This window comes from Streptomyces sp. NPDC050546, assembly GCF_044457425.1.
In the GTDB taxonomy this organism is placed as follows: domain Bacteria; phylum Actinomycetota; class Actinomycetes; order Streptomycetales; family Streptomycetaceae; genus Streptomyces.
Genome location: NZ_JBITGX010000028.1, coordinates 57,233 through 105,143, shown reverse-complemented (window position 1 = coordinate 105,143; position 47,911 = coordinate 57,233). Strand labels below are relative to the sequence as shown.

The 47,911-nt window shown below is 71.2% G+C and carries 41 protein-coding genes, 5 tRNA genes and 1 other RNA gene (1 of these 47 only partly in view); 29 read left to right on the top strand and 18 right to left on the bottom strand.

The window, feature by feature from the left end; genetic code table 11:
• Nucleotides 1-265: 265 nt before the first annotated feature.
• Complete coding sequence (locus ACIBK5_RS42015) at nucleotides 266-988, bottom strand: siderophore-interacting protein (protein ID WP_399028501.1); 723 nt, start codon at nucleotides 986-988, stop codon at nucleotides 266-268.
• Between the two features lie 81 nt (nucleotides 989-1,069).
• Here ACIBK5_RS42015 and ACIBK5_RS42010 point away from each other — a divergent pair, with 81 nt between their 5' ends.
• The 8 genes from ACIBK5_RS42010 to ACIBK5_RS41975 all read left to right on the top strand — a co-directional run bounded on the left by ACIBK5_RS42010 (nucleotide 1,070) and on the right by ACIBK5_RS41975 (nucleotide 13,935).
• Nucleotides 1,070-3,625, top strand: coding sequence for a penicillin acylase family protein (locus ACIBK5_RS42010; RefSeq protein WP_399028499.1), 2,556 nt, complete (start codon nucleotides 1,070-1,072; stop codon nucleotides 3,623-3,625).
• Nucleotides 3,618-4,226 carry a GNAT family N-acetyltransferase gene (locus ACIBK5_RS42005; protein ID WP_399028497.1) on the top strand — a complete coding sequence of 203 codons (609 nt, stop codon included), beginning with the start codon at nucleotides 3,618-3,620 and terminating at the stop codon, nucleotides 4,224-4,226. The genes ACIBK5_RS42010 and ACIBK5_RS42005 overlap by 8 nt, the downstream gene beginning before the upstream one ends.
• Nucleotides 4,223-4,690 carry a cupin domain-containing protein gene (locus ACIBK5_RS42000; RefSeq protein ID WP_399028495.1) on the top strand — a complete coding sequence of 156 codons (468 nt, stop codon included), beginning with the start codon at nucleotides 4,223-4,225 and terminating at the stop codon, nucleotides 4,688-4,690. Before ACIBK5_RS42005 ends, ACIBK5_RS42000 begins: the two co-directional genes overlap by 4 nt.
• A 221-nt stretch (nucleotides 4,691-4,911) precedes the next feature.
• A complete protein-coding gene (locus ACIBK5_RS41995; RefSeq protein ID WP_399028513.1) occupies nucleotides 4,912-6,756 on the top strand; it encodes a copper resistance protein CopC in 1,845 nt (614 codons plus the stop codon).
• Between the two features lie 163 nt (nucleotides 6,757-6,919).
• Nucleotides 6,920-9,391 (top strand): SpoIIE family protein phosphatase, encoded by a 2,472-nt coding sequence (locus ACIBK5_RS41990; protein WP_399028493.1) that lies wholly within the window; start codon nucleotides 6,920-6,922, stop codon nucleotides 9,389-9,391.
• 72 nt (nucleotides 9,392-9,463) lie between these two features.
• A complete protein-coding gene (locus ACIBK5_RS41985) occupies nucleotides 9,464-9,949 on the top strand; it encodes an MSMEG_6728 family protein (protein WP_399028491.1) in 486 nt (161 codons plus the stop codon).
• A 157-nt stretch (nucleotides 9,950-10,106) separates the two neighbouring features.
• The gene (locus tag ACIBK5_RS41980) at nucleotides 10,107-12,308 is read left to right on the top strand and encodes a hypothetical protein (RefSeq protein ID WP_399028489.1); all 2,202 of its coding nucleotides are present in this window, start codon (nucleotides 10,107-10,109) and stop codon (nucleotides 12,306-12,308) included.
• 4 nt (nucleotides 12,309-12,312) lie between these two features.
• Nucleotides 12,313-13,935, top strand: a complete 1,623-nt coding sequence (locus ACIBK5_RS41975; protein WP_399028487.1) for an amino acid ABC transporter substrate-binding protein — start codon at nucleotides 12,313-12,315, stop codon at nucleotides 13,933-13,935.
• A gap of 40 nt (nucleotides 13,936-13,975) precedes the next feature.
• On the opposite strand, the gene ACIBK5_RS41970 is transcribed toward ACIBK5_RS41975, so the two are convergent.
• Complete coding sequence (locus ACIBK5_RS41970) at nucleotides 13,976-14,401, bottom strand: PIN domain-containing protein (protein ID WP_399028484.1); 426 nt, start codon at nucleotides 14,399-14,401, stop codon at nucleotides 13,976-13,978.
• Nucleotides 14,398-14,676, bottom strand: a complete 279-nt coding sequence (locus tag ACIBK5_RS41965; RefSeq protein WP_399028482.1) for a CopG family transcriptional regulator — start codon at nucleotides 14,674-14,676, stop codon at nucleotides 14,398-14,400. The genes ACIBK5_RS41970 and ACIBK5_RS41965 overlap by 4 nt, the downstream gene beginning before the upstream one ends.
• A 235-nt stretch (nucleotides 14,677-14,911) precedes the next feature.
• On the opposite strand from ACIBK5_RS41965, the gene ACIBK5_RS41960 reads away from it, so the two are divergent.
• Nucleotides 14,912-15,631 carry a hypothetical protein gene (locus ACIBK5_RS41960; protein WP_399028480.1) on the top strand — a complete coding sequence of 240 codons (720 nt, stop codon included), beginning with the start codon at nucleotides 14,912-14,914 and terminating at the stop codon, nucleotides 15,629-15,631.
• A 400-nt stretch (nucleotides 15,632-16,031) separates the two neighbouring features.
• Here the strand turns inward: ACIBK5_RS41960 and ACIBK5_RS41955 are convergent.
• Nucleotides 16,032-16,119 (bottom strand) — tRNA-Ser (locus ACIBK5_RS41955).
• Nucleotides 16,120-16,191: 72 nt separating this feature from the next.
• On the opposite strand from ACIBK5_RS41955, the gene ffs reads away from it, so the two are divergent.
• The 6 genes from ffs (at nucleotide 16,192) to ACIBK5_RS41925 (ending at nucleotide 25,301) form a co-directional block, all read left to right on the top strand.
• Nucleotides 16,192-16,290: signal recognition particle sRNA small type (gene ffs / locus ACIBK5_RS41950), an RNA gene on the top strand.
• A 46-nt stretch (nucleotides 16,291-16,336) separates the two neighbouring features.
• Complete coding sequence (locus ACIBK5_RS41945) at nucleotides 16,337-18,790, top strand: DNA polymerase III subunit gamma and tau (RefSeq protein WP_399028478.1); 2,454 nt, start codon at nucleotides 16,337-16,339, stop codon at nucleotides 18,788-18,790.
• Between the two features lie 411 nt (nucleotides 18,791-19,201).
• Nucleotides 19,202-20,452 carry a phosphoribosylamine--glycine ligase gene (purD, locus tag ACIBK5_RS41940; RefSeq protein ID WP_399028476.1) on the top strand — a complete coding sequence of 417 codons (1,251 nt, stop codon included), beginning with the start codon at nucleotides 19,202-19,204 and terminating at the stop codon, nucleotides 20,450-20,452.
• Nucleotides 20,453-20,780: 328 nt separating this feature from the next.
• Nucleotides 20,781-22,625, top strand: a complete 1,845-nt coding sequence (locus ACIBK5_RS41935; RefSeq protein WP_399028511.1) for a hypothetical protein — start codon at nucleotides 20,781-20,783, stop codon at nucleotides 22,623-22,625.
• A gap of 232 nt (nucleotides 22,626-22,857) precedes the next feature.
• Nucleotides 22,858-24,333: a N,N-dimethylformamidase beta subunit family domain-containing protein gene (locus ACIBK5_RS41930; protein ID WP_399028474.1), complete on the top strand. Its 1,476-nt coding sequence runs from the start codon at nucleotides 22,858-22,860 to the stop codon at nucleotides 24,331-24,333.
• A 68-nt stretch (nucleotides 24,334-24,401) separates the two neighbouring features.
• Nucleotides 24,402-25,301 carry a phosphoribosylaminoimidazolesuccinocarboxamide synthase gene (locus tag ACIBK5_RS41925; protein WP_399028473.1) on the top strand — a complete coding sequence of 300 codons (900 nt, stop codon included), beginning with the start codon at nucleotides 24,402-24,404 and terminating at the stop codon, nucleotides 25,299-25,301.
• 58 nt (nucleotides 25,302-25,359) lie between these two features.
• Here ACIBK5_RS41925 and ACIBK5_RS41920 read toward each other — a convergent pair.
• From ACIBK5_RS41920 to ACIBK5_RS41885, 8 genes are all read right to left on the bottom strand, one after another.
• Nucleotides 25,360-25,435: transfer RNA gene (locus ACIBK5_RS41920), tRNA-Gly, on the bottom strand.
• 22 nt (nucleotides 25,436-25,457) lie between these two features.
• Complete coding sequence (locus ACIBK5_RS41915; RefSeq protein ID WP_399028471.1) at nucleotides 25,458-26,066, bottom strand: response regulator; 609 nt, start codon at nucleotides 26,064-26,066, stop codon at nucleotides 25,458-25,460.
• On the bottom strand, nucleotides 26,063-27,301 hold the full coding sequence (locus tag ACIBK5_RS41910) for a sensor histidine kinase (protein ID WP_399028508.1): 1,239 nt from the start codon (nucleotides 27,299-27,301) through the stop codon (nucleotides 26,063-26,065). Before ACIBK5_RS41910 ends, ACIBK5_RS41915 begins: the two co-directional genes overlap by 4 nt.
• 26 nt (nucleotides 27,302-27,327) lie before the next feature.
• Nucleotides 27,328-28,104, bottom strand: coding sequence for an ABC transporter permease (locus ACIBK5_RS41905; RefSeq protein ID WP_399028469.1), 777 nt, complete (start codon nucleotides 28,102-28,104; stop codon nucleotides 27,328-27,330).
• Complete coding sequence (locus ACIBK5_RS41900; protein ID WP_399028467.1) at nucleotides 28,101-29,063, bottom strand: ABC transporter ATP-binding protein; 963 nt, start codon at nucleotides 29,061-29,063, stop codon at nucleotides 28,101-28,103. The genes ACIBK5_RS41905 and ACIBK5_RS41900 overlap by 4 nt, the downstream gene beginning before the upstream one ends.
• 142 nt (nucleotides 29,064-29,205) lie before the next feature.
• A tRNA-Gly gene (locus tag ACIBK5_RS41895) sits at nucleotides 29,206-29,278 on the bottom strand.
• 96 nt (nucleotides 29,279-29,374) lie between these two features.
• Nucleotides 29,375-29,446: transfer RNA gene (locus tag ACIBK5_RS41890), tRNA-Gly, on the bottom strand.
• A 134-nt stretch (nucleotides 29,447-29,580) separates the two neighbouring features.
• Entirely contained in the window at nucleotides 29,581-29,898 is a 318-nt protein-coding gene (locus ACIBK5_RS41885) for an Lsr2 family protein (protein ID WP_193483505.1), read from the bottom strand.
• Between the two features lie 278 nt (nucleotides 29,899-30,176).
• On the opposite strand from ACIBK5_RS41885, the gene purS reads away from it, so the two are divergent.
• The 3 genes from purS to purL are packed head-to-tail and all read left to right on the top strand — an operon-like array spanning nucleotide 30,177 to nucleotide 33,372.
• Entirely contained in the window at nucleotides 30,177-30,440 is a 264-nt protein-coding gene (gene purS / locus ACIBK5_RS41880) for a phosphoribosylformylglycinamidine synthase subunit PurS (protein ID WP_010045045.1), read from the top strand.
• Entirely contained in the window at nucleotides 30,437-31,117 is a 681-nt protein-coding gene (gene purQ, locus ACIBK5_RS41875; protein WP_193483504.1) for a phosphoribosylformylglycinamidine synthase subunit PurQ, read from the top strand. The genes purS and purQ overlap by 4 nt, the downstream gene beginning before the upstream one ends.
• Nucleotides 31,114-33,372, top strand: a complete 2,259-nt coding sequence (gene purL, locus ACIBK5_RS41870; RefSeq protein WP_399028465.1) for a phosphoribosylformylglycinamidine synthase subunit PurL — start codon at nucleotides 31,114-31,116, stop codon at nucleotides 33,370-33,372. Before purQ ends, purL begins: the two co-directional genes overlap by 4 nt.
• Nucleotides 33,373-33,462: 90 nt before the next feature.
• On the opposite strand, the gene ACIBK5_RS41865 is transcribed toward purL, so the two are convergent.
• Nucleotides 33,463-34,059, bottom strand: coding sequence for a hypothetical protein (locus ACIBK5_RS41865; RefSeq protein ID WP_399028463.1), 597 nt, complete (start codon nucleotides 34,057-34,059; stop codon nucleotides 33,463-33,465).
• 257 nt (nucleotides 34,060-34,316) lie between these two features.
• On the opposite strand from ACIBK5_RS41865, the gene ACIBK5_RS41860 reads away from it, so the two are divergent.
• The 9 genes from ACIBK5_RS41860 (at nucleotide 34,317) to purM (ending at nucleotide 42,240) form a co-directional block, all read left to right on the top strand.
• Nucleotides 34,317-34,787: a helix-turn-helix domain-containing protein gene (locus tag ACIBK5_RS41860; protein ID WP_399028461.1), complete on the top strand. Its 471-nt coding sequence runs from the start codon at nucleotides 34,317-34,319 to the stop codon at nucleotides 34,785-34,787.
• Nucleotides 34,788-34,829: 42 nt separating this feature from the next.
• Nucleotides 34,830-35,351 carry a hypothetical protein gene (locus ACIBK5_RS41855; protein ID WP_399028459.1) on the top strand — a complete coding sequence of 174 codons (522 nt, stop codon included), beginning with the start codon at nucleotides 34,830-34,832 and terminating at the stop codon, nucleotides 35,349-35,351.
• 5 nt (nucleotides 35,352-35,356) lie between these two features.
• Entirely contained in the window at nucleotides 35,357-36,481 is a 1,125-nt protein-coding gene (locus tag ACIBK5_RS41850; RefSeq protein WP_399028457.1) for an MAB_1171c family putative transporter, read from the top strand.
• 59 nt (nucleotides 36,482-36,540) lie between these two features.
• Nucleotides 36,541-37,041, top strand: a complete 501-nt coding sequence (locus tag ACIBK5_RS41845) for an ArsR/SmtB family transcription factor (RefSeq protein ID WP_399028455.1) — start codon at nucleotides 36,541-36,543, stop codon at nucleotides 37,039-37,041.
• Between the two features lie 28 nt (nucleotides 37,042-37,069).
• Nucleotides 37,070-37,900, top strand: a complete 831-nt coding sequence (locus ACIBK5_RS41840; protein ID WP_399028453.1) for a M23 family metallopeptidase — start codon at nucleotides 37,070-37,072, stop codon at nucleotides 37,898-37,900.
• A gap of 10 nt (nucleotides 37,901-37,910) precedes the next feature.
• Complete coding sequence (locus ACIBK5_RS41835; RefSeq protein ID WP_399028451.1) at nucleotides 37,911-38,708, top strand: sterol carrier family protein; 798 nt, start codon at nucleotides 37,911-37,913, stop codon at nucleotides 38,706-38,708.
• A gap of 37 nt (nucleotides 38,709-38,745) precedes the next feature.
• Nucleotides 38,746-39,522, top strand: a complete 777-nt coding sequence (locus ACIBK5_RS41830; RefSeq protein ID WP_399028449.1) for an META domain-containing protein — start codon at nucleotides 38,746-38,748, stop codon at nucleotides 39,520-39,522.
• A gap of 63 nt (nucleotides 39,523-39,585) precedes the next feature.
• Nucleotides 39,586-41,115, top strand: a complete 1,530-nt coding sequence (gene purF, locus ACIBK5_RS41825; RefSeq protein ID WP_399028446.1) for an amidophosphoribosyltransferase — start codon at nucleotides 39,586-39,588, stop codon at nucleotides 41,113-41,115.
• Nucleotides 41,116-41,160: 45 nt separating this feature from the next.
• Nucleotides 41,161-42,240 carry a phosphoribosylformylglycinamidine cyclo-ligase gene (gene purM / locus ACIBK5_RS41820; protein ID WP_399028444.1) on the top strand — a complete coding sequence of 360 codons (1,080 nt, stop codon included), beginning with the start codon at nucleotides 41,161-41,163 and terminating at the stop codon, nucleotides 42,238-42,240.
• 80 nt (nucleotides 42,241-42,320) lie between these two features.
• Here the strand turns inward: purM and ACIBK5_RS41815 are convergent, their stop codons facing one another.
• Nucleotides 42,321-42,575: a DUF3073 domain-containing protein gene (locus tag ACIBK5_RS41815; protein WP_399028441.1), complete on the bottom strand. Its 255-nt coding sequence runs from the start codon at nucleotides 42,573-42,575 to the stop codon at nucleotides 42,321-42,323.
• A gap of 322 nt (nucleotides 42,576-42,897) precedes the next feature.
• A complete protein-coding gene (locus tag ACIBK5_RS41810) occupies nucleotides 42,898-44,001 on the bottom strand; it encodes a Leu/Phe/Val dehydrogenase (protein WP_399028439.1) in 1,104 nt (367 codons plus the stop codon).
• Nucleotides 44,002-44,224: 223 nt separating this feature from the next.
• Between ACIBK5_RS41810 and ACIBK5_RS41805 the strand changes: the two genes are divergently transcribed.
• On the top strand, nucleotides 44,225-45,070 hold the full coding sequence (locus tag ACIBK5_RS41805; RefSeq protein ID WP_399028436.1) for a hypothetical protein: 846 nt from the start codon (nucleotides 44,225-44,227) through the stop codon (nucleotides 45,068-45,070).
• A gap of 597 nt (nucleotides 45,071-45,667) precedes the next feature.
• A complete protein-coding gene (gene bldC / locus ACIBK5_RS41800; protein ID WP_003949541.1) occupies nucleotides 45,668-45,874 on the top strand; it encodes a developmental transcriptional regulator BldC in 207 nt (68 codons plus the stop codon).
• A 380-nt stretch (nucleotides 45,875-46,254) separates the two neighbouring features.
• On the opposite strand, the gene ACIBK5_RS41795 is transcribed toward bldC, so the two are convergent.
• The 3 genes from ACIBK5_RS41795 to hrpA all read right to left on the bottom strand — a co-directional run.
• Nucleotides 46,255-46,464: a DUF6274 family protein gene (locus ACIBK5_RS41795; RefSeq protein ID WP_399028434.1), complete on the bottom strand. Its 210-nt coding sequence runs from the start codon at nucleotides 46,462-46,464 to the stop codon at nucleotides 46,255-46,257.
• A 221-nt stretch (nucleotides 46,465-46,685) separates the two neighbouring features.
• Nucleotides 46,686-46,760 (bottom strand) — tRNA-Asp (locus ACIBK5_RS41790).
• A 94-nt stretch (nucleotides 46,761-46,854) separates the two neighbouring features.
• Nucleotides 46,855-47,911 carry the final stretch of an ATP-dependent RNA helicase HrpA gene (gene hrpA / locus ACIBK5_RS41785; protein WP_399028432.1) on the bottom strand. 2,912 nt of this gene lie beyond the right edge of the window, so only the last 1,057 of its 3,969 coding nucleotides appear in the window; its start codon lies off the right edge, out of view; it ends in the stop codon at nucleotides 46,855-46,857.

Below are 47,911 nucleotides of genomic sequence, written 5' to 3'. Positions count from 1 at the left end.
CCTCCACGCCTACAACCACCACCGCTGCCACACCGCACTCGCAGGTCAGCCACCCATCAGCCGTGTGAACAACCCCGCGGGTCAATACACCTAGGTCCTGTCTTCAAATCCCCCTCGTCGCCCGAAGGGCGGCCCCGCGGCGTCCGGTGTGTGCTCTCGGTGTGCCGGGCGCAAGTCCTCGTACTGGACGTACTTGGGCTTGTGTCCGGTGCAGCGAGAGTGCGTGCCGGGCGTCGTGGGGCAGAGGGGGATTTGAAGACAGGGCCTAGGAGGCCCGCCAGTACCCCAGCGCGTGCACCCGCTGCCTGGGCAGGCCCAGTTCCTTGCGTACGTACGCCGCCAGGGTCCGGGTCGTCGCCGTGTCGCAGGCGATCCAGACGTACGGGTCGGAGGCGCCCTGGAGCAGTCCGGGCAGGTCCGCCTTCACCCGGTCGACCAGCTGGGCGCCGGAGTCCTGGCGCGGCACCTTGCGCAGTTCGTGCCGGGCCGGGTCGGTGCGGAAGGGCAGGTCGTCGCCGCCGCCCTCGAACCAGACGGTGGCCGGGGCGGAACCCAGGGCGTCGAGGAGGGAGTTGATGGCGGGCAGCGAGGCGGGGTCGCCGACGGCGAAGACGTGCGAGGGCGCGGGGCTCGGGTGCTCGAAGCCGGTGCCCTGGACGGTCGCCTCGACGGTGTCGCCCGGCTCGGCCGTCCTGGCCCAGTCGCTGGCGCACCCCTCGTGCAGGGCGAACTCCAGGCTGAAGGTGCCGGCCTCAGGGTCCGGGTCGACCAGGGTGTAGGCCCGCTGGTGGGGCTTGCCCGCGTTGTCGAACCACAGCCGGACCCACATGGTCGGATGGACGCCGGTCGCCGCCAGCAGACCGCCGTCGGTGAAGGAGAGCCGCCGGTAGTCCGGGGTGATGTCCCGCGCGCCGGTCACGGTGAACACGAAATCCTTCGCGCGCAGCAGCTTGAGGACCGCGCCTTCCCAACCCCGCCCCTGCGCCATTGCTTTTCCGCCCCTTAGCGTACGATTCCGGCCACTGCTTTAACTTAGGCAAGCCTAACCTAAAGAATGAGAGGGCACAGCGTGGCCACCGAGATCTACCGCGATGCCTGGGGCATTCCGCATCTGCGCGCCGGCAGCGCGGCCGAACTCGCCCACGCGCAGGGCCGCGTCACCGCCCGCGACCGGGCCTGGCAGCTGGAGGTCGAGCGGCACCGGGCCCAGGGCACCTCGGCGTCCTTCCTCGGCGAGAGCGCCCTGGCCTGGGACCGGTTCGCCAGACGGGCCAGACTCGACGACACGGCCAGACGCTGTTTCGCGGAGCTGGAGAGACGGGACCCCGAGACGGCGGAGTGGGTCCGGGCGTATGTGGACGGGGTGAACGCGGGGCTGGCGGAGACCGGCCATGAAGCCCCCGAGTTCTCCCGCACCGGCCTGACCCCCGGAACCTGGCACCCCTGGACGCCCCTCGGCGTCTGGCTCGCCACCCACATCCTCTTCGCCGGGTTCCCGGCCAAGCTCTGGCGCGAGCAGGCCCTGAACCACCTGGACGCCGACGCCATCGGGCTGTTCGCCACCGACGGCCCCGGCACCTCCGGCTCCAACGGCTGGCTGGTGAGCGGGGAGCGGACCGTCACCGGGCAGGCGGTCATCGCCGGTGACCCCCACCGCTGGATCGAGGACCCGGGCGTCTACCAGCAGATCCACCTGTCCTGCCCGGAGTTCGACGTCGTGGGCCTGGCCGTCCCCGGGGTCCCCGGCATCGCCCACTTCGGGCACACCGGCTCCGTCGCCTGGGCGATCACCAACGCCATGTCCGACTACCAGGACCTCTACCGGGAGCGGCTGCGGCGCACCGGGGCCGGCGTGGAGGCCCTCGGCCCGGACGGGGCCTGGCACCGGGCGACCCGGCACACGGAGACCGTCGAGGTGGCGGGCGAGGAGCCGGTCGAGGTCGAGGTGATCGAGACAGCCCGGGGCCCGGTGATCATCGGGGGACCCGACGGGATCGACGGCGATCCCATGGACTCGGCGTACGAGGGCGGGCCGGCGGATCCGGCGGCATCGGGCGACCCGGCGGGTCCGCGGGGGCTGGACGGTGGGCCGGTGGGCTCGGTGGGGGCGGGTGCTCCGACGGACTCGTCGGGTGCGGGTGCTTCGGTGAACCCGGTGTATCCGGGCGGCCCCTCCGCTGCCGCCGATCCAGCCGGTTCTGCCGATCCAGCCGGTCCAGCCGACCCCTCCGCTCCCGCCGATCCGGTCGCTCCAGCCGGTCCAGCCGACCTCTCCGCTCCCGCCGATCCGGTCGCTCCAGCCGGTCCAGCCGACCTCTCCGCTCCCGCCGATCCGGTCGCTCCAGCCGTTCCAGCCGACCTCTCCGCTCCCGCCGATCCGGTCGCTCCCGCCGTTCCAGCCGACCTCTCCGCTCCCGCCGATCCGGTCGCTCCCGCCGTTCCAGCCGACCTCTCCGCTCCCTCCGATCCGGTCGACCCCGTCGGCCCGCCCGTGGCGATCAGCCTGCGGTACCCGCCCCGTGTCACCGGCGACCTCGGCTTCGGCGCCCTGCTGCCGCTGCTGCGGGCCCGCCGGGTCGCCGACGTGGACCGGGCCTTCGACCGGTGGGCCGAGCCGGTCAACGTCGTCCAGGCAGCCGACACCGAGGGCGGTGTGCTGCACCGCGTGGCCGGGTGGGTGCCGCTGCGCGCCGAGGCCAACCGCGTGCGCGTGGTGCCCGCCTGGGAGCCCGGCCATGAGTGGCGGGGACGGCACGAGACGCCCCGCGCCGGGCTCACCGACGGCGTCGCCGTCATGGCCAACCAGCGCGGCCCGGCCGAACCCCTCGGCGTCGAGTTCGCCCCGCCGCACCGCGCCGGCCGCATCGCCGAACTGCTCTCCCGCAAGCAGCGCTGGTCCGCCGCCGACATGCCGGCGATCCACACGGACACCCATCTCGCCTCGGTGGGCCCCCTCCTGGACCACCTCCGCGCCCTCGACGGTCTCACCCCCGAGGCCGCCGCCCTCAGGGACCGACTCCTCTCCTGGGACCGCCGTATGGACGCCGACAGCGCCGACGCGGCCCGCTACGCGGCGGTGCGCGGAGCGGTCGTACGACACCTGGCGGCGCACCCGGCCTTCGCCGCGCTCGCCGTACCACCGGCCTACCCGGAGGTGTTCCAGCCCTGGCTGGCCCTCCTCCCACGGGTCGGCTTCGCCCTCGAGCACCTGCTGCGGGCCGAGCACCTGTACGGAATCGACCGCCCGGCGGCCGTCCGCGCCGCGGTCGAGGAAGTGGCCGGGCGGCCCCCGGCCGGCGTCTGGGGCGACACCCACCGCCTCGCCCCCTGGCGGCCGCTGCACCCGGAGACGCCGTACGACGAACCGGCGCTGTCCGGAGACCACGACTGCGTGCTGTGCACCTCGGGCGTCCCCGGCCTCACCGACCGCGCCGCCCGCGGCCCGGCGGCCCGTTACGTCTGGGACCTGGCCCGGCGCGACGACAGCCGCTGGGTGGTCCCGCTCGGCGCCTCGGGCGTCCCCGGTTCGCCCCACCACCGCGACCAGCTCACCCGGTGGCTCGCCGGAGAGCTCGTCCCGGTCGTCACCGACTGGACCCTGCTGAAGAAGGAGACCGATGTCTGATCCGTACGCCTCCCGCACGGCCGTCCACGAGCAGGCGACCGACGGCTTCGGCGCCGTCCGCGTCCTGCCGCTGGACCCGGAGGCCGACGCCGCCGTGATCCACCGCTGGGTGAACGAGGACCGGGCCGCCTTCTGGGGCATGAACGACCTCACCGAACGGCAGGTGGCCGAGACCTACGCCCACCTGGACACCCTCGCCACCCACCACGCCTTCCTCGTCGTCAGGGACGGCGAGCCGGTCGCCCTCCTCCAGACCTATGAGCCCGGGGCCGACCGCGTCAGCGAGTGCTACGACGTCCGGCCCGGCGACATCGGCGTCCACCTGCTGCTCGCCCCCGCGGGCCCGGGCGGCGCGCGCTCCGGCTGGACGGCCCGGCTGGTGGCGTCCGTCGCCGGGTACGTCCTGCTGGGCCTGGACCGGCGGCGGGTCGTGGTCGACCCGGACGTCCGCAACGAGAAGGCGGTCACCCGTTTCCTCAAGCTGGGCTTCACGGCCGGGCCGGTGGTCGTCCTGCCGGAGATCGACCTCCCCGACGTGTACCTGCCGGAGAAGAAGGCACAGCTCGCCTTCCTCGACCGGGAACTACTCTTCCCCGGGTGACTCCCGACGAGCTCGTCGCCCACTACGGACTGGAGCCGATCCCGCGCGAGGGCGGCCTGTTCCGGCAGACCTGGGCCGGCCCCGAACGCCCCGACGGCAGACCCGAGGGCACGGCGATCGTGGCGCTCCTGACGACGGACGCCTTCTCCGCCCTCCACCGCCTCCCGACCGACGAGGTCTGGCACTTCTACCTCGGCGATCCCCTGGAGCTTCTCCTGCTCGCCCCCGACGGGAGCACGCGGACGGTGCTGCTGGGGCCGGACGTCCTGGGCGGCCAGTACGTCCAGTTCACCGTCCCGGCAGGTACGTGGATGGGCGGGAGCACTCGCGGAGAGTGGACCCTGTTCGGCTGCACGATGGCGCCCGGCTTCACGTTCGAGGGCTATGAGCACGGGGATGAGCGGGAGCTGACGGCGCGTTTCCCGACCGAGGCTGATCGGATCGCGGAACTGTCACGTACATAGGGGCGCGGGGCCGTGTCGATGTGCGGCTCCGCCGCGTGGGCGCGAACCAGCCCCACCCGCCCGCGGCCGCCTCACTGCACACGCCGACCACCCCGATGAGCGTTACACCCTTCTCATCCGTACGTATCCGGAAGCCGTACAGCCCGACCCCGGAGAACCACGTGGACCCACGGCGGAACGAGGAGCGCAATGTCGGACACCCCCGGCGAAGCCAAGCCCTGGTGCTGCTCGGCACCGTGCTGGTCCTGCTCTTCCTCAGCGGAGCCCCCGCCTCGGCCCACGCAGCCCTCAGCGGCACCGACCCTGACGACGGTTCCGTCGTCAAACAGGCCCCTCGCAGCGTCACCCTGACCTTCACCGAGTCCGTAGGCCTGCTCGACGACTCCTTCCGGGTCTTCGGCCCCGACCAGCGCCGCGTTCACACCGGCGAGGCCACGCACGCGGACGGCCGCTCCGGCACGGCCCGGGTCGGCCTGCCGAGGAAGCTCGCCCAGGGCACCTACACGGTGGCCTGGCGGGTGGTGTCCGCCGACAGCCACCCGGTCTCCGGCGCCTTCTCCTTCTCCGTCGGCAAACGGTCCGCCACGAGCACGCAGATCGACACCGGCCCGGACGAGGACCCGCTGACCGGTGGCCTCTACGACGCCGCCCGCTACCTCGCCTACCTCGCCGCCGCGCTGCTCGTCGGAGCGGCGGCCTTCGCGCTGCTGTGCCGTCCCGCGAAGAGGTCCCCGCTGCGCAGGCCGCTGGTGACGGCATGGTGGACGCTGCTGGGCTCGACGGTGGTCCTGCTCCTGCTGCGCGCCCCGTACGAGGCGGGCGCGGGCCCGGCGACGGCCTTCGACGCCTCCGCCCTCGGCCGCACCCTGACCAGTCGCCCTGGCCTGGCCCTGCTCGCCCGGCTGGCCGTTCTGCTGCTGACCGCCGTCTTCCTGGTGTGGCTGTCCAGGCGGCGTGACCACCGTGACCGCCGGGACCCCGTGGCGCTGGCCTCCGGCACGACGCTGGCCGCCGCACTGGCCCTGACCTGGGCGGTGGCCGAGCACGCCTCCGCCGGGATCCAGGTGCCGCTGGCGATGACGTCGTCCGTGCTGCACCTGCTGGCGACCGGGGTCTGGCTGGGCGGGCTCGTGGCACTGCTCCTGACCCTGCGCCGTTCGTCCGGCGAGGATCTGACGGAGGTCGTGCCCCGCTTCTCCCGTATCGCCTTCGCCTCGGTGACGGTCCTGGTCGTCACCGGCGTGTACCAGTCCTGGCGGGGCCTCGGCTCCGTCTCCGCGCTGTCCGGCACCTCGTACGGCCGGCTGCTGCTGGCGAAACTGGCCGCGGTGACCGTGCTGGTGCTGGCGGCCGGGTACTCGCGCCGCTGGACGGCCCGTCTCGCGGCCCCGGCGACCACCCGGACGGTGGCGGCCGTACGCGAACGGGTCGCGCAGCCGGTCGGCGCCCCGCTGGCGCCGGAAGCCGCCGGGGAGCCAGGGACGCCCGACGCCGGAGAGCCCGGGATGCCCGACGCCGGGGAGCCGGAGCGGCCGGAGGGGCAGGCCCTCGGGTCGGGGGACGGGGACGGAGAGGAACAGCGGCGCGGTCTGCGGCGCTCCGTCCTCATCGAGGTCGCCGTCGCCGCGGTGGTGCTGCTGATCACGACCCTGCTCACCACCACGCTGCCGGGCCGCGCGCAGGCCGAGGCCGCGCAGCAGGCCCCGGCGGGCGCGCTGCCGCCCACGACCCTGATCACGGTGCCCTACGACACGGGCGTGAAGTCCCTGACCGGTCGCGGCACTGTTCAGGTCACCCTGGACCCCGGGCGGGTCGGCGAGAACGGCGTCCAGGCCGTGGTCCACGGCTCCGACCAGGGCCCGATCACCGTCCCCGAGGTCCGCATCACCTTCACCCTGCCCTCCAAGAAGGTCGGCCCGATCGACGCCGGACTCACCGACATCGGCTACTGGAGCACCAACTCCGTCAACCTGCCCCTCCCCGGGACCTGGACGATGAAGACGACCGTGCGGGTGTCGGACGTCGACCAGGTGACGGTGTCGAAGCGGGTGCGGATCACGTCCTAGGCACCCGGGCCGCAGCGGTTGCTGAACAGGACGCGGACCTGCTCGCCCCGCTCCGCCGGCCGGTGGTGGCACGGTGAGACCGGCCGCAATCGGGGTAACCAGGTGATAGTTGCGCATATCCGGGGTTTACGGTTGATTCACCCCGAGAGTGAGATGACCGATCATGGAGCAGCCCGTCAGCGTCGGCCGGGCCGGCCGGTCGCTCGGAGAAGCACCCGGAGCCCTCGAAGCACTCGTCGGCGAAGCCCTCACCGCCCGCATCACCCTCGACGAACACGGCACGGTGACCGGCTGGAACGCGGGCGCCGAGCAACTCCTCGGGTACGTGTCCGGACAGATGACCGGCCGCCGCGCCGCGGATCTGCTGGCCGAGCCGATCCCCGTGCGGGGCGGCATGCCCGCCCTCGCCGGACTCCCCCGCTGGAGCGGCGACGTAGCGCTTCGGCACCGCGACGGCCGCAAGCTGACGGTCAGGATCCTCGCCCACCACAGGGAGCCCGGCACGGGCCCCCGCGCCTGGCTCATCGTCTCCGCCCTGACCGGCCCGCGGCCGCGGGCCGGCCTCGACGAATCCCTCGTGAGCTGGAGCTTCGCCCAGTCCCCGTGCTGCGCCCTGGCGATCTACGACACCCGGCTGAGGCTGCGGCGGGCCAACGCGGACATGGAACGCTCCACGGCGCTCACCGAGGAGGAGATGCTGGGACTGCGCGTGTCCGAGATCGTCGACGACGACGCCGGTGAGCGCGCGGAACGCGGCATGGCCCGGGTGCTGCGGACCGGTGAGCCGGAGTACCAGGAGAACTACCTGCGCGCCCCGGGGGAGGACCACGAGCACGCCTGGTCGGTCTTCCTGTCCGCGCTGCGGGACCACGACGGCACCGTCCAGGGCGTCTGCCTCTCCGCGCACGACATGACGGAGCAGTTCTGGGCCCGCAAGCGGCTCCAGCTGATCGCCGAGGCCGGCCGGCGTATCGGCAGCACGCTCGACGTGACACGCACGGCCCAGGAGCTGGCGGACGTGACCGTCCCCGCCCTGGCCGACTTCGTCGGTGTCGATCTGCTGGAGGCGCTGGACGACGTGGCCGAACCGCCCGCGCACGCCGTTCCGGCCAACGGGCCGCTGCGGCTGCGGCGGGCCGCGCTGCGGTCCGTGACCCCGGGGGCACCGGAGTCGGCGGTGGCGGCCGGCCAGGTGGATACCTACCCTCCGGGCTCGGCGCCCTTCGAGAGCCTGCGCACCGGACGGCCCGCCCTGCACGAGGTGTCCGACCCGGAGTTCGCCGGCTGGCTCGCACGCGACCCCGTCCGCGCCGCCCGGGTCCGGGCGTTCGGCATCCACTCGGTGATGACCGTGCCCCTGGCCGCACGTGGCGCCACCCTGGGCGTCGCCTTCTTCGTCCGCTACCGCAGCGCCGAGACCTTCCACCACGACGACCTGGTCCTGGCCGGGGAGCTGGCGGCCAGGGCGGCCGTGAGCATCGACAACGCCCGCCGCTACACCCGGGAGCGAGCCACCGCGGTCACCCTCCAGCGCAGTCTCCTGCCTCAGCGGCTGCCCCGGCAGGCGGCGGTCGAGGTCGCGTCCCGCTATCTCCCCGCGGGCGGGCGTGCCGGGGTCGGCGGGGACTGGTTCGACGTCATTCCGCTCTCCGGCGCGCGGGTGGCGCTGGTCGTCGGCGACGTCGTCGGCCACGGCCTGCACGCCTCGGCGACCATGGGGCGGCTGCGCACGGCCGTACGCACCCTCGCGGACATCGACCTGCCGTGCGACGAGCTCCTGACCCACCTCGACGACCTCGTCGCCCGGCTGAACAGGGAGGAGGAGGGAGAGCGGGGTGCGGCGGAACCCTCCGGGGCGGGCGATGTCGGCGCGACCTGCCTGTACGCCGTCTACGACCCCGTGTCGCGGAGCTGCTGCTTCGCCGGGGCCGGGCATCCCGTACCGGCCGTGGTGAGCCCCGACGGCGCCGTCGAGCTCGTCGGCCTCCCTGCCGCGCCCCCGCTCGGCGTGGGCGGCCTGCCCTACGAGGCCACCGAGATCGACATCCCCGAGGGCAGCCTGCTCGCCCTCTACACCAACGGCCTGATCGAGAACCGGGACCGCGACATCGACGCCGGGGTCCACCGGCTGCGGGAGGCCCTCGCCCGCCCGGCGACCTCGCTGGACGCCCTGTGCGACACGGTGCTGTCCGACCTGCTGACGCGGCGCCCGGCGGACGACGTGGCCCTGCTCATCGCCCGCACCCGCGCGCTCGACGCGGACCACGTCGCCACCTGGGCGGTGCCGGCCGACCCGTCCGCGGTCGCCCAGACCCGCAAGGACGTGGTGGCGCAGCTGGCGAGGTGGGGGCTGTCCGACGCCGTCTTCGTCACCGAGCTGGTCGTCAGCGAACTCGTCACCAACGCCATCCGCCACGCCGAGCCGCCGATCCAGCTCCGCCTGATCCATGACACGACCCTGATCTGCGAGGTCTCCGACGGCGGCAGCACCGCTCCCCATCTGCGACGTGCCCGCTCCTACGACGAGGGCGGCCGCGGCCTGCTCCTCGTCGCCCAGCTGACCGAGCGCTGGGGCACCCGCCAGAGCGCCACGGGCAAGACCATCTGGGCGGAACAGACACTGCCTCTCCTGTGAGGACGGAGCGTGAGGACCGAGCGTAAGGACCGAGTATGAGGACGGAGTGCGAGGACCGAGTGCGAGGACGGAGTGCAGACCTTCCTTCCCTACCCCGGCTTCCGGAAGTCGGCCCTGGTCCTGGACCGCCGCCGGCTCGGCAAACAGCGGGTCGAGGCGCTGCAGGTGCTGCGCGGCCTGGTCGTACCGGACTACGCGTGGCGCCGGCATCCGGCCGTGCGGATGTGGGCCGGCTACGAGGAGGCGCTGGTCCGCTACGGCCTGGAGATCTGCCGCGTCTGGCGTGAACAGGGCCATCAGGACAGCTGCGCGGCCACTCTGGTCGCCGACCTCGCGGCGACCCGCCCCCACGCACCGGTAAGGGACCAGCCCCTGCTGGCCGCCGAGGGCGAACTGCCGCCCTGGCTGGGTGACGACACCTTCCACCGCAGCCACCGCTCGGCCCTGGTCCGCAAGGACGCGACCACGTACGCGGAGCTGTTCCCCGGGGTCCCCGACGACCTGCCCTACGTCTGGCCCGCGTCGGACCGGACCGACGAGCGACCGCCGGCGGGGTGACCCTCGGCCCGGTCCGCTCGAGCACCGGTAAATCGGTAACTCCCTTCCGTGCGGCCCCCGTTGTCCGGTCAGAGGTTCCGTGTTCCACTGGATCGTTTCTGGCACATCGGTCACGGGTCACCCGCCCCCGGGCGGGCAGGCACTCCATGGGGGGTCCGTGTGTGAAGAACTGGGGTTGGAGAAACTCCTCGGCGAGGAGGGCTTCTTCGCGGGGCTGCTCGGGCGGACGCCGTCGGGGACCGGCCGGGACCTGCTGTACGGCCCCGACCTGCCCGTCGTCCTGCTCACCGGCGGACCGGGCATGGGCAAGGGCCGGCTGCTGCGCGCCGTACGGGACCGCTTCGCCGCCAAGGTGCCGGTGATCCACCTGGACTGCGCCTCACCGGTGTACGCGGACCGCGCGGACCCGGAGCCCGGCGCCCGCTCGGCCACGACCGAGGCCCTGGTCGAGGTGGCCCGCCGGCTGGGCAACTGGCAGGGCACGGGCGGCTCGTTCGCCTTCCCGCGGCTCTTCCCCGGCCTGGCCATGATCGCGACCGGCGTCACGGAGGGCACGCCCGAGGCGGTCGCGACGGAGGCCGAGCGCTACGAGGGCCTGGCCCAGAAGCAGCGCCTGCGCGGCCTGGTCACCGGCGACTTCTGGCGGGGTGTGCTGCGCGGCGCCATCCGGAACCTGCTGATGACCCTGTACGGGCAAGCACTCGACCCGTACTCGGCGGCCGTGAGCAACGCCCTGCTGGACGCCCTCTTCCAGCGACTGGCCCCCCGCGGCAGGGCCGAACTGGGGCGGCTCTACGGCTCCTACCCCGGCGCGGCAGGCCAGCCCAGGATCGGACTGCGCATTCTCGCCGCCGACTTCCGTGCCGGCGGCGAGTCACGGGACGTGGCGGAGAGCTTCCTGTTCCGGGCCCTGCGCGAGGACCTGGAGGCGGCGTACGCCTCGCCCTCCGGCTGGCTCCGCCGGGTCGGCCGCCCGGCGATGCTGCTGGACCACGCCGAGTCGCCCCTCGGCGAGCGGCTGCTGCGTGCCGTACTCACCGACCGCCGGGCCGGGCAGCGCGACCGCGTGGTGATCGTGGGCACGGCACGCCGTCCGGACGGCGGCGCCTTTCTGCACGGCGGCCTGCCGCCCGAGGAGGTGGCGCCCCCGGCGGAGTACCGTCCGGCCGACGGCGCCCCGCCCGCCTGGTCCCGCCGTACGGACGGGGCCGCGGACCGGGCACCCCTCGCCGACGGCGTGGTCCTGCTGCGGATGCCCCTGCTCACCGGCGACCAGCTCCGGCGCGAAACGGTACGAAGACAGCAGCGCGCCGAGCCAGAAGGCGGCACGAACCGCCGACGGATCGACGCGGCCGTGGCGCGGCTGAGCGGCGGCCGCCCGCACACGGTGATCCGCCTCTCCGCCGCAGCCGCGGCCTTCCGCATGCCGGCGGACGCCAACGACCGGGACATCCTGGACGCCCCGCTGCGCCTCCCCGGCGACGACACCCCCGAACGCCCCGTCGCGGACGTCCTGCTCCGGGAACTGATCCTGGACCAGTTACCCGTACGGCTCCCCACGGAGCACCGGTCCCAGTGGCTCGACCTCCTCTCCCACCTCTCGGTGGCCCACGACACGGAGTGCGCGGACGTCCTGCTCCGCCACCACCAGTCGGGCCACGTCCACCACCTGACCGCCCATCACGTGACCCAGCTCCTCACCGACACCGGATGGCCCGCCTGCGAACGCCACTTCATCGGCGACTTCGGCCTCCGCCAGCTGCTGGTGCACCGGCTCTACGGACTGCGCCCCGGCGGCGCCGCCTGGTACGCCGACCACCATCTGCTGCGCGACCACTACGCGGAACGCGCGGCGGGGGAGCCGGGGAACGCCCGGGGCGACGTGGGCGACGGGAGCGACAGGGGCGACGGAGCCTTCCGCTCGCTCACCGCCCACCGGATGAACCACCACCTGGTGTCCGGCGGCGCGGACGACGTCGTCAGCCACCTCGCCGCCACACTGCCCGGCCGCCCCGGCGCCTGGTGCGCGGACCTTCTGGAGATCGCCCAAGCGCCGTACCCGGGAGGGGCGGACGCCCGGCGGGAGCGCGCCCAGGGCCTGGTGGCGGCGGACGGCCCGCCGCTGCGCCGGACCGTCGACCAACTGCTGCACGCGGTGTGGCTGTGCGAGGAGCGGACCAGGCCGACCGGCAAGGAGACGGCCCGCACGCTGGCCAAGCTGCTGGACCTGCTCTCGATCATGGACTTCGAGGGCGCGGGCCGGCTCAGCAGGACGGCGACGGACTGGAGCGGCCTGGCGGAGAACGAGCAGCCCCTGCTGCGCTGCACCTGCACCGAACAGCTCCGGCGAAGGAGATGACGGCATGCCCAGATGGCGCAAGATCCTCTACGCGGTGCTCCTCGTAGGGGCGATCGTGGCAGGCGTGGCCCTCACCACCGCCCTCCTCGGCAGGCCGGACACCTGCGCCGACGGCGTCGAGCGGATCGAGGACGAGTGCGTCGGCGTCAACGGCGACGGCTACGACTTCGGCACCCCGGAGATCGCCGACGTGGCCCGGGCCATCGCACGCGAGAACCAGAGGATCGCGAACCAGCCGCATGTCACGGTGGCGATGATGCTGCCGCTCCAGTCGGACCGCGAGGCCCTGCGCCGGCAGATGCGCAGCGACCTCCAGGGCGCCTACCTGGGACAGCGGCAGGCCAACGAGGGCGAGGGCGAACCCCCCAGGATCCGCCTGGTCCTGGCCAACCCGGGCCGGGCCTACGGCCGTCAGGCGAAGGTCGTCGACGCCCTGCTCCGGATGGCCGCCTCCCCGGAGGACCGGCTGCGCGCGGTCACCGGCTTCAACCTGAGCCTCGCCGCCACGGAGGCGGCGGTGAAGCGCCTGACGGAGAACAGGATCCCGGTCCTGGCGGCCAGAATCAGCGGCGACAGAATCGCGAACGAGGACCAGGCCGACGGCATGGCCGAACTGCGCTTCCCCGGCCTGGCCCGCATCCTCCCCACCAACAACGACGCGGCCCAGGCCCTGGCCAACTTCAACGGCGAACGCGGCCGCCGGAACCTCAGAACGGTCCTGGTCTACGACAAACGCCCCGACGGCTACAACGAGTCGCTGGCCAGGGCGTTCAGCAGGATCAAGGAGAAGGGCCCGGCCGGCCCCGCCGCGATGTCCTTCGAGTCCCCGTCCATCGACGAGGCGGGCTCGACCGGCAACCAGTTCACCCAGACGGCCAACAACATCTGCGACTCCGAGGCCGACACGATCTACTTCGCGGGGCGCACGCTCCACCTGCGCATCTTCGCCCTCAAGCTCGCCCAGGTCGGCTGCGAGAACCGCCACTACACCATCGTCAGCGGCTCCGACGCGGCCTCACTGCGCCAGGCGATGACGGAGAAGGACTGGGCCCACCTCCGCGGCGACGACGGCAGGGCGAAGGTGACGGTGCAGTACGCGGCCCCCGCACACCCGGACGCCTGGACGACGGAACTGACGAAGTGGACGAAGACCCACACGGCGGCCCCCAGCAGGAAGCCGCGGACCCAGGACCTCCCCCAATACCTCACCGAACCGAAGGCGGCCCTGGACATCCTCAGGAACCAGATCACCGCCACCCGACGCGAGGGCATCACACTCGGCTCCACCCCGAACCTGGACGACTCCCGCACGATGCTCGTCTATGACGGCCTCATCACCATCGGCAAGGCCCTCCACCAGGCCCAGCGAGGCGCCCCCGAGACCACCGCCCCCACCCGCGAGGACGTGGGCCGCCAGTGGTCCCTCCTCCAGTCCCGCCACCGCGTCCAGGCCACCAGCGGCCTGATCTGCCTCACCACGGGCGGCAACGCCTACGACAAACCGGCCGCCATCGTCGAACTGGACCCGGGCCGAAAAGGCGAAGGCACCCTGAAATTCGTCGGCCTCGGCTGGCCCACAGGCAAACCCCAACCGAAGAACTGCGTCATCCCCAGCACGACACCTTGATCCGCCCCCGAGAGGATCCGACCGGGACCAGAACGCCGGGTCATACCTTCATGACGACGATGGAGTCCGGGAGGAGCTTCTCCAGGTCGTCCACGTCCGAGGTGAAGACGGTGACCTGCCCCTTCTGCCGGCGTGCGATGACGGCGAGCACGGCATCGATCGCGTACTTGTGACCGTGCAGCTCGGCGTCGGCCAGGAGGCGCCGGGCCTCGCGGGCCTCGTCCCTTCCGATGTCGGAGACCTTGAGCCGGGAGAGCACCCAGTCCCAGCGCTGCTCGGTGGTTCTGCCGTCGTACGCCTCGACCAGCGTCATGGGAGACGTCACCACCTCGGCCTCCCCCCTGGCCGCCAGGTCGAGCCAGGCGATCATCTTCCGGTCGCCACGCACGGCCAGGGACAAGGCCTCGCAGTCGAGTACGAAGACACGCAGTGGCCTGTGTCCGTGCTCACTGGCGCGCTTCTTCACGCGGCCTCTCCGGCGTTGGGTCCTCCGGTGGCGCGGCGGCGATCGTGCTCGGTGTCGAGATCTTCGAGTTCCGCGAGTGCTGCCGCGTGCTCGTCCTCGGTGACCGGGCCGTGTTCCTCCTGCAGCCAGTCGACCAGCTCCAGCAGCCGGTCCCGGTCGCGCTTGAAGCGCAGCGCTTCGGCTACATATGCGGAAAGCCCCCGCTCAGCCGCTTCGGCGCGGATCTCGTCCAAGAGGTCCTCAGGGATCGTCACTGTCACTTTCTTAGTCGCCATACAAAGGACCATACTCTTGGTGCAAACGCCCTTACCAGAGCTTGCTCCGATCGGTCAGCCCAGGATGGAAATGGCCAACTCATGAGCCTTTCCGCACATGGTCGCCGAGGCATGCCCCTTCACTCAGCTAGCTCGTGCCGTTCACTCTTACCGGCGCACGAAGGGGCAGACACGGATGGCTGCCTTTCGCGGCGGCCAGCCTCCAGTCGTTGTCGGAACGACTGGAGGAGAGTCCATGTCCTTGCTGCCGTCGGCGGACGTCTTCAGGTCGGTTGAGCTGAAGGTTTCGCAGTTGCTCAGTGGACAGTTGATCTGTCCACATGCACCCGGGGAGAGATGTTCGGTAGGTGAGCACCTCACGCTCTCGGAGGCGAAGGAAGCAGCGGCACGCCACGCGGCTGATGTTGCCCTGCGGGATGCATTGTGGCGGTGCGTGGGGCGAGATGCGCGCAGCGACGTCCCGAACTTGGCTCAGCGCAGCCAGTTGCTCGCGCTTTACTTCGTCATCCCCTACCTGCGGAAGTCGGCCGCGAGAGTGTCGCGGAGGCTCTGCGTCGACGTAGCGGAGGTGAGGTCAGCCATGGTGTTCGGTGCGTTGTACGGGCTGGCAGTGGCCGTCGAAGGCGACAACGTCCGTGACGAGGTCGTCAGAGCCGCCAATGCCGCTGGCTGGGCGGTGGAGCGGGCTGATCCGGCCGAGCGCACGACGGATCCCCATAGTCTTTCCGACCGCGCGTGCCTGCCTGATGACGGCTACTCGCCCATCCGGAACGAGTCAGACATCCAGGTGGTCGGCGAGGTGGACTCGCTGCTGCGGGAGTGCATCAGCGGTGAACGCATGGGTGCCACCTTGCACCGCCTCGGCCTCTTGGACGCGTTCCTCGCCTCAGCTGCGGGGCAGGTGCCCGAGGGCGAGTCCGACGAACTCGACGGACCGCAACAGGAAGCCGGGTGAGCCAGGATGCAAGGCGACTGTCGCAGTGGCTGGCCGAGCCAGTGCCCCTGCGCAAGGTGGCAGATCTCCTCGGGGTCGAGGCATCGAGGGCATGCGGGCTGGTGAGGGCGGGCCGCTTCCCCTGTCGTGTCACGAAGGTGAAGGGAAAGTACGTAGCCCTTCCCGCGGATGTCCTGCTGGCCATGGGGATCGATGATCCAATCGTGCGGACCGGCGACCTGCTGGCCGGAGCTGAGTTCGCGAGGCGATGGGACTGAGGGACGCGTCGCCTGGCAGGACATCGAGCCGTACATGATCGACGAGGTGCAGAGCCTCCTCGTGGACGGAAACTGAGACGGACAACGTCGAAGGGCCCCACCGCGAACGGTGGGGCCCTTCGACATCGTGCCCGGTGAGGCACTGGCGGAGGATACGAGATTCGAACTCGTGAGGGGTTGCCCCCAACACGCTTTCCAAGCGTGCGCCCTAGGCCTCTAGGCGAATCCTCCGTCGAAGACATTACATGACTGGGAGGAGTGCTCGCGAACTCGTTCCCTGCCCCTGACATCAGGTAGCCTTGGCGCAGCTCCCCACGCGGCGCTATCTGACTGAACTCCCCCAGGGCCGGAAGGCAGCAAGGGTAGGTTGGCTCTGGCGGGTGCGTGGGGGGCGTTTGCGTTCCCGGGGCGGGGCTCGTTGTCAGTGGGCGCCTATAACCTCGTATGCGTGTCGTCTCTCGCTCTGTACCGCCGCTATCGCCCGGAGACCTTCGCCGAGGTCATCGGGCAGCAGCACGTCACCGACCCGTTGCAGCAGGCGCTGCGCAACAACCGGGTCAACCACGCGTACCTGTTCAGCGGGCCGCGCGGCTGTGGCAAGACGACCAGCGCGCGGATCCTGGCGCGGTGTCTGAACTGCGAGCAGGGGCCGACGCCCACACCGTGCGGTGAGTGCCAGTCGTGTCAGGACCTCGCGCGCAACGGCCCCGGTTCCATCGACGTCATCGAGATCGACGCCGCGTCGCACGGTGGCGTGGACGACGCCCGTGACCTGCGTGAAAAGGCCTTCTTCGGACCCGCGGGCAGCCGCTACAAGATCTACATCATCGACGAGGCCCACATGGTCACGTCGGCCGGCTTCAACGCGCTGCTGAAGGTCGTCGAGGAGCCGCCGGAGCATCTCAAGTTCATCTTCGCGACCACCGAGCCCGAGAAGGTCATCGGGACGATCCGGTCGCGGACCCATCACTATCCCTTCCGGCTCGTCCCGCCCGGGACCCTGCGGGACTACCTCGGCGAGGTGTGCCAGAAGGAGGCCATCCCGGTCGACGACGGTGTGCTCCCGCTCGTCGTGCGGGCCGGTGCCGGCTCCGTGCGTGACTCGATGTCCGTCATGGACCAGCTGCTCGCCGGCGCCGCCGCGGACGGTGTGACGTATGCCATGGCCACCGCCCTGCTCGGGTACACCGAGGGCTCCCTCCTGGACTCCGTCGTCGAGTCCTTCGCCACCGGCGACGGAGCCGCCGCCTTCGAGGTCGTCGACCGCGTCATCGAGGGCGGGAACGACCCCCGTCGGTTCGTCACCGACCTGCTGGAGCGGCTGCGTGACCTGGTGATCCTCGCCGCCGTTCCGGACGCGGCGGAGAAGGGGCTCATCGACGCCCCCGCCGATGTCGTCGAGCGTATGCAGGCCCAGGCCGGCACCTTCGGCGCCGCCGAGCTGAGCCGGGCCGCCGACCTCGTCAACGAGGGACTGACAGAGATGCGCGGCGCCAACTCGCCCCGCCTCCAGCTCGAGCTGATCTGCGCCCGCGTCCTCCTCCCCGCCGCCTACGGCGACGAGCGGTCCGTCATGGCCCGCCTGGACCGCATCGAGCGCGGCGTGAACTTCTCCGCGGCACCCGCCGGCATGCCCGCCATGGGCTACGCGCCCGGGCCCGAGGGGCATGGCGGAGCGGCGGCAGCCGCTGCTGCTCCGGTTCCGCCCGGTGGCGGTCCGGCCGCGGCCCGTGCGGCCGTACGGGCTTCCGGAGCACCGGGGAGCGGGAACAGCGGCGGCAGTGGCAGTGGCAGCGTTGGTAGCGGTGGCGGTGATACGGCGGCTGCGGCCGGGTACGTCCCCGAAGCTCCCGGTGCCCCGGGGTCCCCCGGTGGGCCCCCCGGTGCCCCCGCCGAGCAGCCCCCCGCCGCCTCCGGCCCCACCACCAGCGGGCACGCCCAGCCGCCCCAGCCGCCCCAGCCTTCCGAGCCGGCCCAGGCACCCCCAGCGCCCTCGACGCCCGCACCCAGCCCCGCCGCCCCGGCCCCCGGCGCCTGGCCCACCGCCGCCTCCGCGGGCAGTGGCGGCCGTCGTCCCGGTGGCTGGCCCACGGCCGGCCCGGGCGCACCCGCCTCCAACACCCCGGCAGGCAACGCCCCGGCGGCGAACGCACCCGCCCCGAGCACCCCCACCGCCAGTACCCCACCGGCACCTTCACCGGCCCCCTCGGCCTCCGCTCCGGCCGCCCCCGCCGCCGCTCCCGCAGGCGGTCTCGACCCCCGCATGCTCTGGCCGAACATCCTGGAGGCCGTCAAGAACCGTCGGCGCTTCACCTGGATCCTGCTCAGCCAGAACGCCCAGGTGGCCGGCTTCGACGGCACGACCCTCCAGCTCGGCTTCGTCAACGCGGGTGCGCGGGACAACTTCCTGAGCAGCGGCAGCGAGGACGTGCTGCGGCAGGCGCTGGGCGAGCAGTTCAACGTCCAGTGGAAGATCGAGGCGATCGTCGACCCCTCCGGCGGCTCCGCGCCCCCGGCTCCGGGCGGCCCTTCCGGCTTCGGAGGAGGCAACGGCGGCAGCGCCAGTGGCTATGGCGGCGGCAGTCACAGCTCCGGTGGTGGCGGCTACAACGCCGGCAGCGGCAGCGGCGGTACGGCAACCGCCCAGCGTCCCGCCCCGGCCCAGTCGACCGCCCCGTCCACTCCCGCCCAGCAGTCGAGCACGCCCGCTCCCGCCTCCGCCCCCGCAGCGTCCGCCCCCGCTCCCCAGCCCTCCGCCCCGAAGCCGCGGTCCGTCTCCGTCGAGGACGACATCCCCGAGGACGACGACCCCGACCTCGACGAGTCGGCCCTCTCCGGCCAGGACCTGATCGTCCGGGAGCTGGGAGCAACGGTGATGGACGAGTTCTCAAACGAGCCCTAGCCGCCCGGACGAGTCGAAACCGGCCAGTACTGGCCGAAGCCGCCCGGACGAGCCGACGCCGCTAGGACTGGCCCCAGCCGCACGGATCAGCCCTAGCCGCCGAGGGCTAGCCCCACCCCGACCGAACACAAGCCCAGCCGCACGGCTGAGCCCTCGACGGCCCCTCGGTCCCCCCCCGCCGCTCGGTGACCCGCCGATCCGTGACACCCGCGCCGATCCGTGACACCCGCGCCGATCCGTGACACCCGCGCCGGTCCATGACACCCGCGCCGGTCCATGACACCCGCGCCGGTCCGTCACGCCCGCGCCGGTCCGTGACACCCCCCTCGGAGAAACCTCCAAGCCCACACCCCCACCCCCTTCGGAAGCCCGCACAAAGAAAACCCGGCGCTTCCCGTTAGGCTGACCCCCGTGAAGGTCCTCGTCATCGGTACCGGCGCCCGCGAACACGCCCTGTGCCACTCCCTGTCCCTCGACCCCGACGTCACCGCGCTGCACTGCGCCCCCGGCAACGCCGGCATCGCCGAGGTCGCCGAGCTGCACCAGGTCGACGCCCTGGACGGCGCCGCCGTCACCGCGCTTGCCACCCGGCTCGGCGCGGAGCTCGTGGTCGTCGGACCGGAGGCGCCGCTGGTCGCCGGTGTCGCCGACGCCGTGCGCGAGGCGGGCATCCCGGTCTTCGGCCCGTCCGGCCCGGCCGCCCAGCTCGAGGGCTCCAAGGCCTTCGCGAAGGACGTCATGGCGGCGGCCGAGGTGCCCACGGCACGCTCGTACGTCTGCACCACGGCGGACGAGATCGACACGGCCCTCGACGCCTTCGGCGCTCCGTACGTCGTCAAGGACGACGGCCTCGCCGCCGGCAAGGGCGTCGTCGTCACCGACGACCTCGAAGCGGCCCGGGCCCACGCCGCCGCCTGCGAGCGCGTGGTCATCGAGGAGTACCTCGACGGCCCCGAGGTCTCCCTGTTCGCCGTCACCGACGGTGAGACGGTCGTGCCGCTCCAGCCCGCCCAGGACTTCAAGCGCGCGCTGGACGGCGACGAGGGGCCGAACACGGGCGGCATGGGGGCGTACTCCCCGCTGCCGTGGGCCGACCCCAAGCTCGTCGACGAGGTGCTGCAGACGGTCCTGCAGCCGACCGTGGACGAGATGCAGCGCCGTGGCACGCCGTTCTCCGGCCTGCTCTACGCCGGTCTCGCGATCACCTCCCGCGGTGTCCGCGTGATCGAGTTCAACGCCCGCTTCGGCGACCCGGAGACCCAGGTCGTCCTGGCCCGCCTGAAGACGCCGCTGGCCGGTCTCCTGATGGCGGCCGCCACCGGCAATCTCGCCCACCTGGAGCCGCTGCGCTGGAGCGACGAAGCGGCCGTGACCGTGGTCATCGCCTCGCACAACTACCCCGGCACCCCGCGTACCGGCGACCCGATCACCGGTCTCGACGAGGTCGCCGCCCAGGACGCCCCGCACGCCTACGTCCTGCACGCCGGCACCAGGAGCGACGGTGACGCGGTCGTCAGCGCGGGCGGCCGCGTCCTGTCCGTCACGGCCACCGGCAAGGACCTCACCGAGGCCCGCGACCGCGCCTACACGGCTGTCGGCCGCGTCCGTCTCGACGGCTCCCAGCACCGCACGGACATCGCCGCGAAGGCGGCGGGCGCGTAGCCGGACCCACTCCGAACCGGGGGAAACCACCCCGCCGCCGATGAACCCCACAGGCCCCGAATCCGTCTCAGGATCCGGGGCCTGAAGTTTTCGGCAGGTGCGGGCCTGACCATCGCTTTCCGTCATCCACCTCTCCCCAGAGCCATTCCATCGAGTGACCGATGCCCTATCCGGCTGACGGGGGGCTGAGCCCCAACTAGGGTGCGGCGCAAGCGTTCCGGCACTTGGCCCACCGGCATTGCGATGTCAGTGGCGGGTGCCACAGTGGGGGAGTGAGCAAGGAAAGCGTCAGGTCAACGGGGAGGGGGTGAGGTCGGTCGTGACCGGTATGGGTGTGGAGGCAGGCGCGCAGGTCGCGCGGGCACGGGCACTGGTCGTGCTGCGCATCCGCAGCCGCGCGCTGGCCGTCGCCCTGTTGCCCGCGGCCGTCGCCGTGATCCTGCTCGCCGGGGCTTTCTCCGGCCGTCTCGCCGGTCCCGGCTGGGACGCCGCCCGCTGGGTCCTGACGCCGGTCGCCGTCCTCGTACTGCTCGCCGCCGCCGGGATCGCCCTGGTCGTCGCCCGGGCCCGTCCGGCCATGAGCCCGACCGTCCCGATCGCCGAGGAGGCGGCTCCCGACCTGTACCGGATGGTGCGTGACCTGGCGGACCGCCTCGAGGTCCCCGCCCCCTCCGCGATAGCGCTCACGCCGGACTGCGACAGCTGGCTGGAGGACCGCACCCACCCGGCCCACGGACCGCCTCCGGCCGAGGAGCACGACGACATAGCGGGCGCGGGGAAGCATGCGCACCGCCGGCACCCGGTCGCGCCGGTCCTCGTCATCGGCTCCCCCTTCCTGTGGTGGATGCGGGTCGGCGAGCTCCGCGCGGTCCTCGCCCCGGTCGTCGCCGGTACGGGCCCCTCCGCCCACCCGGACATAGCCGCGGCCCGGCGCTTCGTCCGGGGTCTCGACGCCGCGGTGGCCGTGACCTCGGCGCCTCGCCGCGATCCGGTGTCGCGGGCCGTGCTGGCCGGCGTCGGCTGGGTGGCCCGGCTGCTGCTGCGCAGTTGCCGCCTCCATGCCGCCGAGCTGGAGCGGGGCGTGGCGGCCGCGGCCGCGGAGCGTGCACAGGCTGTGGATTACGGGCTGCGGATCGTCGCCCAGGAGCAGGTGGGCCTGGCGTACGCGGGCTGGGACCGGCTGCTGACCCGCGTCGCGCTGCCCGCCTGGCGGATGGGCCGCTGGCCGTCCCGGCTGGACGCCGGCGTGGTGGCGGCGCTCACGGAGCTGTCCCGGCGCGACCGCCTGGCCGAGGGCTTCGCGTCCCGTCTCGGGGAGCGGCCCGCCTGCGATCTGCTGGAGGAGCCGGGCGCGGTCGACGAGTCCGCCTCCCTCCTCGCGGCCCGCCTCTTCCACGGTGGCCCCGCCGGTCCCGGGCCCGACTGGTCGCCGGTGGACTGGAGCGAGTATCCGGATGAGGTTGTGGACCGCAGATGGCGTATCGACGCCGCCCGGCTCCACCGCGTCCTGGACGCGATGGGCGTCCGCCCCGCCGCAGGACCCGCGGCCCCCGCCACCGGCAGCCCGACCCTGTCCCGTGTCCTGGACCACCTGACGGCCCCGACCGGCGAAACGCCCCCCTTCCCCACCGGCACCCCGGAACCACCGCCTCCCCCCAACGGGGACGACGAATACGAAGACGAGGACGAGGAAGACCTCTCCGGTACCACCCCCCGCAGCGCCAACCTGGCCGCCCGCCTCAGCGCCGAACTGGCCCGCGAAGAGACCGCCGCGACGCCCCGCCCGTCGACCGCCACCTCCGGAACCGCCACTTCCGGCACCGCCTCCTCGGCCACGGCCGCACCCGCCGCCGGCTCCCCGGCCACCCCGGACCCCCTCGCCCTCTGGGACGACCGGGCCCTCCCCCTCTTCCCCCTCCAGCCCCCGCGCACGGCCCGTGAACTGCTCGCCGACCACCTCACGGCGATGATCTGCTGTGCCGCGATGGACACCGCCGGAGCGACGCCCGGTCTGGACTGGCTGGACGGCCCCACGCTCCTCCACAACGGCGAGCGCACCGCCGATCTCGCGCCCAAGATCCTCACCCTGATCGAGGAGGGCGACCCCACCCCCCTGCGCGCCTGGCTGGCCGAGCTGGGGATACGCCCGGAGAAGCCGGTCCGGCTCGTCTGACCGCCGGAGCACCCGCTTCCACTTCTGGCCAATTCAAAACGAACAGTGACGAAGTGCGCGCGTTATGTGATGTGCTTGGACCGTTCGCGCGCATGGCAAGGGCTGACGACATACGACAAGCACATAAGCGCGACGGCACCACAGAGGACGCACTCACCACGCACTCACACACAGACCGCACGCATCACACCAGCAGGCACCACCACGGGGGCGAAGGGGAGGGGAAGCAGCCATGGCTTCGGAGCAGATCCGCCGCTGGGAGTCGGGAGCGCTGGCGCACGCCGTGACGGATCCCTTCGGGCAGGGCCCCGTTCCGTGGCTGCGCGGCACGGTGACGTACTTCGACGACACCGGCCAGGTCGTCCCCTGGTACGTGGACCAGGACGCGCCCCACGCCCCGAGGAAGACCACCCGCTCCAACGGCCCCCGCGCGGCCGACGACGTCAACCGCCAGATCAAGGGCTTCACCTCCACCGGCGCGGTCGCGCCCGGCGAGGCCATCGACTTCCACATCACCGTCGACCCGCCCCAGGAGTTCGGCGTCGACATCTACCGCATCGGCCACTACGGCGGTGACGGAGCCGCCAAGATCACGACCAGCCCGAGGCTGTCCGGCATCGTCCAGCCCGCGCCGCTCACCGCGGACCGTACGGTCTCCTGCCACCACTGGTGGCTCTCCTGGCGACTCCAGATCCCGTCGTACTGGAACATCGGCGCGTACGTCGCCGTCCTCACCACCGCCGGCGGCTACCGCTCCCACGTCCCGTTCACGGTCCGCCACGACCAGCCCGCCGACCTGCTCCTCGTCCTGCCCGACATCACCTGGCAGGCGTACAACCTCTATCCGGAGGACGGCCGCACAGGCGCCAGCCTCTACCACGCCTGGGACGCGAAGGGCCGGCTGCTGGGCGAGTCGGAGGCGGCCACGACCGTCTCCTTCGACCGCCCGTACGCGGGCGCGGGCCTGCCGCTCCACGTCGGCCACGCCTACGACTTCATCCGCTGGGCCGAGCGCTACGGCTACGACATCGCCTATGCCACTGCGAGCGACCTGCACGCGGGCCGCGTCGACCCCACCCACTACCGCGGACTGGTCTTCCCGGGCCATGACGAGTACTGGTCGGCCGCCATGCGCGGCAGTGTGGAGCTCGCCCGCGACGCCGGCACCTCGCTCGTCTTCCTCTCCGCCAACTCCATGTACTGGCAGGTGGAACTGGGCCCCTCCCCGTCCGGAGTCCCCGACCGCCTGCTGACCTGCCGCAAACGCAGGGGCCCCGGAAAGCCGGTGCTGTGGCGGGAGATCGACCGGGCGGAGCAGCAGCTCATCGGCATCCAGTACGTGGGGCACGTCCCGGAGCCGGGGCCCCTGATCGTGCGCAACGCCGATCACTGGCTGTGGGAGGCGACCGGCGCGCACGAGGGCGACGAGATCGCCGACCTGGTCGCGGGCGAGGCCGACCGCTACTTCCCGCGCACCCCGCTGCCCGAGCACGAGGAGCGCGTCCTGCTCGCGCACTCCCCGTACACCGACAAGGAAGGCGTCCGGCGCCACCAGGAGACGTCCCTCTACCGCGCCCCCTCCGGCGCCTGGATCTTCGCATCCGGAACGTTCGCCTGGACCCCGGCCCTGGACCGCCCGGACCACGCCGACCCCCGTATCCAGCGCGCCACCGCAAATCTCCTGGACCGCATCTGCAAACGCGACTGACCCACTGTCCGTGATCGCCCGTGAATACGGGAGAATCAAGCCATAGGACAGAACCACGGGGAGGAACCGTGTCCGGATTCGTAGAAAAGCCCGAGCCGATCCAGGTTCCGGGTCTGGTGCATCTGCACACCGGCAAGGTGCGCGAGCTGTACCAGAACGAGGCGGGCGACCTCGTGATGGTCGCCAGCGACCGCATCTCCGCGTACGACTGGGTGCTGCCGACCGAGATCCCGGACAAGGGCCGGGTCCTCACCCAGCTCTCCCTGTGGTGGTTCGACCAGCTCGCCGACCTGGTTCCGAACCACGTCCTGAGCACCGAACCGCCCGCTGGCGCCCCCGCCGACTGGGCGGGCCGCACGCTGGTCTGCAAGTCCCTGCAGATGGTCCCCGTGGAGTGCGTGGCCCGCGGATACCTCACCGGCTCGGGCCTGGTCGAGTACAAGGAGACCCGCACGGTCTGCGGCCTCGCCCTCCCCGAGGGCCTGGTCGACGGCAGCGAGCTGCCCGCGCCGATCTTCACCCCGGCCACCAAGGCCGCCGTCGGCGAGCACGACGAGAACGTCTCCTACGAGGAGGTCGCCCGCCAGGTCGGCGCGGACACCGCGGCCCGACTGCGCCAGGCGACCCTCGCCGTCTACGCCCGGGGCCGGGACATCGCCCGGGAGCGGGGCATCATCCTCGCGGACACGAAGTTCGAGTTCGGCTTCGACGGAGACGACCTGGTCCTCGCGGACGAGGTCCTCACCGCGGACTCCTCCCGTTTCTGGCCGGCCGACCAGTGGCAGCCGGGCCGCGCGCAGCCGTCGTACGACAAGCAGTTCGTCCGTGACTGGCTGACCTCGGCGGAGTCCGGCTGGGACCGCAAGAGCGAGCAGCCCCCGCCGGCGCTGCCGCAGCAGGTCGTGGACGCCACCCGCGCCAAGTACGTGGAGGCGTACGAGCGCCTGACGGGCTTGACCTGGGCCTAGGCCGCACCCGGCGCAAGACACGAAGAAGCCCCCCGGCCGGAACCGGGGGGCTTCTCGCTGGAGCGAACGACGAGGTTCGAACTCGCGACCTCAACCTTGGCAAGGTTGCGCTCTACCAACTGAGCTACGTTCGCATGCGCCGTGGCGCGGGAACCACTATACCCAACCTCGCTCCCGTGCGAGACGCACCGCCGCATGCCGGTTCTCCGCCCCGAGCTTCGACACCGCCGACGACAGATAGTTCCGTACGGTCCCCTGCGACAGTGCGGCCCGCTCGGCGATCTCCGCCACGGGCGCTCCGTCGGCGGCGAGTTCCAGCACCTCGGCCTCCCGCGCGGTCAGCGGCGAGTCCCCGGCGGCGATCGCGTCGGCGGCCAACTCCGGGTCGACGTAACGGTTGCCGGCGTGCACGGTACGAATGAGCTCCGCGAGCCGCTGCGCGCTCACGGTCTTCGGCACGAACCCCCGCACCCCGGCCTCCAGCGCCCGCTTCAGATGCCCGGGCCGCCCGTGGCTGGTGACGATGAGCACCTTGCAGCCGGGCAGTTCGGCGCGAAGGGATGTGGCGACCTTCACACCGTCGGCGCCGGGCATCTGGAGATCCAGTACGGCGACATCGGGCTCGTGCGCCCGGGCCATCGCCATCGCCTCCGGCCCGGTGGCCGCCTCGGCGACGACCATGAGGTCGTCCTCCAGCGACAGCAGCGCGGCGAGCGCCCCGCGGATGAGGTGCTCGTCGTCGGCGAGCAGCAGCCGTACGGTCATGGCGTGACCTCGCTCACGGAGCGGGCAGCCTCGGCGTCCGACGGCAACGGCACCTCGACGGCCAGCCGGAACAGCCCGTCCTCGGTGGGCCCGGCTCGCAGCGTCCCGCCGACCTCCGCGAGCCGCTCACTCAGCCCCGCCAGGCCGGATCCACCGCTCGGACGCGCCCCGGCGTCCTGCGGCACTCCGTCGTTCTCCACGGACAGCGCCACCAGGCCTTCCTCCACCCGTATCAGCACGGCGCAGCGCCGCGCGTCCCCGTGCCGCAGCACGTTCGTCGCCGCTTCCCGGACGACCCAGCCGAGCGTGGACTGCACCGGCGAGGGCAGCCCGGCGGCCGGGCCGGTGAAAGTGCAGTCGATTCCGGCCGCCGTCAACACGCCCCGTGCACCGGCGAGTTCGGCGCCGAGATCGGCCTCGCGGTACCCGCGGACGACCTCCCGCACCTCCCGTTGGGACTCGCGTGCGAGCCGCTGCACCTCGATCATCTGCTCCACGGCCTCCGGTCGCCCTCGCTGGTTCAGTTGCACGGCCAGTTCGCTCTTCAACGCGATCACGGCCAGATTCCGTCCGATCACGTCGTGCAGGTCCCGCCCGAACCGCAGCCGCTCCTCGGCGACGGCGAGCCGGGCGCGGGTGTCCCTGGCCTCGGCGAGTTCGTAGACGGCGTCCAGCAGCCACACCGAGAAGACGCAGGTGAAGGTGAGGAATCCGGTGACGAGCAGCACCACGCCGACCGCGACCACCGAGGCGGGCCAGGAGAAGCCCTGTGAGAACGCCACCGCCCCCGCTCCGACAGACCCGGCCAGCACGCCCCAGAACATGTGCCGGGTGCTGCGCAGCCCGAGGGTCATGAAGCCGGTGCCGCAGGACACGATGCCGACGAAGAGGGTGGGTGCCACGCGCTCCGGGTCCGGACCGTGCGACACGGCGCTCACGGCGATGACGGCGGCCGCCGGGGTCGTCGCGGCGAGGGCGACGACCCAGCGCACGGGCTGCTCGCGGCTGCCGCGCTTCCAGTCCAGCGCGCGTGAGGCGGTGACCGCGCAGATCGCGGCGTGCCCGCACACCAGCAGAAAGATCCGGAGGGCGACCCCTCGCGGGGCATGGGCGAAGGGGACGAGTCCGACCACGGTGACCTGGACCACCACGAGGGTGTGGAACGACCACCGCGTGTACGTCTCCACCTTCGCCGGGGTGCTCTTCCCGCGCCACCACGTGCCCGCCCCGCGCATCTCCAGCCCGCCCCCTGCCTCGTTCGTCAGCGTCGCGGCTCCCACCGGAACCACCGCCGTACAGCAAACACCGCCACGACCGTCCAGGCGACCGCCGTGGCGATGGCCGTCAGGGCCTCGGCCCCGGACAGGTCGCCGCTCCAGCCGCCGCGCACGAGGGTGATCACGGGCGTGAGGGGGAGCAGTTCGCAGACCGAGGCGAGGCGGTCGGGCAGCAGCTCCAGGGGCACGATCAAGCCCGAGCCGAGCATCGTGATCATCAACACCGGCAGCGTGGTGACCTGCGCGCTCTCCACGGTCCGGGTGAAGCTCGCGGTGAGCGCCGCGAGGGTCACCGAGGCCGACAGTCCCAACAGCAGCCCGAGGACCGCCAGATGGGGCGCCGACGGCGCGCCGAGGTCCAGCAGGACCGTACAGCCCACGGCGAGCAGCACGCACTGGACGAACCCGGTGACGACGGCCGGGAGCGCCGCCCCGGCCAGGACCTCCGCGTCCCGCAGTTCGCCGGTGCGCAGCCGTTTGAGGACGAGTTCCTCACGCCGGGCGGTGAAGACGCCGACGAGCGAGGAGTACACCGCGAACAGCAGGGAGAAGCCGATCGCCGCGGGCAGCATGACCAGCCCGACGCTGAGGCCGGCGTCCTTGAGGTCCAGCTCCTCCACGGCGGACCGCATGGCGAACGGCAGGGTCAGCGGCACGAACAGCGCCGCGACGAGCGTGCCCTTGCTCCTGCCGAAGAGGACCATCTCGGCCCGTGCGAGGGCGGCCATACGGCCGACGGGGGTGGTGACCGGTGTGCTCATGCCACACGCTCCCGGACCGGCGCCGGCTTCTCGGACATCTCTCGCGCGATCCCCAGGAACGCCTCCTCCAGCGAGGCCGACCGCACGTCCAGCCTGTGCAGCTCGACTCCGGCCCGCTCGGCCCACACCAGCAGTCCGGTGGCCGCCCGCTGCAGCTCACGCGTGCGCAGCCGTACGACCCGTCCGTCCATCTCGTGCCCGGACACGCCCAGCTGGTCGAGCGGCGGCAGGTCGCCCACGAAGAAGTTCTCCGGCAGCTCGAAGGAGATCCGGGACGGCTGGGTCGCCGTCACCTCGGCCGGTGTGCCGGTGACCGCGATGCGCCCCTCGTGCAGGATGGCCAGCCGGTCGGCCAGTGACTCGGCCTCCTCCAGGTAGTGCGTGGTCAGCAGCACCGTCGTACCGCCGTCGCGCAGCGCCCGCACCAGGTCCCAGGTGTCCCGCCGCCCCTCGGCGTCCAGACCGGTCGTGGGCTCGTCCAGGAACAGCACCTCGGGCCCGCCGAGCAGCGCGAGCGCCAGGTCCAGGCGCCGCCGCTCACCGCCGGACAGCTGCTTGACCCGTACGTCGGCCTTCCCGGTCATGCCGACCAGCGCCAGTGCCTCCCGCGCCGGCCTGGCCCCGCTCACACAGCCTGCCCACATCCGCGTGGTCTCCGCGACGGTCAGCTCCGAGGGGAAGCCGCCTTCCTGGAGCATGACGCCGGTACGCGGGCGGACGGCGGCCCGCTCGGTGTACGGGTCATGGCCGAGCACCCGCACCGTCCCGGAGGTCGGCGGCGCGAGCCCTTCCAGCACCTCCACGGTCGATGTCTTGCCCGCGCCGTTGGTGCCCAGGAGTGCGAAGACCTCGCCGCGCCGCGCGGAGAAGCTGATCCCGCCCACCGCCTCGAACCCGCCCCCGTACACACGCCGCAGGTCAGTGACCTCGATCACGTGTTCGTGTCCGCTTTTCTCCATGCCTTCAGGGTCCCGGCCCCACGGCCCCGGGAGCAGTGCGCGCTGTCATCACTCGGCATGACAAATGTCAGAACGACCGGATGATGAAGGAACGGAAACACGAAGAAGACCCCGGTCCATCAGGACCGGGGTCTCATTTCCGAGCGGACGACGAGGTTCGAACTCGCGACCTCAACCTTGGCAAGGTTGCGCTCTACCAGCTGAGCTACGTCCGCAATTGCCCCCGACCGCCCGCCTGAACAAGCACGGTCACCGATCGGTGCGGGCACCAGCCTACCTGATCCACAGGAGTGGTCGGTACGGTGATGCAGAGCGGGTGACAGGAATCGCACACTGCGCCTTCCCCCTGGAAGGGGGATGTTCTACTACTGAACTACACCCGCATGTTTCCGTGAGCTGGGCCTTTCGGCCTCGCCCCTCGGCGTGCTCCAGACTCTAACTGATCAGCCGGGGTGCTGCGCAAGTCGGTTGCCGCGAGGGGCGGATGGCCGGCCGTCGGGCGGGGCTCACGGGGCCGTCACTGCGCGGCGGTGAACGCCTCGTAGACCTTCTTGGGGATGCGCCCGCGCGCGGGGACCTCCATCTTGTTGGCCTGGGCCCAGGCCCGTACGGCCGAGGGGTCGGGGGCGACCTCCGTCTGCCGGTACGCCTTGCCCGAGCGGGACCGCTTGCGGCCGGCCTCCACGTAAGGCGCGAGGGCCTTCCGCAGTTCGTCGGCATTGCCTTCGTTCAGGTCGATCTCGTACGACTTGCCGTCCAGTCCGAAAGCGATCGTTTCCGCCGCTTCCGAGCCGTCGATGTCGTCAAAGAGAGTGACCACGACCTTCTGCGCCACGAATATCGGTCCCTTCCTGCGGCACTTGCCAATTTCATTTGTACAGTGCCGTGCAATGCATTGTGAAGTCCGACTAAATCCTTCCGCGTGTCCGAACGCAATAGGTTTCAGGTGACGACCCGGAATCTTTCCTGGAAATTTTCGTGTGTGGCCCCGACGATGCGGGATCGTGATGACCGTCACGTAGCTTCCTACAAGTCGACGCGCGTAGAAATTTTGTGCAGGTAGTCTGAAACCACTGCAGGAACCTGCTCAGCACCACACCACCGGGAGTGCACGTGGCACGCGTCGTAGTCGACGTCATGCTCAAGCCGGAGATCCTCGACCCCCAGGGCCAGGCGGTGCAGCGCGCACTGCCGCGGCTGGGTTTCGAGGGGATCTCGGACGTCCGCCAGGGAAAGCGTTTCGAACTGGAAGTTGACGGGCCGGTCGACGAGGCCGCCCTCGCCCGCATTCACGATCTTGCGGAGTCCTTCCTCGCGAACACCGTGATCGAGGACTTCACCGTACGGGTCGAGGAAGTCGCGGAGGCCGTGAAGTGACCGCTCGTATTGGCGTCGTCACTTTTCCCGGCAGTCTGGACGACCGGGACACGCAGCGCGCGATCCGGGTCGCGGGCGCCGAGCCGGTCGCCCTCTGGCACAAGGACAAGGACCTCAAGCAGGTCGACGCCGTGGTGCTGTGCGGTGGTTTCTCCTATGGCGACTATCTGCGCGCCGGGGCCATCGCCCGTTTCTCGCCGGTGATGGAGCCCCTGCTGGAGCAGGCGAAGGCCGGTCTGCCGGTGCTCGGCATCTGCAACGGCTTCCAGATCCTCACCGAGGCCCATCTGCTGCCGGGCACGATGCTGCGCAACGACCACCTGCACTTCATCTGCCGTGACCAGAAGCTGCGCGTCGAGAACGCCGAGACCTCCTGGACCACCGACTACACGGCCGGCCAGGAGATCCACATCCCGCTGAAGAACAACGACGGGCAGTACGTCGCCGACGCGTACACGCTCGACCAGCTGGAGGCCGAGGGCCGCGTCGCCTTCCGGTACCTCGACTTCAACCCCAATGGCTCGCAGCGGGACATCGCCGGCGTCACCAACGCGGCCGGAAACGTGGTCGGCCTCATGCCGCACCCCGAGCACGCCGTCGAGCAGCTGATCGGTACGGGTCGTACCGACGGCCTGCCGTTCTTCACCTCGATCCTCAAGAAGCTGGTCAACGCATGAGCCGGACGCCTCTGGACACGGTCGAGCACGCGGCCGAGACCCCCGACATCGAGCTGCCCTGGGCCGAACTCGGCCTGAAGAAGGACGAGTACGAGCGGGTCGTGGAGATCCTCGGCCGCCGGCCCACCGGGGCCGAGCTCGCCATGTACTCCGTCATGTGGTCCGAGCACTGCTCGTACAAGTCGTCGAAGGTGCACCTGCGCCAGTTCGGCGAGAAGGCACCGCAGAGCGACGCGCTGCTCGTCGGCATCGGCGAGAACGCCGGTGTCGTGGACGTCGGCCAGGGCTACGCGGTCACCTTCAAGGTCGAGTCGCACAACCACCCGTCGTACGTGGAGCCCTACCAGGGCGCGGCCACGGGTGTCGGCGGCATCGTCCGCGACATCATCGCCATGGGTGCGCGGCCCGTCGCCGTCGTCGACCCGCTCCGCTTCGGCGCGGCCGACCACCCCGACACCAAGCGCGTGCTGCCGGGTGTCGTCGCCGGCATCGGCGGCTACGGCAACTGCCTGGGTCTGCCCAACATCGGCGGCGAGGTCGTCTTCGACTCCTGCTACCAGGGCAACCCGCTGGTCAACGCCGGTGCCATCGGTGTGATGCGGCACGAGGACATCCACCTCGCGAAGGCCTCCGGCGCGGGCAACAAGGTCATCCTGTACGGGGCCCGTACGGGCGGTGACGGCATCGGCGGTGCCTCGATCCTGGCCTCCGAGACCTTCGACGACGCCAAGCCGTCGAAGCGCCCGGCCGTCCAGGTCGGCGACCCCTTCCAGGAGAAGCTGCTCATCGAGTGCACCCTGGAGGCCTTCGCCGAGAAGCTGGTCGTCGGCATCCAGGACCTCGGTGCGGCGGGCCTGTCCTGCGCGACGAGCGAGCTGGCGTCGAACGGCTCCGGCGGTATGCGCGTCACCCTCGACGACGTACCCCTCCGCGACTCGACGCTCTCGCCCGAGGAAATCCTCATGAGCGAGTCGCAGGAGCGCATGTGCGCGGTCGTCGAGCCGGAGAAGGTCGACCGGTTCCTGGAGATCTGCGAGAAGTGGGACGTCATCGCCACCGTCATCGGTGAGGTGACCGACGGCGACCGCCTGGAGATCTACTGGCACGGCGGCAAGATCGTCGACGTCGACCCGCGCACGGTCGCCCACGAGGGCCCGGTCTACGAGCGCCCGTACGCCCGCCCGTCCTGGCAGGACACGCTTCAGGCGGACGACGCGAACAAGCTGCCGCGGCCGGGGACCTCGGAGGAGCTGAAGGACCAGGTCCTGAAGCTGGTCGGCTCCCCGAACCAGGCCTCCAAGTCCTGGATCACCTCGCAGTACGACCACTTCGTGCAGGGCAACACGGTCCTCGCCCAGCCCGAGGACTCCGGCATGATCCGGATCGACGAGGAGTCCGGCCTCGGCGTCGCGATCGCCACGGACGGCAACGGCCGGTACGCCAAGCTCGACCCGTACCACGGCGCCCAGCTGGCGCTGGCGGAGGCGTACCGCAACGTCGCCACCACCGGCGCCAAGCCGCTCGCCGTCTCCGACTGCCTGAACTTCGGCTCGCCCGAGGACCCGGCGGTGATGTGGCAGTTCGCGGAGGCCGTGCGCGGTCTGGCCGACGCCTGTCAGCAGCTGGGCACCCCGGTGACCGGCGGCAACGTCTCCCTCTACAACCAGACGGGCGAGGCCGCCATCCACCCGACCCCGGTGGTCGCGGTCCTCGGCGTGATCGACGACGTGGCCCGCCGCACGCCGGTCGCCTTCCAGGAGGAGGGGCAGCTGCTCTACCTCCTCGGCGACACGCGTGAGGAGTTCGGCGGTTCGGCCTGGTCCCAGGTCGTGCACGACCACCTCGGCGGCCTGCCGCCCAAGGTCGACCTGGAGCGCGAGCGGCTGCTCGCCGAGATCCTGATCGCCGCCTCCCGCGACGGCATGATCGACTCCGCGCACGACCTGTCCGACGGCGGTCTGATCCAGGCGGTCGTCGAGTCGGCGCTGCTGGGCGGCAAGGGCGCCCGCCTGATCGTCCCGGACGGTCTGGACGCCTTCACCTTCCTCTTCTCCGAGTCGGCGGGCCGCGCGGTCGTGGCCGTGCCGCGCTCCGAGGAGCTCCGTTTCAACGACATGTGCGGGGCGCGGGGCCTCCCGGCCACCCGCATCGGTGTCGTCGACGGTGACTCCGTGGACGTCCAGGGCGAGTTCGCTCTCCCCCTGTCCGAGCTGCGCGAGACGCACGAGGCGACGATTCCGGCGCTGCTGGCGTAAGCCGGGGCAAGTCATGCCTGTGCCCCGTCGAGGTCCCACTCGACGGGGCACAGGTGTCTGCCGGTGGCGGCGATCGGTTCGCTCGCGCCGTCAGCGGTGCAGGGCGCTGTTCTTCAGGGCCCGGGTGATCGCGTCGGGCGAGTCCGCCGAGATGTAGACCGTGTCGATGTCGAGACTCTGCCCGTCGCCCAGCTCGACCGGCACGGGCTCCTCCAGGAGGACCCGCATGTTGACGGAGCTGCCGATCGAGCACGCCACGGCCGAGGCCTCGTTCGGGACGGGGCGCAGTCCTCGTCCCTCGATCGTCCTCATGGACCGGTTCGCCGACCGCACCATCGGGCGCGGCAGCTCCATGCCGCCCATGAACCCGGTGCGCAGGGCGACCCGATCGGCCGAGACGGTGTGCGGACTGCGGGCCACGGCGGCCAGGACGCCGAAGCCGGTGAGGATCAGCCCGAGCTCCAGCACCGCGTGCGGGATCCGGCCGGCCGGCGGAAGCATCTCGGAGACGAGGAACGCCAGCGGGATCTCCATCAGGGTCAGGACCATGACCATGGAGCGGACTTCGGAGGAGTGCCGGATCACCGTCGTGCCCGACGCTGTGCCGAGGGGGCGCCGAGTGATCACCGCCATCAGGGCGCGGGCCAGGATCCCGGCCCGGTCTCCTATGCGCGGCTTGGGAGTCACCTCTGCCCCACCGTGATTCGACACGCTGTCTCCAGACTCCCGCGATGTGGCGACTGATCGGCTCTACCTGCGTACATCGGGCCTGTTCCAGGCCTTTTACGTGAGTGGAAGCGCCGTTTTCGGCACCGTACTTCACACGAGATCGACACGCAACTGACATCAATGGGCCCTGGTGCGCACCTTTAACCTGAGTGCAGAACGAGGGTGCGGCGGGGCTACGGCGCCGCAGAACGTTCAGCGACCCGATGGAGACCGAGATGAGCCATGAGACGCCTGCCAGCCTGGCCGGGAAGCTGAACCGGCTGTTCGCCACAGTGCGGCCGGACGGTGGTTCCGAGTACAGCAACGAGCAGGTCGCCGCCGCCATTCGAGAGACCGGTGTCCACATCTCCCAGAGCTACATCTGGCAGTTGCGCAAGGAGAAGAAGACCAACCCCACGCTCCGGCATCTGCAGGCCCTGGCCGACTTCTTCGGAGTGCCGGCCGCCTACTTCTTCGACGACCAGGTCTCCGAGGGGGTCGAGGGCCGGCTGGAGGCGCTCGTCGCCGAGCAGACCCGGATGGCCCGGATGGTGGAGAACGGCGATGTGAAGCTCATGGCCCTGCGGGCGGGGGAGCTGTCGCCCACGCGCCGCAGGCAAGTCATGGAACTCCTGGACGTCGTGTACAAGTTGGAACAGGCGGAGAAGCTGGAACAAGTGGAACGACGGGGTGCCGACGACGCCTGACCGAGCGACGGGGCGCGGTCCCGGCCGGGCAAGGGGGGACGCGTGGACTGGCTGAAGGAACGGCGGCTGAGAGCCCTGTGCAAGCGCGAGTTGCGGGCTCTCGGGGTGCGCTCACCCCTGCCGGTCGAGGAACTGTGCCGGCTTCTCGGAGAGAGCCGCGGCCGGCCCCTGCGCCTGATGCCCTACCCCCTGGAGGTCCCGGGCCCGTACGGGGCCTGGGTGTCCACGCCGACCGCCGACTACGTCTTCTTCCAGCAGGAGACGACGAAGACCCACCAGGACCACATCATCCTGCACGAGGTCGGACACATGCTGGCCCGGCATCACAACGAGAGCTGCGACGACCTGGTCTGGTCCGAGCAGACCCTGGACCTCTCGCCGAAGACCATCGACCGGGCCCTGCGCCGCACGCTGTACGACGACACGCAGGAGCGCGAAGCCGAGACCATAGCGACGATCATCATGGAATGGACGGTCTGTGACGGCACCGCCGCGCCCCCGGCGTGCGACGCCGCCCTGACCGATGTGAGAAGCGCACTCGGGGACAGCCGAGGGCTCCTGTGACAGCGGTGACCCTCGCGCTGCTCGGCGTGGCCGTCCTGTGGAAGCTGCACCAGATGGCCAGGGCACCCCGCAACCGCTCACTCCTCGCGGTCACCCTGTGCCTCGTCTGCGCGGCCGCGGGTTTCTCCTTGGGGCTGCACAGCGTGGCACCGAAGGTCGACGTCCTGCTGGGGCAGGGCGCGGCCCTGCTGCTGACCGCCGTGCTCCTGCTGGACACCGGCTACTGGCTGCTCCTCTTCTCCCGGCCCGTCGGCGACGACCGTGCCAACACGCGCGGCCGGACCCGCCGGGAGGGAGCGCTCCTGGCCGTCGTGGCGCTGGTCGTCCTCCTCGCCTACGTCCGGACTCCCTCGCGTCTTCGCGCCGTCACCTTCGTCTCGGCGGATCCGGCGGTGCCCGGCATCGTCGTCCTCGTCGTCGCGTCCCACCTCTATCTGGTCTACGCGCTGACGACGACGCTGCGCAGAGTCCGCCCGTACCTGAGGGTCCCCGAGCGGTCCTTCTCCGTCGGTCTGCGGCTGACGGCCCTGGCGCTGGTCTGCATGGCCCTGGCCGCGTCGCTGCGCGTGCTGGGCATGGTGGTCCGCACGGCCGGCGTCGACTGTCCCGCCCTGGTGGGGCGCGGCGCGACCGTCCTGCTCGCCGTCGGCATCCCCCTGCTCGCCATCGGCGTGAGCTACCCGGGCGTCTCCGCGCGGCTCGCCGCGGCGTCCGCGTGGCAGCGGCGCAGGCGGGCCTACCGGCAACTGCACGCCCTGTGGTCCCTGCTGCACGCCGCCTACCCCGACAGCGCGCTGAGGGAGCGCCCGGCCTCGGCGCGGTGGGAGCGCCTGCGCATGCGGGCCATGACCCGCCACTACTACCGCCGGGCCATCGAATGCCGGGACGGCCTGGTGCGCGTCAGCCCCTACCTGGCGATGCGGGGAGTACAGGAAGGAGCCCAGCCGGACGTGATAGCCGCCCATCTCCCGGCGGCCCTGCGGGCCCAGGCGGGCGGCCGGCCCTGCCCGGCCAGGGCCCTCAAGGTGGCGTCCCCCGACAACGACAGCCTCGACGCCGACGTACGGGAACTGGTGGCGGTGTCGCGCGCACTGAGACGCGAGAGCCTCACCCCGAGAGCCGCTGTCTGACCGCGCGGCCTCCGTCGCGGGAGTTGCACGATATTACGTAGTTCCGTAATCTCGTGGGAGTGGAACTCGAAGAACGCGTAGCCGACCTGGAACGCCGGCTGGCGGCCCTGGAAGGCGCCCGCAGCACCGGCCCCCGCCTCGAAGGGGGCGACTTCTGGGCCCTGAACGGGCTGCGGGAGCAGCTGGCCGAACTGGGGGCCGCCGACGGAGGCGTCCTCTACACCGGCTCCGTGCGCCTGCCGACGGGCGAACCGTACGCGTGGCAGATGGGAGCCCTGACGGAGGGGCTGCTGGAGGAGGACTGGACGGCGTCCGCCGAGTCGTTCGCGGCGCTCGGCCACCCGGTCCGGCTCCGGCTGCTCCGCGAGATCCTCGGCGGCCGGCGCACCGCGGCCGAACTCGCCGAGCTGGACGAGGTCGGCACGACCGGCCAGATCTACCACCACCTGCGCCAGCTCACCGGCACGGGCTGGCTGCACACCACCGGCCGGGGCCGCTACGAGGTACCGGCCCAGCGCGTCGTACCACTGCTGGTGGCGGTGGCGACGGCCAGACCATAGCGGCGAGGAAGAGGAAACGGGGGACGGGATGTCCGCACACAAGCTCGGCATGGTGGCCTTCCAGGGCCTGCAACTGGCCTTCATCGGCCTGGTGATCGCCCACATGTGCTTCGGCTGGGGCTACCCCATCCTGTGGAACCTCCTGCTGCTGCTCCTCGCGTACGCCGTCGCCGCCGTCGCCCACCGGTGGGGCGGCGCCCCGGACAGCTCGCGCCGGGCCAGGGAACCCCTCGAAGTCGCCCCGCCCGTGACCGGCCGCTGGTCCGCGCTGAACAGCCCGGCCGACCGCACCCCGAGCCACGGACTCCACGCCCACGGGCAGACATACGCCATCGACATCCTCGCCGAGCCCGAGCCGGGCTCCCGCCCCGCCTTCCGGTGGCTGTGGCCGCTCGCCCGCCGCCCCCAGGACTTCCCGGCCTTCGGCGCCGAGATCCTCGCGGTCGCCGACGCCACGGTCGTACGGGCCGCGGACGGGCAGCGCGACCACCTCAGCCGCAACTCACTGCCCGGGCTGCTGTACCTGATGCTCGCCGAAGGCTCGGTACGAGAGATGGCCGGAGTCAGCCGCATCCTCGGCAACCACATCGTCCTCGACCTCGGCGACGGCACCTACGCCGCCTACGCCCACCTCCAGCGCGGCTCCCTCACCGTCCGTGAGGGCGACCGCGTCCGGGCCGGACAACCGCTCGCCCGCTGCGGCAACTCCGGCAACTCCTCCGAGCCGCACCTGCACTTCCAGCTGATGGACGCCCCGGACCCGGACGCGGCCCGCGGGCTCCCCTTCACCTGGAGCGGCCTCGGCGTGCCCCGCAACGGCGAGACCTTCGAGGCACCCGCTGTCACAGCCCCCGCCTAGGCTGCCCCTCATGCCCCCGGCCAAGAAGCGCCCCCGCGCCTACGACCCCGCCAAGACGCGAGCCGCCGTGCTCGCCCAGTTCGGGAACATACGCCGGGCCGTGGGCACCCTCGGCCCCGACCGGCTGGCCCTGCCCACGCGCCTCGGCGACTGGACCGTGCGCGAGCTGGCCGCGCACTGCGCCATGGCCCTGGACGCCGTGGACCGGCTGCTCGGGGAACCCGAGCCCGCGCGGCAGGACGGCCGACTGCTCGACTGGCCCTTCGCCATCGCCGACGACGCCCCCGCCATCGCCGGCACCGCCCGCCGCCTGGCCGAGGAGCACCCGGACCTCGACGTCCACCTCGCCGGCGCCGAGCACCGCTTCACCGCGAACCTCGACGCGCACCCCGCCGGCCGGCTGCTCCCCACCAGCGCGGGCGCCCTGCCCCTGGCCGACTACGTCGTCACACGCACCGTCGAACTCGTCGTCCACACCGACGACCTCAACGCCGCCGTCCCGGGCCTGGACATCCCCTACGACCGTCAGGCACTGGCCGCCTGCACCCGGCTGCTCGCCGACGCGCTCGCCGCGAAGGCCCCCGGCGGCTCGACGGAGGTGCGGGTGCCGCCGTACGCGGTGGTGCAGTGCGTGGAGGGTCCGAGGCACACCCGGGGCACCCCGCCCAATGTCGTCGAGACGGACCCGCTCACCTGGATCCGGCTGGCGACCGGGCGGCTGGCCTGGCCGCAGGCACGCCAGGACGCGCAGCTCAGCGCCAGTGGAGAGCGCGCGGACCTGTCCCCCTACCTGCCCCTGATGACATAAGGGGAACCGATCCCCCCGTGTCCCCCGTCGAAGTGGCATGGACAGGCAGAAGCAGCGCATGACCCTGACGGCCGCCGCCATGCTCGTCCCGCTCATGGCGGCCTGCGGCAGTGAGAAGGCGGACAGCGGCAGCGGTTCGGTCGGTGCCGACAAGCCGGCGGTGACCGGCATGCGGTGGAGCGTGGACAGCGTCACCGCGGAAGGAAAGACCCAGAAGGCACCCACCGGCGCCCACGTGACCATCGACAAGGGCCGGGCCGAGGGCAGCTTCGGCTGCAACAACTTCGGCGCCGACGCCACCGTCGAAGGCGACCGCATCCGGCTCAGCAAGACCATGGCCACGGAGATGGCCTGCGAGAACAAGCCCATGGCCTTCGAGGAGACCCTCGCGCGCACCCTCTCCGACCAGGAGTTCAAGGCGAAGGTGGACGGCGAACGCCTCACCCTCACCACCGACAAGGGCGACACCGTCCGTCTCACCAAGGCCAAGGACGCCGAGCTGAGCGGCACCAAGTGGACCGTCACGACCCCGGAGGCCGACGGCCGCGCCCACCTCACCTTCGACGAGAAGAAGGGCACCGTCTCCGGAAGCCTCGGCTGCAACAAGGTCAACGCCAAGGCCACCGTGCGCGACGGCAGTATCACCCTGGGCCCTCCGGCCACGACCCGCATGATGTGCGAAGACTCACTCATGTCCGGCGAGAAGACCCTGCTGCGTCTTTTCGACGGGAAGCTGAAGTACGGAGTCGATCATCGAACTCTGACGCTGACCAGCGAAAACGGAACTAGCGTGCGAGCGGTCGCCGGGCAGTGATCCACCAAAAAGTCCGTTATCCCCAATTCGGACCAGTGGTCGACCTCGCCTACACTCGGTGGCGTGCCACGTGGTGACGGACGACTCAACCACGACCTGCTCCCCGGTGAGAAGGGCCCCCAGGACGCTTGTGGCGTCTTCGGTGTCTGGGCTCCGGGCGAAGAGGTCGCCAAGCTCACGTACTTCGGGCTCTACGCCCTCCAGCATCGAGGCCAGGAATCCGCGGGAATCGCGGTCAGCAACGGCTCTCAGATCCTTGTCTTCAAGGACATGGGCCTGGTCTCCCAGGTCTTCGACGAAACCTCCCTCGGCTCGCTCCAGGGACACATCGCGGTCGGACACGCCCGCTACTCGACCACCGGTGCCTCCGTGTGGGAGAACGCCCAGCCGACGTTCCGTGCCACCGGGCACGGCTCCATCGCGCTCGGCCACAACGGCAACCTGGTCAACACCGCCCAGCTCGCCGAGATGGTCGCCGATCTGCCCAAGCAGGAGGGCGGCCGCACCCCGCGCGTCGCGGCGACGAACGACACCGACCTACTCACCGCGCTCCTCGCGGCCCAGGTCGACGAGGACGGCAAGCCGCTGACCATCGAGGACGCCGCCCACAGGGTTCTCCCGCAGGTCAAGGGCGCCTTCTCCCTCGTCTTCATGGACGAGCACACGCTGTACGCGGCCCGCGACCCGCAGGGCATCCGCCCGCTGGTCCTCGGCCGCCTGGAGCGCGGCTGGGTCGTGGCCTCCGAGTCCGCGGCCCTCGACATCTGCGGCGCCTCGTACGTCCGCGAGATCGAGCCGGGCGAGTTCGTCGCCATCGACGAGAACGGCCTGCGCACCTCCCGATTCGCGGAAGCGAAGCCCAAGGGCTGTGTCTTCGAGTACGTGTATCTGGCCCGCCCGGACACCGACATCGCCGGCCGGAACGTCTATCTCTCCCGCGTGGAGATGGGCCGCAAGCTCGCCAAGGAAGCCCCGGTCGACGCCGACCTCGTCATAGCGACCCCGGAATCCGGCACCCCCGCCGCCATCGGCTACGCGGAGGCGTCCGGCATCCCCTTCGGCTCGGGCCTGGTGAAGAACGCCTACGTGGGCCGCACCTTCATCCAGCCCTCACAGACCATCCGCCAACTCGGCATCCGGCTGAAGCTGAATCCCCTCAAGGAAGTCATCAAGGGCAAGCGCCTGGTCGTCGTCGACGACTCGATCGTGCGCGGCAACACCCAGCGGGCCCTGGTCCGCATGCTCCGCGAGGCCGGCGCCGCCGAGGTCCACATCCGGATCTCCTCGCCGCCTGTGAAGTGGCCCTGCTTCTTCGGCATCGACTTCGCCACCCGCGCCGAGCTGATCGCCAACGGCATGACCGTCGACGAGATCGGCACCTCGATGGGCGCCGACTCCCTGGCGTACATCTCCATCGACGGCATGATCGAGGCGACCACCATCGCCAAGCCGAACCTGTGCCGCGCCTGCTTCGACGGCGAGTACCCGATGGAGCTCCCGGACCCCGAGCTGCTCGGCAAGCAGCTCCTGGAGACCGAGCTGGCCGCCGGCCCGGCCGCCACGGCCGCCGCCGACGCGATCCGCCGCCCGTAGCCGGCCCGTAACACCTGCCGTACGACACGAAGGTTCTCATCAGCCATGTCTGAGACACCCATCGCCGAGGGCGGCGCCAGCTACGCAGCCGCGGGCGTCGACATCGAAGCGGGCGACCGCGCCGTCGAACTCATGAAGGAGTGGGTGAAGAAGGCGCAGCGCCCCGAGGTCCTCGGCGGCCTCGGCGGCTTCGCCGGCCTCTTCGACGCCTCCGCCCTGAAGAACTACGAGCGTCCCCTGCTCGCCTCCGCCACGGACGGCGTCGGCACCAAGGTCGACATCGCCCGCCAGCTGGGCGTCTACGACAGCATCGGCCACGACCTGGTCGCCATGGTCATGGACGACATCGTGGTCTGCGGCGCCGAGCCGCTGTTCATGACCGACTACATCTGTGTCGGCAAGGTCCACCCCGAGCGCGTCGCCGCCATCGTCAAGGGCATCGCCGAAGGCTGTGTGCTGGCCGGCTGCGCCCTGGTCGGCGGCGAGACCGCCGAGCACCCGGGTCTGCTGGGCGAGGACGACTTCGATGTCGCCGGCGCCGGTACGGGTGTCGTGGAGGCCGACCGGCTGCTGGGCGCGGATCGTATCCGTACGGGTGACGCGGTGATCGCCATGGCGGCCTCCGGTCTTCACTCGAACGGGTACTCCCTCGTCCGCCACGTCCTGCTGAACCAGGCGGGACTCGAGCTGGACACCCACATCGACGAGCTCGGCCGCACCCTCGGTGAGGAGCTGCTGGAGCCGACGAAGATCTACTCGCTGGACTGTCTGGCCCTGATGCGCACCACCGAGGTGCACGCCTTCAGCCACATCACCGGCGGCGGACTCGCGGCGAACCTCGCCCGGGTGATCCCGGACGGCCTGCACGCGATCGTCGACCGCTCCACCTGGACCCCGGCCCCGATCTTCGACCTCGTCGGCCGGACGGGTCAGGTCGAGCGCCTGGAGCTGGAGAAGACCCTGAACATGGGCGTGGGCATGATCGCGATCGTGCCGCAGGAGTCCACGGACGTGGCCCTGGCGACCCTGGCCGACCGTGGCGTGGACGCCTGGGTGGCAGGAGAGATCACGGACCGGGGCGAGCACACCACCGGCGCCGCCCTGATCGGTGACTACGCGAGCTGAGGCACGGTCGTAACCCTGCGGGCAGCACAGAACCCGGTCGGTGACCGGAGTCACCGACCGGGTGAGTGCTCAGTGCAGGGTCAAGCGCCGCGACGGTGTTGTGAGGACTGGCCGTCCTCATCCTCGTCGTCGTCCTCATAGAGGTCGGCGTACCGTGCGTACAGGTCCTCATCCTGATCATCGTCTTCGACCACCGGCTCGCCGTTAGGCGGCTGCGGATTCGAAGGCGATGCACCCAGCTCCTCGGCCAGGCGTGAGAGGTCAGTCCCACCGCTGTTGTACTTCAGCTGGCGGGCGACCTTCGTCTGCTTGGCCTTGGCCCGGCCGCGCCCCATGGCTCGACCCCCTCAACGACGGGGCTCGACGGCCCCAGAGTCTTGACACGCGTTCATGGTCCGGCACGGACTCTCCGCAGAGAGACCGTGTCCGTAGGGCTTCCACGGTACCTGAGCCCGCGCCCATACGGTACGTCGCCCGCATGACGTGCCCGCGCCCAGGACCCTCGAGGCGCCCCGTCCTCGCTGGTCAACCGCGATTTTAACCACTTATCGGCGGTCGACCCGCCGGTAGAAGTGAGAGTTCTCTCTAACTGCCCACCGACGGGTACCGGCCAAACGTACGAGACCCCTCCGGGTCAGTCCCGCATCCGCCTCCGGTTCAGCGCGCCCGGCGGGCCACGGCCGCGTCGTGCATCCGCTGCTCGGCGATCCGGTCGGCCGCCGCGGCCGGCGGAATGCCGTCTTCCTTCGCACGTGCGAATATGGCCAGCGTCGTGTCGTAGATCTTCGCCGCCTTGGCCTTGCACCGCTCGAAGTCGAAGCCGTGCAGCTCGTCGGCCACCTGGATGACACCACCGGCGTTCACCACGTAGTCCGGCGCGTAGAGGATCCCGCGGTCGGCGAGGTCCTTCTCCACACCCGGGTGGGCGAGCTGGTTGTTGGCGGCACCGCAGACCACCTCGGCGGTGAGCACGGGCACGGTGTCGTCGTTCAGGGCGCCGCCCAGCGCGCAGGGGGCGTAGATGCCCAGCCCGTCGACCCGGATCAGCTCGTCGGTGTCCTTGACGGCGATCACGTCCCGGTGCCGCTCGGTGATCCGCCGCACGGCGTCCTCGCGCACGTCCGTGACGAAGACCTCGGCGCCCTCCTTCACCAGGTGCTCCACCAGGTGGTGGCCGACCTTGCCGACACCGGCGATGCCGACCCGCTTCGCACGCAGCGTCGGGTCGCCCCACAGGTGCTGGGCGGAGGCGCGCATGCCCTGGTAGACGCCGTAGGCGGTGAGGACGGAGGAGTCACCGGCGCCGCCGGCCTCGGGGGAGCGGCCGGTCGTCCAGCGGCACTCGCGGGCCACGACGTCCATGTCGGCGACGTACGTACCGACGTCGCAGGCGGTGACGTAGCGGCCGCCGAGGGAGGCCACGAAGCGGCCGTAGGCGAGGAGCAGCTCCTCGCTCTTGATGCGCTCCGGATCGCCGATGATCACGGCCTTGCCGCCGCCGTGGTCGAGACCGGCCATGGCGTTCTTGTACGACATCCCGCGCGCGAGGTTCAGCGCGTCGGCGACGGCCTCCGCCTCGTTCGCGTACGGGTAGAAGCGCGTACCGCCGAGCGCGGGGCCCAGGGCGGTGGAGTGGAGGGCGATGACGGCCTTGAGGCCGCTCGCGCGGTCCTGGCAGAGCACGACTTGCTCATGACCCCCCTGGTCCGAGTGGAACAGGGTGTGCAGTACATCAGCAGGCGCGCCGGCTACGTCGGTCACTGTGGTGACTCCTGAGTAAGTTGCGGCGGGTGGGGCTGGGCTCCCGTATGGGTGGCGGGAGCTGTTGAGCATGAGATTAGAGCCTGGTGCGCCCATCGGAGGCACCGCGCACAGGATCCCCTCCGTGCGGAGTACAGCCGTGCGACGATTTGCATAGTCTTCCCGTGCGTTCGTGAGTGGGTTCCGCAGGTTTTCGCGACGGAGCGCGGGGGAGGGAGCAGGCGTGCCCAAGGTGTCCTCGGTGATCGTCCCCTACGCGACCTATCTGCGCGTGTACGAACCGCTGGCCGCCTTCCCCGAGCCGGAGCGCAGCCACTGGGCCCGCTACGCACGTCGTACGGACCGTCCCTCGTATCAGGACGAACTCCGCCGCGCCCTGGCCGACTTGGCGCCCACCCCGCCGGTCCCGGTGCCGGTGCACGAGAGCGAGGACGCCTTCGTGCTCGACGTCGACGGCGTCGTCTGCGTCTGCCCCTGGCGCACCCGGCTGCGCGGCTGGCTGGCCCTGGACGAGCTCTCCGAGGAGCTCCCGCAGCCCGTCCTGGACGCGGTCCTGCCGCCCTTCCTGCGGAGCCAGGCCACCCAGGACTACGAGCGCTGGCTGGCGATCAACCCGGACGCCCGGCCATGGATCCGTACGGCCACCTGGCAGGTGCCGATCAACTGGTTCGTGCTGGTCTCCGACGAGGAGCGCGAGTACGACAAGGGCGCCTCGGTCGACAGCCCGCCCGTGCTGCGCTACCGCACGCCGATGGTCCAGGCCCGGCGGCGGGTGGCCCGGGGCCTCAAGGCCCTGAAGGAGGCCATGGACGAGGGGCCGCTGATCGACGGCCTGATGGACGTCGGACGCTGGCTGGAGGAGTTCCACCCGCGCTCGCTCGTGGAACTGGACTACGGCGGTCTGGTGCACGCCGTGCCGGCCGGGGCGCTGGAGGACGACCACTCGGCGGCGGACGTGGCCGAGGGGATCGCCGCGCTGCGCCGGGGCGACGGGACGGCCGCGGGGGCGGCGTACGGGCGGCTGGTGGAGCGGTGGCGTTCCGTGCGGGATCTTCGGTCGGCCAACTGACCTCTGACCTTGTGATCCCTACGGACGGCTCGCGGTCGGTCACGAACTGACGTTTGACGAACCGCCCGATTTGAGGTTTTGTCCTCGCACCGACTTCCTGAAGCGGACTGTGCGTTTCCTGAGGCTTCGTCAACAAGGGACGTAAAACCCGATCCGGGCGTACCTCTCAAGTTGGCCAAGCGTGACGGACTACACGTACGTGGCTCTTGCGCCCCTTGCCCCTCCTCATGCCAAAATAGGACAAGGAGTCCGGGGGGCTCCTTCCGTCCCGTAGTGCTGCACTATGGGCGGAATCTCAGCATTGCACGCTTTGGGGGGTCTCGTGACTCCTGATCGCCGCTGTGACTGATCGTCACAGCGGCGTGACTGTCCGCTATGGCATGGTCCATCGGCTTCCGTCGCTGATGAACACCTGGAGGGGCAATTCCATCGGTTTGGCCGACGAGGCTGGACGGATGGTGTAGTTGTAGTGCCGAGGACAAGCCGTTCGTCCTATAACCGACTCGACTCGCGTCCGCCATTTCGGGCAACGCGGGTCAAGGTGCAGAATTTAGAGGAAAGAACCGAGAAGGTTCGGTTCTCCCGAGGAGGCCGCTCATGACCGCTCGCACCCCTGATGCCGAGCCGCTGCTGACCCCGGCTGAGGTCGCCACCATGTTCCGTGTGGACCCGAAGACGGTCACGCGGTGGGCGAAGGCCGGCAAGCTCACGTCGATCCGCACGCTCGGCGGGCATCGGCGCTACCGCGAGGCTGAGGTCCGCGCTCTGCTCGCGGGCATTCCGCAGCAGCGCAGCGAGGCCTGAACAATTGAATACCGGACAAACCGGCTGGTCCCCCACTGGCCGCGGCGTCCGGAACCCTAGCTCCAAGCGACGCGGGTCCTGCCCCAACAGGCCCCACGCCCAAGCCAGTCAGAGCTTCGCAGGCACGTAACAGGGTGCGTCGTAGATCGCGTTGGACTCCGCCGGGTCCAGCGCGATCTTTTTGTGCGCCGACCGCCTGTCTGCCGGGCCTGCTGTGAGTGGCCTTGTCGGAGTCTGGGGAGGGGTGTCGGATCTCCTGTGTGCGGCACCCCGGGGTGGGGTGCAATTGCACATATTAAATTGACCTGTTGTAGGCGAGGTGTAAGTACCGCACTTTCCAAAACTCATGCGGTGACACCCGTCACATACCGATCGGCTTGTTAGCTCTGGCGCGGGTGCGGTAGTGGAGCCTCCGGCTCCAGCACCCCGCCCTCGGACGGGTGTTGGGGCCGGCCCGGAGAGGACTCCATCACCAGGCGCAGCAGGCGGTGGCAGACCGGACAGTGACGCGTGAGGTGCCGGTACGACGACGCGGCCGACAGATGCGCGCGGAGCAGGGCCCGCGTCTCGTGCCTAGCCGATGCCGCCATACGCCACCTCCAGGAGGCCGCACAGGAACGGCCCTGGTTTCTGGGTACCGAGCGGATGAGGGGCCGTCAAGACGGCGTGGGGGAGCTCTGGAGGCTCCTACGGAGGTCAGGACACACAAAAGAGCCCGGATCCGAAGATCCGGGCTCTCTGCCCGCGGCCTTGACGCGTATGAGAAAGGGCCCGCGTCCCTTGCGGGATGCGGGCCCTGCTCACTTCACTGCGGTCCTGACGGGATTTGAACCCGCGGCCTCCACCTTGACAGGGTGGCGAGCACTCCAAACTGCTCCACAGGACCAGGTTTCGGGGCGCTATTTGTGCGTTGCGCTGCGAGAAGAGACTGTACAGGAGGGGCGGGGCCCTGCGCGAACTCACCCAACGCGCACGGGCGATTACGGGACTTCCGCGTCGATCGCCTTGACGATCCGCTTGTCGGAGACGGGGTACGCCGTGCCCAGCGCATGGGCGAAGTAGCTGACCCGGAGCTCCTCGATCATCCAGCGGATGTCCAGGACCGACGACGGGACCGGCCGCCCCTGCGGCATCTGCTCCAGCAGCCAGGCGTACTCGTCCTGCATCTCGTGGACCTTCTGCATCCGCGTCGTGTCCCGCTGGACGTTCGCCGGCATCTGCTGCAAACGCCGGTCCGCCGCCACCAGATAGCGCATCAGGTCCGGCTGGCGCCGCAGCCCCGCCTCCGTCACGAAGCCCGGCTTCACGAGGGCGTCCAGCTGCTTGCGTACGTCCTGGAGGTTCGGCAGCAGCGCGGGGCTGCGTACGCCCTTCAGACGGCGCTCACAGGCCTGCCAGGCGGCCAGGACCTGCTGCACCTGGCCCACCGTGCGGACCGTCGTGTCGACGATCTCCGCGCGGACCTTGTCGTACAGCTTCCGGTAGGACTCCTCGTCCCACGCCGGCCCGCCGAAGTCCCCGATCAGCTTGTCGGCCGCCGCCATCGCGCAGTCGTCGAACAGCCCCTGGATGGAGCCGTGCGGATTCGCCGACAGCGCCAGCTTCTGCGCGTTCGTCAGCTTCTCGGAGGCGAACTTCGCCGGGTTGACCGGGATGTTGCGCAGGATCAGGCGGCGCGTGCCCTTCCACATGGCCTGCGCCTGCTCCGCCTCCGTGTCGAAGAGACGTACGGAGACCGTGTCGCCGTCGTCGACCAGCGCCGGATACGCCTTCACCGGCTGGCCGGCCCGCCGGGTCTCGAAGACGCGGGTGAGTGTGCCGATCGTCCAGTCGGTGAGGCCCTTGCGCTCCAGGGACTCGCCGCCCTGGCGCTCCGCGGTGGCCGCCGCGGCCTGGGAGAGGGCCTTGCGGGCCTTCGGCCGCAGCTGGAGCTTCAGTGCCTCCAGGTCCTTGTCCTCCGCGAGCTTGCGACGCCGCTCGTCGACGATCCGGAACGTGACCTTGAGGTGGTCGGGGACCTTGGACCAGTCGAAGTCG

What these genes read in the sequence shown, in the direction of transcription:
- ACIBK5_RS41990 (WP_399028493.1), top strand. Translation starts at nt 6,920, where the DNA reads ATGGAGCAGCCCGTCAGCGTCGGCCGGGCCGGCCGGTCGCTCGGAGAA.
- ACIBK5_RS41835 (WP_399028451.1), top strand. Translation starts at nt 37,911, where the DNA reads ATGCCCCCGGCCAAGAAGCGCCCCCGCGCCTACGACCCCGCCAAGACG.
- ACIBK5_RS41915 (WP_399028471.1), bottom strand. Translation starts at nt 26,066, where the DNA reads ATGACCGTACGGCTGCTGCTCGCCGACGACGAGCACCTCATCCGCGGG.
- ACIBK5_RS41795 (WP_399028434.1), bottom strand. Translation starts at nt 46,464, where the DNA reads ATGGCGGCATCGGCTAGGCACGAGACGCGGGCCCTGCTCCGCGCGCAT.
- ACIBK5_RS41910 (WP_399028508.1), bottom strand. Translation starts at nt 27,301, where the DNA reads ATGCGCGGGGCGGGCACGTGGTGGCGCGGGAAGAGCACCCCGGCGAAG.
- ACIBK5_RS41960 (WP_399028480.1), top strand. Translation starts at nt 14,912, where the DNA reads ATGTCCTTGCTGCCGTCGGCGGACGTCTTCAGGTCGGTTGAGCTGAAG.
- bldC (WP_003949541.1), top strand. Translation starts at nt 45,668, where the DNA reads ATGACCGCTCGCACCCCTGATGCCGAGCCGCTGCTGACCCCGGCTGAG.
- ACIBK5_RS41815 (WP_399028441.1), bottom strand. Translation starts at nt 42,575, where the DNA reads ATGGGGCGCGGCCGGGCCAAGGCCAAGCAGACGAAGGTCGCCCGCCAG.
- ACIBK5_RS42005 (WP_399028497.1), top strand. Translation starts at nt 3,618, where the DNA reads ATGTCTGATCCGTACGCCTCCCGCACGGCCGTCCACGAGCAGGCGACC.
- ACIBK5_RS41975 (WP_399028487.1), top strand. Translation starts at nt 12,313, where the DNA reads ATGCCCAGATGGCGCAAGATCCTCTACGCGGTGCTCCTCGTAGGGGCG.
- purM (WP_399028444.1), top strand. Translation starts at nt 41,161, where the DNA reads ATGTCTGAGACACCCATCGCCGAGGGCGGCGCCAGCTACGCAGCCGCG.
- ACIBK5_RS41905 (WP_399028469.1), bottom strand. Translation starts at nt 28,104, where the DNA reads ATGAGCACACCGGTCACCACCCCCGTCGGCCGTATGGCCGCCCTCGCA.
- ACIBK5_RS41965 (WP_399028482.1), bottom strand. Translation starts at nt 14,676, where the DNA reads ATGGCGACTAAGAAAGTGACAGTGACGATCCCTGAGGACCTCTTGGAC.
- ACIBK5_RS41860 (WP_399028461.1), top strand. Translation starts at nt 34,317, where the DNA reads ATGAGCCATGAGACGCCTGCCAGCCTGGCCGGGAAGCTGAACCGGCTG.
- ACIBK5_RS41935 (WP_399028511.1), top strand. Translation starts at nt 20,781, where the DNA reads ATGGGTGTGGAGGCAGGCGCGCAGGTCGCGCGGGCACGGGCACTGGTC.
- ACIBK5_RS41930 (WP_399028474.1), top strand. Translation starts at nt 22,858, where the DNA reads ATGGCTTCGGAGCAGATCCGCCGCTGGGAGTCGGGAGCGCTGGCGCAC.
- ACIBK5_RS41830 (WP_399028449.1), top strand. Translation starts at nt 38,746, where the DNA reads ATGGACAGGCAGAAGCAGCGCATGACCCTGACGGCCGCCGCCATGCTC.
- ACIBK5_RS42015 (WP_399028501.1), bottom strand. Translation starts at nt 988, where the DNA reads ATGGCGCAGGGGCGGGGTTGGGAAGGCGCGGTCCTCAAGCTGCTGCGC.
- ACIBK5_RS41840 (WP_399028453.1), top strand. Translation starts at nt 37,070, where the DNA reads ATGTCCGCACACAAGCTCGGCATGGTGGCCTTCCAGGGCCTGCAACTG.
- purL (WP_399028465.1), top strand. Translation starts at nt 31,114, where the DNA reads ATGAGCCGGACGCCTCTGGACACGGTCGAGCACGCGGCCGAGACCCCC.
- ACIBK5_RS41900 (WP_399028467.1), bottom strand. Translation starts at nt 29,063, where the DNA reads ATGGAGAAAAGCGGACACGAACACGTGATCGAGGTCACTGACCTGCGG.